Raw genomic sequence first — 57,671 nt, forward strand, 5'->3', positions numbered from 1 at the left:
GCTGTCCGAAAACAGACTTAGTCGAAAAATACTTATTTTTACCCATCGTTATTTGAATTTTGCAACTCTAAATTACGATTATTTTAGAAGCCATTAATTTGGCTTCTTTTTTTAGCGGACAACAATGATTAAAGATAACTTTTTTTATTTAATTATGAGTGATTGTGTACAATCCCATTACGAATAAATAAAATTAATTTTAATGAAAATTTTGTTTTTTTTTGCATTAGATCTTAAATAAAAAAAATCAATAATATAGCAATGTTCTGATTGTTTATGGTTTATAATTTATATCAAATGAATTATAATTTATCATAAATAAAATAAATTATCAGTAATATTGAAAAATAAATAGTACAGTTTTAATCTGATAATTCAGCATTGAATAACCTTGAAAAAAAATAATATTTTTTTTTACAAAATTTGAAATTATATCAAGCTAAAATAGTATATTAACCGCATTAAAAAATAAATTATCAAAAAATGAAAAACCAAAAGAATTATTTCTAATATAAACAACTATACTTCAACAACATAACCCCCTAACTATGACTAACAAGTATCCCAAAATTGAAAGTGAGCATGAATTTAACTTGCAGAAAAATCATTCTGAAACAGATTATGATGTAAACAAAAAAATGAATATTATCGCAATTAGCGCACTTATTCTTTTATTTAGTTTACTATTTGTAGTTTTGAGCTATGTGTTTTCTATACCAAAGCTCGTATAAAGGCTATTAAAGTATTTAGTATACCTCCTTACTGAAAATTATTGATTTTAACTTGGCTTCATTACTAATTTAAAATCAATAATTTAGGTAATCAGATGGATTGAGTTTTTTAATTTTTAAAAACTCCCAATAAAATGGAAACCAACCATAGAATTTGAAATCTGAGGTATCAATTGTTTCTGCATTCTAATTCTTTTAGAATGATAGTTAAAAACACTTCGATCATTCCTTACCCTTTGCTTGCGGCTACTGAGTACAATAGACCGACCAATTATTGTACCTAATAATCCTCCCACTAGTAAGTCAGAAACCCAATGATCATGACTTTGTATATCTGAAAGAAATACCGCAGTTACAAATGTATAAGGTATCCAATAGTTATTGTATTCCATTTGGAATACTTTGGCAACAGCGAAATAAGAGGTAGCGTGAAACGAAGGAAATGAAGTACCGGTACCTCCGTGTCCAAAATGAATATTATCGTAGTTTCCAAAATTCCATGGATTTTTTGTCCAGGGCTCTACGATAAGCTTATCATCATTTATTTTTCTTTGAGGCCTATTTCTTGATGTCATCGTTTTTAGAATTATTTGAGTTACAACATACGAATATGCTAAAGATTTAACAGCATTGGCAGCAACAACTTGTCCTTTTTCGCTATTAAAGATTAAGGAACCTGTATATAGTCCGATGATTGGATAAACAATATAGGAGTCGGTTCCAATTACATGAGGGATCGTGCTTTTAATTTCAGGTAAGCTATAATCAATATTAGGTTCTATTTTATCGTGCAGAAAACCCGTTGTTTGTTTGTCAACAGCTATTAAACCAATTATTCCTGCGGTATAAAGCGCTGTTCTTTTCCAGTCACTTGAAATAGTATGCCCCATTGCTGAAAAATCACCTGGAACACTGAAAAAGCTGTCTGCAAGTACAGAACCTGCTACTTTGAATCGATTTTCTTTTTTTACCTTAAGGCTGTCATTCTGGGAAAAGCAGGCAATCGAAAGTATGCTAAAAAAGATTATAATGTAAAATTTCATAGTAAAATAATTTTAAATTAAAACTTATTCAATGTATACTAATGGATAATTACCCGTGAAAAAATATCAGATAAAACACTAAAAATCAATATTTTAAATTAAATAATCAGGATCTATCTCAAATATAACAAAAAATATGTAAGAATTTTAATAGATTACAAATTCTTTTCACTACAAACTATTAAATATCAAATTTTTGCAAAAAAAAGAAAAGTTCCTGATTTAGGATTATTTGAAATAACTTGAGTGAAGCTTCATACCATATCATTCCTGCAAATGATTTTTTTACTCTTAAATAAATTTCATTTCTCATAAAACCAAATGCGTGAGGGATAGAGGCGGTATCCTTTTATGAAGCGGCGCGGAATAAAAGATATAGCCGAAAGCCCGACCCGGAGGGACACGCCCAAGAAAAGTTTCAGGTTTCAGGTTTAAAGTTTCAGGTTACTATACTTTGTGGTTACTTTGCGGAGATTGCTGCGCCAGTTCGCTATCGCTCGTGTCCTCCTTTGTCGGAATGACAATACTGGGCAAAAAAAATCCCATTCACCTTTCGGGAACGGGACTTTAGAATTGATATTCTCTTTTTTTTTATTTTTAAACTGTTGCTTCTACTGGCAACGGAATTTGATTTTTAAGCAAATCTTCGAATGTTTCGTGTTGACGAATCAGGATTCCCTGTCCGTTCATCCATAAAACCTCAGCTGGTTTGTATCTTGAATTGTAGTTGGATGACATTGAGAAACAGTATGCTCCTGCGTTTCTGAACGCTAAAATATCACCTTCGGTAATTTCCGGAATTCTGCGGTTGTTGGCAAATGTATCGGTCTCGCAAATGTATCCTACCACAGAATAAAAACGCTCTTTTCCTTTTGGATTTGAGATGTTTTCGATATGATGTTGTGAGCCATAAAACATTGGACGGATCAAATGGTTGAAACCACTGTCGATTCCTGCGAAAACTGTTGAAGTTGTTTGTTTTACCACGTTTACTTTTGCCAAGAAGAAACCGGCTTCGCTCACAAGGAATTTCCCTGGTTCGAAAATCAAAGTTAAATCTTTGCCATATTCTGAACAGAAAGCATTGAATCTTTTTGATAATTTTTTACCTAATTCTTCAATATCTGTTTCAATATCGTCTTTTTTGTAAGGTACTTTGAATCCACTTCCGAAATCTAAAAACTCCAGGTTTTTGAAATGTTTAGCCGTATCAAACAAAATTTCAGCAGCATACAGGAACACTTCGATATCTAAAATATCTGACCCTGTGTGCATGTGAATACCCACAATATTCATTTTTGTATTTTCTACAATTCGCAATAAATGTGGTAACTGATGAACAGAGATTCCGAATTTACTATCGATATGACCTACAGATATATTTGCATTTCCTCCTGCCATTACGTGCGGATTGATACGAATACATACCGGAATTTGTGGATATTTTGTACCGAATTGCTCCAAAATTGATAAGTTATCAATATTGATTTGTACCCCCATGGCGGCAACTTCTTCAATCTCTTCGAGGGAAACTCCATTAGGAGTAAAGAAAATTTTATCAGGATTATAGCCAGCATGAAGTCCTAATAAAACTTCCTGAATTGATACAGTATCTAAGCCAGACCCCATGTTCTTTAATAACTGAAGAATCGCAACGTTAGACAATGCCTTCATGGCATAATTAACTCTTAAGTTTTCTACCTTAGAGAAAGCTTTGGTTAATCTCCTGTACTGTGATTGGATTTTTTCGGCATCGTAAACATACAATGGACTTCCAAATTGGTCTGCTAACTGCAGTAAATCTTTTGCTTGCATTATTAATCTATTTTAAGCAAATGTATTACACTTTTCATACTCTACAAATAAATTGCAGAAAAATAACAAATTATAACAAATTGTTTGTTTTTTAAATGTTACATGTTTTTTATTTAAATACTAAACATTTTTAGATTTTTTTTTAGAAATTGGATCTTAAAAAACAAAACGGCTGTCAATATGAACAGCCGTTTATGATTTTATGTATATAATTATTATACTCCGGGTAAATCTCCTCCCTCTTTAGTAGGCAAATCTGATTTGCCCATTAAATAAATATCTACCTGACGAGCAGCTTCCCTGCCTTCAGAAATTGCCCAAACAATTAAAGATTGTCCTCTTCTCATGTCCCCGGCTGTAAATATATTCGGAACATTCGTTTGATAATTATTCGCTTTGTAATTGCTTCTAAAATCAATTTCCAGTCCTAGCTGGCTGCTTAATGTTTTTTCAGGACCTGTAAATCCAAGTGCCAATAAAGCTAAGTCGCAAGGCCATATTTTTTCAGAGCCTTCAACTTCAAGTAATTCAGGACGCTGTCCGGGAACCATTTTCCACTCTACTTTTACGGTTTTCAAAGCTATTAATTTACCTTTTTCGTCTTTGATAAATTCTTTCGTATTGATTAACCAGTCTCTTTCACAGCCTTCTTTGTGCGAAGTTGATGTTTTTAACTGCAATGGCCAGTAAGGCCATGGAGTTGATGCACTTCTGCCAACTGGTGGCTTAGGCATGATTTCAAAATTTGTTACCGATTTTGCACCGTGACGGTTTGATGTACCAACACAGTCAGATCCTGTATCCCCACCTCCAATTACAATGACATCTTTACCAGTTGCCAACACCTGATTCTCAATTTTCTCTCCAAAAACCACTTTGGTCTGTTGGGTTAAGAAATCCATAGCCTGAACTACACCATCTGCATCAGCTCCAGGAGTAGGTAAGCCTCTTCTTTCTGTAGCACCTCCACAAAGCACAATAGAATCAAATGCTTTTAAATCTTCAATTGAATAGTTTACTCCAACATTTGTATTTACTTTGAAGGTAATTCCCTCAGCTTCTAAAATAGCCAGACGCCTGTCGATAATTCCTTTTTCTAATTTAAAATTTGGAATTCCATAACGTAATAAACCTCCAATTGCATTATCTCTTTCAAAAACAGTCACCGTATGACCTGCCCTGTTTAATTGCTGTGCTGCTGCTAAACCTGCAGGACCTGATCCTACAACTGCAACTGTTTTACCAGTTCTTACTTTTGGTGGCTGTGGTTTAATCCAGCCTTCTTTAAAAGCACGCTCAACGATGTTTTTTTCTATATTTTCAATAGCGATTGGCTCTTCAATAAGTCCCAGTACACATGCTTTTTCGCATGGTGCCGGACATAAACGCCCTGTAAATTCAGGGAAATTATTGGTTGAATGCAAAATCCATGAGGCTTTTTGCCATTCTTCCTGGTAGACCATATGATTGAAATCCGGGATTAAATTCCCAAGAGGACAACCACTGTGACAAAAAGGAATACCACAATCCATGCAACGAGAACCCTGAGTAGTAATTTCAGCTTCACTCAAAGGAATCGTAAATTCATTATAATTCGTTACACGTTCTTTAACTTCTATATATGATTCGTCTTGTCTTTCGAATTCTTTAAAACCTGTTACTTTTCCCATTGTATTATGCTGTTAATTCTTCTACCATTTGTTCTTCTGTTTCCAGACGTTTTAACGCTTTTTTGTACTCCGTAGGCATTACTTTTACAAAATTGTTCAAGCTAGTTGCCCAATCGTTTAATAGTTGTGTTCCTCTACTGCTGTTTGTGTACGCAACGTGTCTTTCAATTAAATTTCTTAAGTCGTCAGCATCAGCACCCTCAACTACCTCAAATTCAATTGTTTCAGTATTACACAATCCGTTTTTAAACTTGTTTTCAGGATCATAGACATAAGCGATACCTCCACTCATACCTGCAGCAAAGTTACGTCCTGTACTACCCAGTACGACAACTTTTCCTCCGGTCATGTACTCACAACCGTGATCTCCAACACCTTCCACTACAGCAATCGCTCCAGAATTACGTACTGCAAATCGCTCTCCGGCTATACCGTTAATATAAGCTTCACCTTCGATTGCACCAAATAAACAAACGTTTCCAACAATGATATTATTCTCAGCTACAAAAGTTGCTTTTGCAGGCTTTTTGATGATTAATTTAGCTCCGGATAAGCCTTTTCCTAAATAATCATTCGTATTTCCTTCTACAGTAAATGTTAATCCATGAGCACTAAAAGCTCCCAAACTCTGACCTGCAGAACCAGTAAAATTAATATTTAAGGTGTCCTCAGGTAATCCAAGGTGACCGTATATTTTAGAAATTTCATTACTTACAATAGCACCAACAGAACGGTTTATGTTGTTGATTGGATATGCTAAAGTCATTTTTTCTTTTCTGTATAAAGCTCTGTGAGAATCTTTCAGAATTTGAAAATCCAATACACCTTCTAAACTATGATCCTGCTTTTCTGTATTACGGACCGGCATTGTTTTGTATGCATCAGGTCTGTGTAAAATTGAAGATAAATCCAGTCCTTTAGCTTTATAATGTTCAATAGCTTTGTTTGAATTGATTTTATCAGTCTGACCTACCATTTCAGCTAATGTTCTGAAACCTAGTTGCGCCATGATACCTCTTAATTCTTCTGCTACATAATAGAAGAAATTAATAACGTGCTCAGGAGTTCCTTTGAAATTTTTACGCAATTCTTTATCCTGAGTTGCAATTCCGACAGGACAAGTATTCAGGTGACATTTACGCATCATGATACAACCTGAAGCTACAAGAGGAGCAGTTGCAAAACCAAATTCCTCAGCTCCTAATAAAGCAGCGATAGCTACGTCACGACCTGTTTTTAACTGACCGTCACATTCTACGACAATTCTGCTTCTTAAGTTGTTTAAAACTAATGTTTGCTGTGCTTCTGCCAATCCAAGTTCCCAAGGAAGTCCAGCATGTTTCAATGATGTTAAAGGAGAAGCTCCTGTTCCTCCGTCATAACCCGCAATTAAAACCACATCTGCTTTTGCTTTTGCAACACCGGCAGCGATTGTTCCAACACCTACTTCTGAAACCAGTTTCACATTGATACGGGCTTCTCTGTTGGCATTTTTCAGGTCAAAAATTAACTGTGCCAAATCCTCAATAGAGTAAATATCGTGGTGAGGCGGTGGCGAAATCAATCCTACGAAAGGAGTTGAATTACGTGCTTCTGCAATCCATGGCAATACCTTTTCCCCTGGTAACTGACCACCTTCTCCGGGCTTAGCTCCCTGAGCCATTTTAATCTGGATTTCTTTTGCGCTTGACAAATAGTGAGAAGTAACTCCAAAACGTCCTGAAGCAACTTGTTTGATAGCCGAGTTACGACTGTCTCCGTTAATGTCCGGCTGAAAACGTTTTCTGTCCTCACCTCCTTCACCTGAATTGGATTTTCCTCCAATACGGTTCATCGCAATAGCTAAATTTTCGTGTGCTTCTCTTGAAATCGATCCGTAAGACATTGCTCCCGTTTTGAAACGTTTTACAATTTCTGTCCAGGGTTCAACTTCTTCTAATGGAATTGGATTTAAATTATCAAATTCAAATAATCCACGAATAGTCATCAAATTTTTAGCCTGATCGTTAATTGCATTTGAATACACATCATAGCTATCCTGATCGCTCAATCGAACAGCCTGTTGCAATTTGGCAATCGTAGTAGGATTAAACAAGTGTCGTTCTCCATTACGTCTCCATCTGTATTCCCCTCCAATATTCAAACCTAATCTGTTTGAAATTAGTTTATCAGGGTAAGCGTATTTATATCTTTCTGTAATTTCTTTTTCAATCTCATATAAACCAATACCTTCAATTCTTGAAGTGGTGTATGGGAAATATTTTTCAACGAATTTAGAATTAAATCCAACGATTTCAAAAATTTGAGAACCTCTGTATGAATGTAACGTTGAGATTCCGATTTTGTTCATAATTTTCAAAATTCCTGAACCAATCGCTTTATTGAAATTATCAACCGCTTTTTGTTCTGAAATTCCTGTGATAAATCCTTCCTGAACCTGAACACGAATGATTTCATTTACCATATAAGGATTGATCGCACTAGCTCCGTATCCGAATAATGTAGCAAAATGATGCGGTTCACGAGGCTCTGCAGACTCCATGATAATATCAAAATAAGAACGCTTACGTAAACGGTTCATCTGATGATTTACATACGAACAAGCCAATAATGCAGGAATTGGCGCAAATTCTTTATTAACTCCTCTATCAGAAAGGATGATAATATTAGTACCTCTTTCTACCGCTTTTGTAATTTGAACAATAATGGCGTCCAAAGCATTTTCTAAACCATTCATACCCTCTGATTTAGGATATAAAATCTTGAATGTTTCAGCTTTGAAATTATCAATAGAAATCGTCCTGATTTTTTCTAAATCCCCATTAGAAATAACCGGATTCTGAATTCTTAATTTACGGCATTGCTTGCTTGTAATATCAAAAATATTACGATCCTGACCTAAATTCAAAGCAATATCTGTAACAATTTCTTCACGGATACCATCCAAGGGAGGATTGGTTACCTGAGCGAATAATTGTTTGAAATAATTTGGAATTAATTGCGGTCTGTCAGACAATACAGCAAGAGGTGTATCAATACCCATTGATCCCAAGGCTTCTTTACCTGTTTGAGCCATTGGCGTAATCATATCCTGAATATCCTCTAATGTATAATTAAAAAGACGTTCTCTTGTTGGTAAATCGATCGTTTCAACCGGACAAACATCAGATGTTTCAGGAACATCCCTTAAATGTAATCTATATTGGTTCAGCCATTCCTGATAAGGTCTTTCAGAAACAATTTTGCTTTTAATTTCCTCATCATTAATAATACGTCCTTCATTCATATCAACCAGGAACATTTTCCCTGGCTCTAATCTACCGTGACTTTCTACATCCTCAGCATCAATATCTACAACTCCAATTTCAGAAGCCATAATCAATTTACCACTTTTAGTAACAGTATATCTTGAAGGTCTTAATCCGTTACGGTCTAATAAAGCCCCAACATAATCACCATCTGAAAATGGCACAGAAGCAGGACCATCCCATGGCTCCATAATACAAGCATTGTATTCGTAGAATGCTTTTCTTTCAGGAGACATCGTTTTATGTTTTTCCCAAGCTTCAGGAATCATCATCATCATTACCTCTGGCAATGATCTACCTGTGTGTGTTAGTAATTCTACAACCATATCCATAGAAGCAGAATCTGATTTTCCAGGTAAAATGATTGGGAATAACTTATCTATTTGTGGTCCGAAAACCTCACTTTTCATAATTTCTTCACGAACACGCATTCTACTCACGTTACCACGCAACGTATTGATCTCTCCATTCTGACACATATATCTGAAAGGCTGAGCCAATTCCCATGTTGGCATCGTATTGGTAGAGAAACGCTGGTGTACCAATGCCAGACGGGTTACCAAATCCGTTTGTTGTAAATCAGTATAATACGGACCAATATCTTCAGGCATGATAATACCTTTATATATTATGGTTGTAGTAGATAAACTTGGAACGTAAAAATATGAGCTTTGCGATATTTTTGACTGTCTGATACTATGCTCAGTAATCTTACGCGCCGCATACAATTTTGCTTTAAAAACAGCATCGTCGATAGCTTCGTTTTTTCCAATAAAGATTTGCTCAATAGCTGGTTCTGATGCTGCGGCAATTTCGCCAAGCTGAGAAGAATCAACCGGTACCTCTCTCCATCCTAAAACAGAAAGCCCCTGTGCTTTAACTTCTTTTTCAAAAACATCTTTACAAAAATCATATTGATTCTTAATTTTTGGTAAAAATACCATTCCAACAGCATACTCACGTGCAGCGGGCAATTCAAAATCACATATCCTCTTGAAATAATCATGAGGAATATCTATTAAAAGTCCAGCTCCATCTCCTGTTTTACCATCAGCACTCACTCCTCCTCTGTGTTCCAGCTTAACTAGAATCTCAAGAGCGTCATGAATAATTTGGTTTGTCTTTTCTCCTTTAAGATTGCAGATAAAACCAGCTCCGCAATTTTCATGCTCGAATTCTGGCAAATAAAGGCCTTGTTCTTTTAGTTTCATTCTTGATATTTTTTTTTTACAAAAATAAAGATTTCGTTAAATATAATATACCCAAATCACACTTTACCTTACACTTTTATAGGAATATTAGAAAAAGGGTTCTTAAATGATAATATTATTATATAAAGCATTGTGAATTGCCAAAATGACAATTCAATTTTAAATTATTTTAAGAAAAATCAACAATCTACAGCAAATATCCCTTGCTTTTCTGTTAATTCTAAAACGATATAGTGATTTAAAATTAATAATTAAGACATGTTTAGTTAACTTTTTTTTGACTTTAAAACACATTTATTTAACAAACTGAAATTGGTTTATTATTAATTAAAAAAGATTTTACTTTTAAGTTCAATTTTGCTACTTTTGTCGCACTTTTATTCTGAAATAAATTCAGAACCAGACAAATTCTATATTATGAACATACACGAATATCAAGGAAAAGAAATTTTAGCAAGCTACGGAGTACGTATTCAACGCGGAATTGTAGCTAATAATGCAGTTGAAGCTGTAGCTGCTGCAAAACAATTAACTGCCGAAACCGGAACAGGATGGCACGTAATTAAAGCACAAATTCACGCAGGTGGTCGCGGAAAAGGCGGTGGAGTTAAATTGGCTAAAAATTTACAACAAGTTGAAGAAATTGCAGGACAAATTATCGGAATGCAATTAATTACTCCTCAAACTTCTGCTGAGGGTAAAAAAGTAAACAAAGTGTTAGTTGCAGAAGATGTTTACTATCCTGGTGAAAGTGAAACGTCTGAATTTTATGTTTCTGTTTTATTGAATAGAGCTACAGGTCGTAATATGATTATGTATTCTACTGAAGGTGGAATGGATATCGAAGAAGTTGCTGAGCACACACCACACTTAATCTTTACTGAAGAAGTTGATCCTTCTGTTGGATTACAAGGATTTCAGGCAAGAAGAATTGCTTTTAACTTAGGGCTTTCCGGAAATGCTTTTAAAGAAATGGTGAAATTCATCGATGCACTTTACAATGCTTACATTGGTTCCGATGCTTCTATGTTTGAAATCAACCCGGTTTTAAAAACATCCGACAATAAAATTATGGCTGTTGACGCTAAAGTAAATATCGATGATAATGCTTTATACAGACAACCAAAATACGCTGAAATGCGTGATATCCGTGAGGAGAACCCAATCGAAGTAGAAGCCAAAGAAGTAGGTTTGAACTATGTTGACCTTGACGGTACTGTAGGATGTATGGTAAACGGAGCTGGTCTTGCAATGGCAACTATGGATTTAATTAAATATGCTGGTTTCGAACCTGCTAACTTCCTTGACGTTGGTGGTACTGCTGATGCTAAACGTGTTGAAACTGCTTTCCGTATTATCCTAAAAGATCCAAACGTAAAAGCAATTTTAATTAACATCTTTGGAGGAATCGTTCGTTGTGACCGTGTTGCTCAGGGAGTTGTTGATGCTTACAAAAACATGGGTGACGCTATCAATGTGCCGATCATTGTTCGTTTGCAAGGAACAAATGCTGAAATTGCAAAAGAATTAATTGACAACTCTGGTATGCCAATTTTATCTGCTGTTCAATTTCAGGAAGCTGCAGATCAGGTTAAAGCTGCTCTTTCTTAATCAAATAAGACATTAGTTATATATTAAAATCCATTCGCAAAACGAATGGATTTTTTTTTTGATTTAACCACAAAGTGCGCAAAGATTTTTAATTTATAAGACTCAATTCAATATAAACACAAATTTCGCAAAGCTTATGATCAAGCTTTGCGAAATTTGCGTTTAAACAACGTGTGCCGTTAATTATTTTTTATTCTTTCCGTTTTTGTAAACTACTTTTTCTACAACTTGTATTTTTGGCGTAGCTTTCGAATTGTTTTTCTTGAAAGTTTTTTTAGCAGCTCCGGGTTTTAAAGTTTTCTGATCACCTCTTGCTCTTTCTGAATCTTTTGGGCTCGCTTTAAATTCAGGTCTTTCTTTTGACGTTTCTTTCTTCGGAATTTCAGCTTTATGTTTCGCTAAAACATCATTCGGGTTTTTAGGATTTTCCTTTGTTCCTCTTAAATGAATTACCAATCCATTCAGAAAGTTTCTCAAAACCTGATCGCCACATTCCATATAATTAGGATGGTCTTCTGCCCTGAAAAAAGCCCCTAATTCTGATTTTGAAATTCTAAAATCTACTAATTCTAAAATTTCAACTATTTGATCATCACGGAGCATTAAAGCCACGCGAAGTTTTTTTAAGATATCGTTATTTGTCATTTTTTGTTTTGTTTCAGGTTTGAGGTTTCAAGTTTTTTTTTTCTTCCTCAGCATCGTTTATTTTGCAAAGGTACACTATTTTAAAAGGAAATCTTAGAACAAAATCACTCCCGTTCCGGCTCTGTCAGGATAATATGTTTTACCATTTTTTATTGTTACACCACTCGCAATATCTTTTGCCAGTAATAACGCTCCATCCATATCAACATAATCTAATTCGGGCAACAAATGGGCAATTGCAGAAATACCAACTGTAGATTCCGTCATGCAGCCTACCATGGTTTTTAATCCTAACTTTTTAGCTTCTGTGATCATTCTTCGTGCGGGTGTTATTCCACCGCATTTCATTAATTTTATATTAACTCCGTGAAAGTGATTACTGCATTTAACAATATCTCCTTCTTTAATACAACTTTCATCAGCCATAATGGGCAAAACAGAATTTTTAAACAACTCCCGCTGGCCTTCCCAATCATTTGCCTTTAAAGGCTGTTCTATGAATTCGACCCCCAAATCCTTCAAAATAACAGCATTTGACAATGTTTCCTCAACAGTCCAGGCACAATTGGCATCGACTCTAAAAATAGCATCACTGTGTTTTCGTAATTCAGTCACAATTGCCATATCTTCTGGTGTTCCAAGCTTTATTTTATAAATTGGCCATGGAAATCCAATCATTTTGGCAATCATATTTTCAATACGATCAATTCCAATAGTGTAATTAGTCAATGGATTATTAGAAATATTGTAGTTCCATAAACTATATAATTTTTCTCCTTTTTTACGTGCGTATAAATCATTATAAGCGTTATCCAATGCGCAAAGAGCAAAAGGATTATACTTAAAATAAGCGCTTATTTTATTCCAAAATTCTTCCGGGATTTCATCAGAAGCTGTTTCAATTACATCCCTGCATTGTTCAATATCACTTTGTATGTTTTCGATTCCAATGTTATAATATGCGTTTGAAGTTGCTTCTCCATATCCGGAAAACCCATCGTCATGCAATTCTACTATTAACGAAGGCTGAAAATCAATTGACTTTCTAGAAATTCTAAAAGTGTCCTTTAGTTTTAAATGGTATGTTCTTAAGATTAATTGCATAAAAAGATACTTTTCAGATTATTTTTTTTCAAATACCAGAAGATTTTAAAACTTCAGCCATTGCTTTTGCTTTTAATAAACATTCTTCGTATTCTTTTTCAGGAACAGACTGAGCGGTAATGGCACTTCCAACAGAGAATGAAACGTATTTATTTTCCTGATTGTACAAAATACTTCTGATCACTACATTAAAATCAAAATCGCCTTCTGGTGTAAAATACCCCACTGTCCCACTGTACAATCCCCGTTTGGTTTCTTCCTGATTTTCTATAATTTTCATGACCGAAATTTTTGGAGCCCCCGTCATACTTCCCATTGGAAAAGTTGTTCTTAAAACATCAATTGGTGAGTATTGAGCATCTAATTTTGAAGTTACTGTAGAAATCATTTGGTGTACCTGCAAGAAGGAATAAATTTTGCAGAGTTCTGCGACTTCAACCGATCCTTTTTGTGCTGTCTGCGATAAATCATTACGGACTAAATCAGTAATCATAATGTTTTCAGCTCGTTCTTTTGCATCGTTCTCCAGGTTATGTTTCGATTTTTCATCTTCAATGGTATCAAAAAATCGTTTGGAGGTTCCTTTTATCGGCTGAGAAATGATTTTATCTCCCACTTTTTTCAGGTAGCGCTCCGGTGAAGCACAAAGCAAAAAATGTTTGTTATTTTTAAAGAAAACTGAAAAGGGTGCTTTTGAAATCTGATTCAGTTTTTGAAACTTTTCCAAAGGATTTATTACGGCATTTTCGGCATAAAATTCCATGCAAAAATTGGCTTCATACATGTCACCTGCGTGAATGTGTTCCAGCATTTTTGTTACTTTTTCCAGATATAATTCTTTTGAAATTCGTTGTTTTACTTTGACTTTATCCAATGTGTCAAACGAATCGTTTTTACTATGAATAATTTCTTCAAAATCCTGCTCTACCTCATCATCGCAAAAAAACAAGTATTTGATTTCAAGCTGGTTTTCCTTTAAGATTAATATTTTTTTAGGCTGAAAGAAAAATAAATCCGGAAAATATAATCCATCAAAATTTGATGATTTTAAAGGCTCAATATCATTTTTTAAATCGTAAGACAAATACCCGAAAAGCCAGTCTTTTGTAGTTTGCTGGTATTGTTTTAAATCTTCAAAAGCATTATGAAGATCTGTTTTTAAAGATGTAAAAGCATCTACAGCTACTAAACAATCAAAACTGGAATATTCTTGCGGATAGGAATTGCTGTCCAAAAAAACAACTTCGCGAAATTGTTGTGACCAGCCTAAAAGCTGTTGTTTAAATTGCTCTGGATTTGAAATATACTTGTGAATGGAAACTCTCAAAAATGAATAGATTTTAGACTTCAAAATTACGACAAAAAAAATCCTTCAATAAAGTAATCTTAAAAAAATATTGGCACGCTTTTTAATACACGAGATTAACACCAATTATTAAACTCATTTTGCTATTTGATCAAAAAATTACTCTCACTGTTTTTAACGAAAATAATATTTACATCGTGTAAATAACATAATTATTAATCAACCTTTAAACCTTTTATGAAAACAATTCCAAAATTAAGTTTGACCATATTAGTAATCATCGCATTACTATTTTCCTGTAAAAAAGCAGATGCAACATCTTCTGCAGATGTAACAATAGAATCCTCGGCCACAGAAGATCGTGCAGACGCAGAATCTTCAAAATCTGAATATTCAGAAAGCGATGATCAACAACAAATTCAGGCCGGACAAATTACTGCCGGAGAATGGAATGATTTAAGCAATTGGAAATTTTGGGAATCCTTAAATAGAAATTCTGAATTTTCTGAAATGAGTGATTACTGGAAATATAATTTAAAAGACAGGGTTTCTGTGAATGTAAAATCGAATTTTGAGAATGTAGCTGATGTACCTGTTTTGCTGCTTAATTCTCAAAACAATATCATTTGGTCTTCCAGAACAAACAATAAAGGAAATGCAGAATTATGGCCCTCTTTAAGAAATGAGAAAGAGCCAGACAATCAAAATTTCAAAATCAAAATTGGCAGTCAGATTTTTAAAAACATTCTAACCTACAGCGATAAAAAAGTTAATCGTTTAGTTTTAAAAAATTATACCGAAGAAAATAAAGAAAAAAAGGTCGATATTGCTTTTATGGTTGACGCAACGGGTTCTATGGGAGATGAATTAGAATACCTGAAAGAAGAATTAACCGATGTAATATCAAAAGTACGTCATAAAAACCAAGACGTTACAATAAATATGGGGGCTGTTTTTTACAGAGATAAAGGAGAAGATTACATAACAAAAGTATCTGATTTTTCTACAGACATTGATGATACTGTCAATTTTATAAAAGAACAATCTGCTGAAGCAGGCGGAGACTTTCCTGAAGCTGTCGAAACTGCTTTAGATAAATCTATAAATGACTTAGAATGGTCTGAAAATGCTACTTCCAGAATTTTATTTCTTGTTCTTGATGCTCCTCCTCATTACGATGACCAGATTATCTCAGAAATTCACGATTTGATTGCAACAGCCAGTAAAAAGGGAATCAGAGTTATTCCGATAACGGCTAGTGGCATTGATAAAGAAACAGAATTTTTAATGCGTTATATGGCAATTGCCACTAATGGAACATATGTTTTTATAACCAATGACAGCGGAATTGGAAATGATCATCTGGTTGCATCTGTAGGAGATTATCAAGTAGAATATTTAAATAAATTAATGGAACGCTTAATCAATGAAAGTTTAAAATAAATATCCAAATAAAATAAGCAAAACCCAATCAAAGTGTTAATAAAATAGCGATTTCATAATTAAAAAATGATTATCTTTGATAGAGCTTTCAATTAATTCCAAAATAAAAATGCTTTTATTGAAAAATTATCAAGAAGATATTTTTTTTTTTAAAACTCTTTTAGGGAATTTAATTAGACGATTTCAAGCACATAATTTATATATTTTAACCTATTAAATTTAATATTATGAAAATTGCTACTATTGTTGTCCGGGTTTTGATTGGTCTTTTGTTACTCTCTGCTTCTATTATTTTCTTCTTTAAGCTTGCTCCGGAACCAGAAACGACCGGTAATTTTAAGGCTTTTAATATGGGACTGGTTGCCTCAACTTATTTATTGCCTTTAGCAAAAACAATAGAATTACTTTGTGGAATTGCATTTTTAACTGGACGTTACGTAACATTGGCTAATATTTTAATCTTACCAATTACTGTAAACATTTTGTTTATCAATTATTTCCTTGCCCCGGAAGGTTTGCCACTTGCCGCATTATTATTTTTGGCTAACTTATTCTTGATTTACAGATATTGGGATAACTACAGAAGCCTTTTTAAAGCATAATTTAATTTTCAGTCTAAAATATAAAAACCCGACACTTAAAAAATGTCGGGTTTGGTATATTTACGTAAATTAATTATACGTGCAATGCTCTGTTTTCAGTAGCTGCCAATGCCGCTTCTTTTACCGCTTCTGCAAAAGTTGGATGTGCATGGCTCATTCTTGAAATATCTTCAGCAGACGCTTTAAATTCCATTGCGGTTACCGCTTCAGCAATTAAATCTGCTGTGCGCGCCCCAATCATGTGAACACCTAAAACTTCGTCTGTTTTTTCGTCAGCAAGGATTTTTACGAATCCGTCTAAATCAGCACTTGCTCTTGCGCGTCCTAACGCTTTGAATGGGAAACTTCCAGATTTGTATTTAACTCCGGCCGCTTTTAATTGCTCTTCAGTTTGTCCAACTGCAGCAACTTCCGGCCAAGTGTAAACTACACCAGGAATTAAGTTGTAATCGATATGTGGCTTTTGACCCGCTAAGATTTCAGCAACCATAGTACCTTCTTCTTCCGCTTTGTGTGCTAGCATTGCTCCACGGACTACGTCACCAATTGCATAGATATTTGGAACGTTAGTTTGTAAATGATCGTTTACTTCTACCTGTCCTCTGTCTGAGATTTTAACTCCAGCTTTGTCAGCGTTTAATCCGTCTGTGTATGGACGACGACCAACAGAAACTAACGAATAATCTCCTTCAAGCGTGATGGTTTCTCCTTTTGCATTTTCAGCCTGAACTATAACAGCATCGCCATTTCTTTCGACCGATTTTACTTTGTGGGAAACATAGAATTTCATTCCCTGTTTTTTCAACACTTTCGTTAATTCTTTAGACAATGAACCGTCCATTCCGGGAATAATTCTGTCCATGAATTCTACCACAGAAACCTGAGCGCCAAGACGCAAGTACACTTGTCCAAGTTCGATTCCGATAACTCCTCCTCCGATAATTACTAAATGTTTTGGAACTTCTTTTAAGGCTAAAGCTTCCGTAGAAGTGATGATTCTTTCTTTATCAATTTTGATGAAAGGTAAAGAAGATGGTTTTGAACCTGTTGCGATTACCGTATATTTTGCTTCGATAGTTTCAGATGTTCCGTCAGCTTTTGCAACTGCAATATGTGTTGCGTCCACAAACGATCCTAAACCATTAAAAACAGTGATTTTATTTTTATCCATTAGGTAGTTGATTCCGCCTACGGTTTGATCTACAACGGCTTGCTTACGGGCAATCATTTTCTCTAAATTGATTTTTACATCTCCGGAAACTTCGATTCCATGATCTGCAAAATGAGCAATTTCTGCATAATGATGAGAAGATGACAACAATGCTTTTGAAGGGATACAACCTACGTTAAGGCACGTTCCGCCCAATGAATTATATTTTTCTACAATTGCAGTTTTGAAACCTAATTGGGCACAACGAATTGCTGATACGTATCCGCCGGGACCTGAACCTATAATGACTACGTCAAATGAACTCATAGTTTTTTTATTTTTTATTTTAGTGTTACAAAATTAAGGAATAAAGTTTTGTTTAAAGTTTAAACTTTAAGGTTTTTTGTTATGATTTCCTTAATTAATAAAAAGAAAGTGATTCTTTTTTGGTTTTTGAATAAGGATTAACCAATGTCAACTCGCGATAAATTGGAGGTTTTTTATTTCGAATGTTTTGGGATTTGCACTTAAGCCTTTTAAGTAAGATTTCAGATAAATTAGAAATTGCTTCCCTAAACCTTTACTTCTGTTTTCGTAAAATTCAATAGACTCATCGATTTCCTTTTGTACTAATGGTAAAATAGTAATATTAAAAGCCATACTTAGCATTCAGACGTTTTTCGACTTCTTCCCAAGAACTTGACTGATTTTCTCCAGAAATGTATTTTTTCTCTTCCTTCAGCAACCAAATCATAATGTGAATCAGAAACTATTGCTTTTTTTCATCGTGATTTATGGCATCAAAACACTTTCTAAAATTTCTAATTTGGAATCCTCTTCGATGAATTTCCAAAATCGATTATTAGTTTACGTCTTAATTCTTTCGTTTCCATTGTAGTGGCATTTTAAATAAAATTTAATGCTTTTAGTAATTAAAAAATGTGTTGATTACTTAATTTTTACTTCACAGTTGTAAAGTACTTTCGTAAGTTATGTCATTTCGACGAAGGAGAAATCTTCGCGAGAAACTCTACAACGATTGAGAAATTCTATGCGGAGCTATTTGTGGAGATTTCTCCTTCGTCGAAATGACAAAAAATACGCTAACCATCGTGATATTATAAACTTAGAATCTCAGCGCCTCAAAATCTTAGAATCTTAGAAAATCACCGTCGAATTCTTCACCTCACTAATCATAAAAGTACTTTGTGTACTCCCAATATGTTGTAAAGTTGTGAGTTTGGTTACCAGGAATTCCCGATATGCTTCCATGTCTTTGACCAGGACTTTTAAAATGTAATCGTAATCTCCGCTTACGTGATGGCATTCTAAAACTTCATTCAGTTTAATGACTTCGCTTTCGAATTTAGTCAGGAATTCTTTCGTGTGCTGAATGAGTTTTAAATGACAGAACACTACAAAGCCTTTTTCAATTTTTGATTTATCTACTAAGGCTACGTAGTTTTTGATGATGCCTTCGCGCTCTAACTTTTTAATCCTTTCGTAAACTGCAGTTACTGAAAGATTGAGTTTTAAGGATAATTCTTTGGTTGTTTTTTTACTGTCTGTTTGCAGTAAAACCAGGAGTTTTTTATCTATTGCGTCTAAAGTCATTTTTATACTTGGTTTTATAAAATGAATAAAAATCTATTTTAGATTCATTAATTCATCAAAATTAAATAATTAATCTACAAATGATAGTATTTATAGTTTTAAAATCTAATTACAGATACAATAATTGACTATTTTTCTAATAAATATTTATTTTGAATAGAATTTCTTTTGAAAACGAGAGTTCTAGCCCTGATAGAAGCAACATCCTTTTGTGGCGGGGTTCGCCACAAAAGATATAGCGGATAGCAGGAAATAGCTCCTAACAATAACAATGTCAATTGCAAAAATCAATTGCAATCGCTAAGTCAAAAAACAAATAATACTAACCAGAGGATAAGATTAGCTTAGGCTTCGTTCCTCGCAATGACAAAAAATGAAAGACTTTAACCCGGCAGATAACATTCAGGATTTGCAATACTTTGGGGAATTTGGAGGTGTGAATCCCTCGATTTCTGACTCTTCGACTTATACTTTTTTATCGGCTAAAACCATGTTTGATACTTTTGAAGGTAATATGGAAGGCTGCTATTTGTATTCACGCCATTCGTCACCGAGTAACTTGTATTTAGATCAGGCTTTGGCAGCGATGGAAGGAACGGAAACGGCTAATGTTTCGGCATCAGGAATGGGTGCGATTACGCCAACGCTATTACAGCTTTGCAGCGCAGGAGACCACATTGTTTCCAGCAGAACGATTTATGGCGGAACATATACTTTTTTGAAGAATTTTACGCCTCGTTTTGGTATTAAAACAAGTTTTGTTGACATTACGAAACTGGATGTTGTAGAAGCTGCAATTACCTCAAAAACAAAAGTTATTTACTGCGAAACAGTGAGTAATCCTTTATTGGAAGTGGCTGATATTGCAGGTTTAGCACAGATTGCTAAAAAGCACAATCTGAAATTGGTGGTTGACAATACGTTTTCGCCTTTATCAGTTTCTCCGGCAAAATTAGGTGCTGATATCGTAATTCACAGTTTAACGAAATACATTAACGGAAACAGTGATACGGTTGGTGGTGTGACTTGTGCATCGAAAGAATTTATCAATTCGCTGAAAAATGTAAATTCAGGAGCAAGTATGCTTTTGGGACCAACGATGGACAGTCTGCGTTCTGCGAGTGTGATGAAAAATCTTCGCACGCTTCATATACGAATCAAACAGCACAGTTATAACGCTGCTTATCTGGCTGAAAAATTCGAAAACGATGGTTTAAAAACGGTTTATCCGGGATTAAAAAGTCACCCGAGTCATGAGTTGTACAAAACGATGATTAATCAGGAATATGGTTTTGGTGGAATGATGACAATTGACGTAGGAACTTTGGGGAAAGCCAATGAATTAATGGAACTGATGCAAGCGAGAAACTTAGGTTATTTGGCGGTAAGTTTAGGGTTTTATAAAACGTTATTTAGTGCTCCTGGTACCTCAACTTCCAGTGAAATTCCGTTAGAGGAACAAGCTGAAATGGGGTTGACTGATGGTTTGATTCGTTTTTCTATTGGATTGGATAATGATATTCAGCGTACTTATGAGATGATGAAGGCTTGTATGATTGAGCTTGGGATTTTGTGATTATTTAGCAGCGATTTACGGAGTTTTTCTCTCGCAGATTAGGCCCATTATAATAACGTAAATAAAAACTACTTAGTCTGCAAAATCATTGGGAACTAAAATAAACAGGCCGTTCTGAAATATCAATTCAGAACGGCTTTCCATTTATAATTCATAACTCTTAACTTACAACTTTCCTACAAAGTTCAGTTTACTATTTTTTCGGCTATAGCCAAAGTAAATCAAGAGCCCGATTATCAACCAGATGGTGAAATAAATCCAGTTCCACACGCTTAATTCGGCCATCATATACAAACAGCAGATTAATCCTAAAAGCGGAATTAAAGACAGGTTTTTTCTGAAAGCCCAAACCGCTAATCCTACCAAAACGAACAGAAAAATCCACATCGGTATTTTGTGTTTGAACAAACTGAAACCTGATTCGTATTTTAGAGTATCATTGATTGGAAGGCCTTTTAGAACTTCAGCATATTTAGCCTCGTCGTCCTGATATTGTCCCAATAAATGTTCTAAATCTGAGGTTTGCGAGGCTTTATTAGTAACATCTATTGCTTTCAAATAATCAAAAACTTTAACCGATTCCTCTTTATTCAATGCAGTTACAATCGAAGTTGCATCGTAAATCTGTGCCTCATTATTGATAAAATCCATTGTAGCCTTACTATTGAAAGCGAGAGCATAATACAATCCCGCAATCATTAATACAGGCAGAATATATTTAGAATTAATATAAGGTGTTCTGAATTTTCCTCTTGGAATCTCAGGTTTGTTCTGCAATACCAAAACACCGGCACAAACCAGTACAAAAGCAAACAAAGTACCGATACTGCACAAATCGGTTACCATCGTTAAGTTTAAGAATAAAGCCGGAACTGCAACCACAAAACCAGTAACAATAGTGGCAAATGATGGTGTTTTAAATTTTGGATGAACGGTAGAAAATTTCTTTGGCAATAAACCATCACGGCTCATACTCATCCAGATGCGGGGCTGTCCCATCTGGAAAACCAGTAAAACACTTGCCATGGCCACAACTGCGCTCACCGCAATAATGCCAGACATCCATTTTAAGTTTAATTTATCGAAAACAAAAGCCAGCGGATCTCCAACATTCAATTCGTTATAGCGTACCATTCCGGTTAAGACCAACGCTATGGCAATGTATAAAAGTGTACAGATAATAATTGCCCACATCATGCCACGTGGTAAGTCACGCTGTGGGTTTTTGCATTCCTCTGCTGTTGTTGAAATTGCGTCAAAACCTATATAAGCAAAGAAAACGGCTGAAACTCCTTTTAGAACCCCGCTTACTCCATTTGGTGCAAATGGATCCCAATTGGCAGTATCAACATAAAAAACTCCTACAGCAATTACCAAAAGAACAATACAAAGTTTTACAACGACCATAACATTGCTTGCATTACGTGATTCTTTCATTCCGCGGTAAACCAAAGCCGTAATTAAAACAATAATAAATAAAGCCGGCAGATCTGCAACAAAATGAAAAGAACCAATTTGAGGTGCCGTTTTCCATGCTCTGTAAGCGGTTTGTAATCCTGAATCTAAATTTTCAAAAGATTTTCCGCCCTGCATTAAAGCCATGGCGTCTTTATAACCGTTTGAAGCGGTTAAGTAGTCCATCTGAATCCATTGAGGTAAATGAATTCCGCCACTTTGGAGCAAGCCCGTAAAATAATCACTCCACGATATGGCGACCGTAATATTTCCTACGGCGTATTCCATAATTAAGGCCCAGCCAATTATCCAGGCGATAATTTCACCAAAAGCAACGTATGAATAGGTATAAGCACTACCGGAAACCGGAACCATCGAAGCAAATTCGGCGTAGGCAAATGCAGCAAAACTACAAGCAAGAGCTGTAAACAAAAAAAGAAAGATAACGGCCGGTCCTCCATCAGCACTTGCCTTTCCGATCGTACTGAAAATCCCAGCTCCAACAATGGCTGCGATTCCAAATGCTGTTAAATCTCTGGTAGTTAAATGCTTTCCTAATGCATTATGACCCTCTGCTTCGTTCTTTGCAACCTGCTTCAGAATATCCTGTACTGTTTTCTTGCGGAATAAACCTGATAACGCCATATGTGGTTCTGGTTTTTAAATTAATATATTTCAGACTTTACGCTTTTATTTTGCAAATAATGCAAAAATTATCCTGAAATCAAATATATAAAACGATTTTGTTTATCTGTAATTTTTTTCGCCACTAAATACACAAATTTTCTTAATTATTTTTCTCAATAAATGCATTGCTTTTTAGGACGAGACAATAATAATTCTTTAATTTTATGCTAATTACATACAAATGAGTAGTTTACAAGAAGTATAATATTTCTCACAAATAGCCTTACTAAGTATTTAATATAAAAAGATCAAAGTTTATGGAAAAAATCACAAGACGTTCATTTGTAAATAAATTTGGAATTGGTATTGGTGCTTCAGTTATTGTAACAACCCTTCCTTCTTTTTTATATGAACCTGAACTAAATAGCCTTCCGTACATCGGAAAAAAAATAAATCTTGCAATATGCGGTTTAGGAATTTATGCCAATATAGTGGCAGAGTCTATGCAGGGGTCTGAATATTGTCATCTTGCAGGAATAGTTACCGGGACTCCTTCAAAAGCAGTCAAATGGAAAGACAGATACAATATTCCCGAAAAGAATATTTATAATTATGAAAATTTTGATGAGATTATAAACAACAAGGATATTGACATGGTTTACGTAATCCTTCCTAATAGTCTACATAAAGAATTTGTTATTCGTTCTGCAAAAGCAGGAAAACATGTTATCACTGAAAAACCAATGGCAATTAATGTCAAAGAATGCGAAGAAATGATAAAAGCCTGTAATGATAATAAAGTACAATTGGCTATTGGGTATCGTTTGCATTACGAACCGACGCATTTAGAAATTAAACGATTAGGACAAGAGAAAGTTTTCGGACAAGTACGCTACATTGAATCTTCCCTAGGCTATAAAACGTATGATACTATTGCCAAAACTCCCGTAGACATAAATAGTCCAGCGAATTGGAGACTAAATAAAAAATTATCCGGCGGCGGTCCTTTAATGGATTTAGGAATTTACTGTATTCAGGCCAGCCGTTATATTTTAGGAGAAGAACCAATTTCTGTTACTGCTCAATTTGGAACCATAAACGATAAAAACAGATTTTCAGAAACGGAAGAAAGTATTTCCTGGCAAATGAAATTTCCTAGCGGCGCAATGGCAAATGGCAATACTTCCTGTGGTTACAATATTGACAGGACTTACGCATCTGCAGATTATGGGTCTTTTGAGTTAAGTCCCGGTTTAAGTTATGGCCCGTATGAAGGAAAAACATCGAAAGGACCGTTAAAATTTCCTCCAATCAAACAACAGCAGAAACAATTAGATGAGATTTCTAAATTATTGCTGGAAAACAAACAACTGCCCAACCATATTACCGGGGAAGAAGGATTGAAAGATATCAAGATTATTAATGCAATTTATAAAGCTGCTGAAACAGGAAAGAAAGTTTCATTAAGTTAATTAGAAAACATTTTATAACCTCTGCATTGTAACATTTTACAGAAATAGTTTACTTATAAATTAACACTTAATTTAAAGGTAAATTTATGGAGAAAATTTCAAGACGATCATTTGTGAATAAATTTGGAGTTGGAGTTGGTGCTTCGGTAGTGATGACAACCCTTCCCTCCTTTTTAGCGGAGTCGCTGGAGGATAAAACTCCATACACCGGAAAAAAATTAAATATCGCGCTTTGCGGTTTAGGAAACTACGCTTCATTGCTAGCTGAAGGTCTTCAGGTTTCGGAATATTGCCAGCTTTCCGGAATCATTACAGGAACTCCTTCTAAAGCTGAGAAATGGAAAAAACAATATAATATCCCAGAAAAGAACATTTATAACTACGAGAATTTCGATACAATCGTAAAAAATAAAGATATTGATTTAGTGTATGTTGTAACACCAAACGCGTTACATAAAGAATTTACTGTTCGTGCTGCAAAGTCAGGAAAACACGTTATTGTCGAAAAACCGATGGCAATTACTATTGAAGATTGCGAAGAAATGATAAAAGTCTGCAACGATAATAATGTACAATTGGCAATGGGTTATCGCCTTCATTACGAGCCTAATCATTTAGAAATAAAACGACTGGGACAAGAAAAAGTTTTAGGACAAGTTCGTTATATCGAAGCTGGTCTTGGTTATAGCACTTATGATATTCATGATAGTAATAAACCCGTTAATTTAAATGCCCGTAACGAATGGCGGCTTACTAAAAAACTTGCGGGAGGTGGTCCGTTGATTAACTTAGGAGTTTATTGTATTCAGGTTTCCCGTTATGTTTTAGGAGAAGAACCCATTGCAGTTACCGCACAATTCGGAACCATAAACAACAGAAACAGATTTACACAGGTTGAAGAAAACATTACATGGCAAATGGAATTTCCTAGCGGTGCTGTTGCTAATTGCAGCAGTTCTTATGGTTTTGGTATCGATCGATTTTATGCTGCAGCGGATGACGGTTTCTTTGAAATGAGTCCTGCTGTCAGTTATGGCCCATTTGTAGGCAAAACATCTGATGGAAAAGTATTTAATTTTCCGGTTATAAATCAGCAGCAAACTCAAATGGATGCCATTTGTAAAGTCATTTTAGAAAACAAAAAACTCCCAAATCATATCACCGGCGAAGAAGGAATTAAAGATGTAAAAATCATTAACGCCATCTACAAAGCAGCTGAATCAGGTAAAAAAGTAAGCTTGAAATAATTTTTCTGATACGACCCGAGATAGTAAATAGGCAAAGAAATTCACGAATTATGTTTTCTAAATCTGTGGGTATATTTTTTTTCTCACAGATTTAGCAGATATAACAGATTTTCTAACTAATTTAAATTTTTATACAGATTTTTTGAATCAAATCTGCTCAATCTTCCAAATCTGCGAGAGCATTTTTTTTTGTATTTTAATCCTCTAATCTGTGGCTAAACTTTTTACATTTTACAACAAACAGCTCACTTCAAACAGCTTTTCAAAATACTAACCGGATGCTGTGCTTCCCTACTTGTTCCATCAAAAATCTGATGACGACAGCTCGTTCCTGCGGCAGCGATTTTTACATTTTCAGCGGTGTTTCGCACTTTTGGGAACAAAGTATCTTCTCCCATTTGCATACTTACCTGATAATGTTCTTTTTCGTAACCAAAAGATCCTGCCATTCCGCAACAGCCTGAATTATAAATGGTAACTGTATTATTAGTTGGCAAATTCAGCATCGTGAAAGTCGCCTCAACCGAACTCAATGATTTCTGATGACAATGTCCGTGAATCTTGATTTCTTTCTTTTCATCCGAAAAAGATTCCGGTCTTATTTTACCGTCGATAATTTCTTTTTTAAAGAATTCCTCGATTGTAAATGTATCATGCGAAAGTTTCTCAGCTGCTTCTTTATCATCTGCCAATCGAAGATATTCATCCCTGAAAGTCAAAATGGCCGAAGGTTCAATACCAACCAAAGGGGCATTACCTAAAACCAAATCTTTAAAAATATTGACGTTATCATTGGCAATTTTCTTGGCTTCTTCCAAAAACCCTTTCGATAAATAAGCTCTTCCGCTTTCTTCATGATCGATAACTAATACCTGATAACCTAATTTGGTTAATAATTCGAAAGCATCGATTCCGATATTTACGTCATAATAATTCGTGAATTCATCTACAAACAAATACAATCTCCCGTTTGGAAAATCCGTAACTGCAGGTTTATGATTTTCATGCCATTTTCTGAAAGTCTTTTTCGCCAAAAGCGGAACTTGCCTTTCCGGCGCAATTCCCATACTTTTTTTAACGAGCGATTGATTTGAAATAAAGTTGGTAATTACCGGGAATTTGCTTCCCATTTTGTTCAGTTTGGCGTTGTGGGCAAAAATCTTATTTCGGGTTGAGAATCCGTTTGCTTTTTGATATTGGTATAAAAATTCGGCTTTTAAAGTAGCTACGTCCACATTACTCGGACATTCGCTGGCACAGGCTTTACAACTTACACACAACTCAAAAACCTCGTATAATTCTTTCTGGTCAAATTTATTTTCTTTTTCAGAATAAGTGAGATATTCACGTAGCGCATTGGCTCTTGCCCGTGTGGTTTCTTTTTCATTTCGGGTCGCACGATAACTTGGGCACATTGCTCCTCCTGCCGAAGGTAATTTTCGGCAATCTCCCGATCCGTTGCATTTTTCGGCTGCACGCAAAATCCCCAAACTGTCTGAGAAATCCTGAAACGTTTTAATATCCGGTTCTGTCCTTCCTGAAACCACACGATGGTTTTCATCCATTTTCAGGGCATTGACAATCTTCCCGATATTCAAAACCGAATTTGGGTCAAACGCCAGTTTGATTCTTTTCAGCAATTCGTAATTCTTATCGCCAATCATAAACGGAATAAACTCGCCACGCACAATTCCGTCTCCGTGTTCCCCACTTAATGATCCTCTGTATTTTTTGACCAAAATTGCCACATCGGTCGCTATGGTTCTAAATAATTTCAGGTCAGATGTTTTCTTCAGATTCAAAACCGGACGCAAATGCAGTTCACCTGCGCCGGCATGTGCGTAATAAATTGCTCCTTGTCCGTGACGCAGCATCATTGCTGAGAATTCTGCAATATAAGCTGGCAAATCACTCAGTTCAACAGCAGTATCCTCAATAGAATCGGCTGCCTTGTCGTCGCCAACAATACTTCCCAAGAGTCCAAGTCCTGCTTTTCTAAGTTCATTTACTTTTTCAATATCCGCACCGTAAATTTTTACAAGCGCATAACCAAAGTTATTTTTCTCTAAATCAGCAATTAAAGCATTCGCCTGATTTTCGGCATCTTGCGGATCGTGCGAAGCCACTTCAAACATCATAATTGCTTTGGGTTCATCCTGCAGAAAGAATCGGTTTTTAATGTGTTCACGATTCGTTTTCGTACAATCCAAAATCGTGTCGTCTATCATTTCGCAAGTGTACAAATGATGTTTCATCGCCACCACAACAGATTCCAGCGATTCGTGAATGCTATGATAATGCGCCACAACCATAATATTATGAGCTGGAGGCAAATCATCTACTTTTAAAGTAATTTCGGTTGTAAAAGCCAAAGTTCCTTCGCTTCCGCAAAGTAATTTCCCGAGGTTGATTGTAGGTTCCGTTCCGCCAAACAAATCCGATTTTAGTAAAATATCAACCGCATAACCCGTATTTCTCCTGTGGATTTCCGGTTTTGGAAACTCTTTTATAATTTCGTCCTGCGTTGCTTTTACCGAAAGTTCGTCGTAAAGGCTTTTATAAATTTTATTTTCTAAAGAATCTCCTTTTGTTTTTTCAATAAATTCTGCCGAAGTCAGTTCTTTAAAAACCACTTGTGAACCATCGCTCAAAATTGCTTTGATCTCCACAATTTTATCGCGCGTTACGCCATAGCGAATCGAAGTTGTTCCCGAAGAATTATTCCCCACCATTCCCCCAATCATACAGCGGTTAGAAGTTGATGTATTGGGGCCGAAAAACACACCGTTCGGTTTCAGAAATAAATTCAGTTCATCGCGAATTACACCGGGCTGAACCGTAACTGTTTTTGCAATCGGGTCGAAATTCAGGATTTTGGTAAAATGCTTCGAAACATCAACCACTATTCCGTCACCAACTGTTTGTCCGGCCAAAGAAGTTCCCGCCGTTCTAGGCGTTATCGAAATATCATGCTGAGCGGCAAACCGAATCAGTTTACTAATATCTTCTATAGTTTGAGGCACCGCAACCGCTTTTGGTTTAATCCGGTACACCGATGCATCGGTCGAATAAAGTGTTTTATGAAGATCGTCGTATAAAAGTGTTCCTTGTAATGATGCTGACAGTTGTTCTAACTCTTTAATTATTGACATTCTATTTGAATTTAACCTAAAACTGATGTGTTTTTTCGGTTACAAAAATACTCTTATTTCCTTTGTTTTTATTCTAAATTAAGAAAATTAGATCCTGATTTTTGAACGTTTATGCCATAATACTGCGAACTTCTACTGCATTTTGGCTGTAAACTCTTTTTATGTAAGTGTGTGTTTTTGATTTATTAGTAATTGTCCACACAAAATGGTCTAATCAATTCTCAAAATAATTATTTTTATTTAGAATAAGTAAAAATAATTTGGATAAAAAGCTTTTAGCCATTACTTTTGCCCCATAAAAAAATTAACCCTCACCAAAAATGAATGTAAATACCATCAAAAAACTGTTATTTAGTTTACTGTTTTTAAGTTCACTAAACATGTTAAGTCAGGAGCTTGGAAAAGTAAGCGGAAAAGTATCTTTAAGTGGAAATCTTCCTGCTCAGAATATTTCAATAAAGCTTAAAGGAACAAAGTACACAGCTGTTACCAATGCAAACGGACAGTATGAAATTAAGAATGTCAAACCTGGCAGCTATCTAGTTGCTATTAATTCTGTCGGGATTAAATCGGTAGAAGAAAAAATCGAGGTAATAGCAAAACAGACTACTACTAAAAACTTTGCACTTTCTGAAAGTCAGGAAGATCTTGATGAAGTTATTATTACAAAAAACAAATACAAACAAGACAAGCCGTCTTTATCTTTACGCCTTCAGACTCCGGTATTAGAGATCCCTCAGAATATTCAGATTGTTAGTTCTCAAACATTAAAAGATCAGCAAATTACCAGTATGAGCGACGGCGTTATTCGTAACGTGAGTGGAGCGGTGCGTTTAGAGCACTGGGGCGATATGTATACGAATATCTCCATGCGCGGATCACAAATTCAGGCATTTAGAAATGGCTTCAACGTAGTATCTTCTTTCTGGGGACCACTAACTGAAGATATGAGTTTTGTCGATCACATTGAATTCGTAAAGGGTCCTGCAGGTTTTATGCTTTCAAGCGGTGACCCAAGCGGTCTGTACAATGTGGTAACAAAAAAACCAACCGGAATTACTAAAGGTGAGGCTAGCGTTTTAGCAGGAAGTTTCGATTTTTATCGTGCCAGTATTGACTTAGACGGAAAATTTGATAAAGCCGGAAAATTCCTTTACCGTTTTAATGGTGCCTTTCAAAAAAAGGGATCTCACAGACCTTTTGAACATAATGATCGCTACGTAATAGCCCCTGTTTTTTCTTATCAATTAAGCGATAAAACAAAAGTAACAGTAGAATATAACGGACAGTTTGCTAATACGAGCGAAGTAGGTTCGTATTATGTTTTTAGTTCAGTAAATGAAGGCTATGCCACTACACCTGTTGATTTTACTATGACTCAGCCTGGTTTACCTGACACAAAAATTAATGATCACAGTGGTTATTTAATGTTTGAACACAATTTTGACAGTTATTGGAAATTAACAGCCCAGACTTCCTATTTTAAATATTTAATGGATGGTTACAGCTCCTGGCCAGGAGCGATTGGTCCCGTAAGTATTGATACTGATGCAAATGGTTCTTTAGATACTGAAGTTTTGTCTCAGGGAGAAATTATCAGAAGTGTTAGTATTTGGGATGCAGAAAGCGATATGTTTTTAAGTCAGATTTTCCTGAATGGAAAATTCAATACAGGCCCTGTAAGTCATAAACTTTTAGGAGGCATGGATTTAGGGAGAAAAGATTATATGGCCGATTGGGGACAAACTCACGCATTAGATACTTTAGAAGATCCTTTTAATGTTTTAAATCCTGATTATGGAACACCGGCAAACGGGCTGCCAAATTTTGATGAAAGTACACCATTAAGCCAAAGGGCAGTTGGATTATATGGTCAGCAATTTGCAGCCGGATATGTTCAGGATGAATTAGGTTTCTTTGAAAATAAATTAAGACTTACTTTAGCAGCACGTTACACCTGGATTAAACAAACCAGCAGTTATAGTGATCCGGCTGCAGATAACCACATTACGCCTCGTATAGGATTAAGCTGGTCAGTAACACCTTCTTTGGCTGTTTATGGAGTATATGATCAGGCTTTTACACCACAATCCGGAATTATCAGAAACGATGGAAAAGTAAAACCACTTACAGGCAGCAATACTGAACTTGGTATTAAAAAAGACTGGTTTAACGGAACATGGAACACTACATTGTCTGCTTACAGCATATTAAAAGAAAACGAACTTACTTCTGATCCTCTTAATTCAGGGCAAGAACAATATAGTGTAGTTTTAGGTAAAAAAAGAGCCAGGGGAATTGAATTTGATTTAAGAGGAAAAATTCTTGACGGTCTTAATCTTATTGCAAATTATGCTTTTACAGAATCTATTGTTGACGAAGTCGATCCACTCGTTTCACTGGCAACAGGTATCAAAAAAGGAGACATTGTCCCGGGTTATTCGAAACATGTTGCTAATGCGTGGTTAAATTACACTATATCAAATGGTACTCTTAAAGGATTAGGGGTTTCACTTGGAGGATCTTATCAGGCAGGACGCCATACTGATACCTGGAGCAAAGGACTTGAAAAACTCCCTAACTATTTCAGATTAGACGGAGGATTATCCTATGAAACCGGAAAACTAAAATTCACAGCCAACGTATTCAACATCCTTGATGAATACCTTTACAGCGGTTCTTATTATGAATGGTTACAAGCTTACTACTGGCAGACAGAACAGCCAATCAACGGAAGAATTGGAGTAACTTACAAGTTCTAAAAATAATGTCTTTTTAATACAAAACCCGCCTCAAAGTGCTATTTTGAGGCGGTTTTTTTTATTTAAATTCTACTACTAAACCCACATTTAAATTAGTGGTCGTTAGCATTTAATATCCCAAAATTACATTGGTATTCTGGGATCAAAGTCGTTATCATTATCCGGAGCTGCGGCTTCAAGCTCAGACTTTTTAGAACTGCCCGAGTTTAAAATATCATAATTTGTTTTAGAATAATTATCTGATATTTTATCCAATGATTTTGAAATTCTTCGCACAGCTAATATTAAAATTACCGCACCAATGAAAATAGCTGAAACACCAACATTTTCTGAAAAGAACTTTTGTCCAAATAATTCAAATTCGGTTTTTCCTGAACTTTTTAATGAAATAAGCCATATTCCAAGTCCTGCAATCAGCAATGCAAAAAAACAAACTATTATTCCAAAAATCAGAGTCGATTTATGAAACGAATTGTGAGCTTTAGAATTTACCTCCATATCTATAACATATTTATAATCAAATATATACAAATATTTAATACGATTTTAGCATTTATTAGTTTTTTGATATTTTAATCTATCAATTTAGCTTGGCTTTATACAATAAAAGCTATGGTTCTTTTCTCACAACTCAAAAAAAGATTATCATTTACAGAATTATTAATCTATAAAAAGCCATTTCCTTTTTAGAATTTTCAGGAGCTGTTCCTGCTGTACGCTGTATCTTTTATGCCGAACCCCGGCACAAAAGGATGCCTCTTCCATCAGGGCTAGGGCATTCAGTTTTATAAGAAAGTTGTTGAAAAATTAATTCACAAGAAAGATAGTTATCGAATATTTTTTGCAACGACAGTGCCGATTCCGGAGCTGAATCTGGTGGTCGATTGCATTGGGTACCTGCTTAAATTATGAAGCCAACTCGTAGCTTTTGCAAGGCGGCTGCTATTTCAAATCCGCTGTATCTTTTATGCCGAACCCCGGCACAAAAGGATGCCGCTGCCATCGGCTAGGGCTCTGGGTTTCATGAGAAAATTTTGTTAGGAATTGATTCATTTCAGATAACTCTGGTGCTTGATTGCATCGAGTACCTACTTCCTTTTAAATACTAAACAGAGCGTTTGCAACGCGGATAACATTACCATAAAGGTTCTACCATTACATTACAAAAAACATTATTTTCCTCTTCATAATTTCTATAACTGCTATTAACAAAATCTCTTTCATGAAAAACAATTTCGGCTTCGACAGGATTGTAATGAATATAGTTTATTCGCTGCTCAATCTTTTCTAAAGTATCTAATATAACAGGATGAAAGCCATCCTTCCATAACTTATAGTTTTTCGCTCTATCTGATTTTTGAGCTTCGTAACTAAATTTACGTAATAACCATTCTCGCCTGCTTTCCGGAAATTCTTTGATCGCTTCTATGAGTTTCTTTGAGGTAAATTTTTTGAAATCCCTAATAACATTTTGTAATTCGCCATCAGCTGCTGAAACAATTAAATGAATGTGACTGGACATATAAACGTAAGCATGCACGCTTAATCCTTTTTCTTTGATACAGTAATTTAAGGAATCATCTAAAATATTGCAATACACAGGTCTCACAAATAAATCTACCCAATCTACAACTGTTATGGTAATAAAAGTGGGGATAGTACTATCGATAACTTTATATTTTTCAGACATTGATTTTTAAAATAGATGCAACGGTTTTATAAGCTATTTTGATTTAATTATCCGCGTTGTAAACGCTACGTTTTGATTTCATAATTTAAGTAGGTACTCGATGCAATCGAGCACCAGAGTTGTTGATAAAACGAGCGGTAGTTGACAATATTACTCTTGCAACAATTTTTCGATTACTCTTAATCCTTCTGAGTTATATCCCTCTAATGAAATGTATTCATAATAACCTATCTTTTCTACAATTTTAACCGTAAGTTCTTTTGAAAGCATTGATATCTTAATTAAAAAATCTAAATTTTCCCAAACATATAAGCTTGTTTCGCATTTTCTATTTAAATCTAGTATTTTGATTATTAGATAAGCTCTATTGATTAGCGTATCATTTTTAATCAAATTGTAAACATCATCATTTTCATCTGGTCGACGACTGCCTTCGCCAGTTATAATACTTCTTGATAATAACTCAACTTGATCTAGCGACCAGTTTTCTATATCATTAATCAAGGAATTCCAACCATTACTATCAAAAACTCTTTCTAAAATATTTATAACATCATCACAACCATATCCTAAAATCCAATAATCACTATCAATTGTTTCATACGTGAGGATATAATTATACAATTCAAGAGCAACTCTATTCTCTGTTTTCGTTAAACATCTATTTCCAAATTTTGCCTTTAAGTCTTGAATCATTGATTGTTTTTATATTTCTTTGCACAAATCTCTCTGTTGATGCGAGCATTTCACTAGTGTACATTTAGATTTTTACTGAACGCTTATCTAAACAAAGAATTGAAGTTTATATAGATATTACCAGTTTCGCTAGCTTTTCTTCTTTTTTTAAATAATAAATCAGGAAGGGTTATTCTATTATCTAATACTGCAAGTAAATCAATTCCGTCCATTATAATTATCGATTTAAAATCCGAAGAGATAGCTTCAGAAGTAACACCATCAATCGAGATTAACAAGCCCGCAGCATTTTTAAATTTTGTTTCAACTTTAAAACAAAAAGTTGCTAAATCACTTCTATTTACTTCCGATGCCCACTTTGCCTCAAGTAAATAATCTGTACTTTGAAATGTAAACGCTCCGTCAATTTGTTCACCATGTATTTTAAATGAACCCTTTGGTTCCAAATCGAAAAGTAAAAACAAACTATAAAGAAATTTTTCAAATTTAAATCCTCTTTGTTGAAAATTTCTATTGATTGCTATTTTATTAAACTCCTCTTTTAATTGAAAAAGTTCTTGCTCAAGAGACAAAGCTTTTTTTGTTGCTTGTTCAGCTTTAGCTTTTCTATTTTTTGCTTCTTCTTGCTCTTGTGTTATTTGAATAAAACCTTTTGTAAAGCTTCTTAAGTTATTTACAGCCTCTTTCGCTTTCTTAGTTTTAGAACCGTCTTCATCCCAATACTGAAGATTACTAAAATCATTAAAATCTGTAACAGCTAAAATTAAATTCATAAGATCATTTTCGAAAAGATCTAACCTATTTGTCATTCTATTAAGTAATTCCTTTACAATTTCCCTTTTAGTTACGCTCCAGTTAATAGTACCAATTATCGCAGTATTATCAATAGTCAGTTTTATAAATTGTTGCAAATCTTCTTTTCTCCAATAAATAACTGATAAGGCTTCTTTTAAGGATAAAATTGCTTGCGGAGAAATTTTCTTTTTTTGTTCCATTTTTAATGATTTCAATAGCTAATGTAAGCTTTTTTTTAATGCTCTTGGCACAATTTCAGTTTGAACATATAGTCGAAACATTTTACAGTTATTTTAAAGTAATCAATCTATTATAAAAAGCATTAGTAAATAAAAACATCAATTAACCATTCCAAACCACCAAGTACAAACACCCGTTTTTCCACACCAAAAAAATCCCCAACTTTCTCTAAATTTATCCCCAAATAAATCCCATTTTAGCATTACCAAATAAAACACTTCCTTAAAACATAATTTTAATGAATAAAAATATAAGAGCTCTTTTTGAAATCGCTCAAAAAGAGACCCGAAAAATAATAGGTTTAATGTCCGGAACTTCGCTTGACGGACTTGATATTGCGCTTTGTGCTATTTCTGGTGCGGGCGAAAATACCGCTGTAAAAATTCTGGAATTCGAAACCATCAATTATACCGAAGACATTAAAACCGAAATCCGTAAAGTGTTTGCCCGGAAAACAATCGATTTCCAGCATTTGGCTTTACTGAACGAATGGATTGGTCTTTTACACGCCGGAATGGTCTACGATTGTCTTCAAAAATGGAATATTCCCGCACACGAAGTCGACTTAATCGCCTCGCACGGACAAACGGTTTTGCATGCTCCTAAGTTTTTGCATCAGCAGGAAAAATTTCCCAATGCGACTTTGCAAATTGGCGATGGCGATCATATTGCCGTAAAAACCGGAATTATTACACTCTCTGATTTCAGGCAAAAACATGTGGCTGCGGGTGGCGAAGGAGCGCCTTTGGCGGTTTATGGTGATTATTTGTTATTCAGCCAAAAAGGCGAAAACCGAATCATGCTCAACATGGGCGGCATCGCGAATTTCACGTATTTGCCTGCTTCGCTAAACGCCGAGGAAGTTTTCGTTACCGATACCGGAACGGCTAATACCTTAATCGACATTTTTACCAAACACTTTTTCCCTGAAAAAAGTTACGACAAAGATGCTGAAATCGCGCAACAGGGAATCGTAAATCAGGAACTTTTAAGCGAACTTAAAAACGATGCTTTCTTCCGTAAAAGTTTCCCGAAAACCATCGGTCAGGAATTGTTCAATAAAGGTTTTGTTGATTCGGCACTTTCAAAAACCAATCTCGAAAACATTTCGGCACCAGATTTACTGGCTACTTTAACACGTCTGAGCGCAGAGACCATTGTCGAAGCGATTCAGTTTGTGGTAAAAAATACCGGAACGCCAATTAGCGAATTCAAAGTATATCTGTCGGGAGGCGGTACAAACAATCCGTTATTGGTGAAATGGCTAAAAGAATTATTGCCTTGCGAATTTCAAAAAAGCGATGATCTGGGGGTTTTAAGTGATGCTAAAGAAGCAGTCTTATTTGCACTTTTGGCAAACGAAACAGTAGCCGGAGGCGATTATAATTTTGGAAACAAGAAAGGAATTCCTTCTGTAACAATGGGTAAAATTTCTTTTCCGGATTAATTTTAAACTTTGGGATACTATTTTTGGAATGTTCTCAAAAAAGCAAAATGTTTCTCTTTAGCCCCGATTACTTCACTTAACTTTTATTTTAATCGGAGTTCTGTGAACTTCGTTTATAACGGAAAGCGGGACGATACTTGCTGAAAATACCTAATCTTTCTGCTTCAAAAATTAATAATCAAGTTCAGACACAAAACTAATCTTATAAAAAGCCAAAACAATGACATGAAAACCAAATAAATAGTGTTGAAATTATAATTTATGAATTATTTATTATAGTCGACTAAAAAAACTATTTTTGGTTTCTGTTAAAAAAGATTGAAATGCATAAAAATCAGCACCTAATATTCTCTATTCTATATTTATGTTTCTTTGGATGGAACGTCAATTCGCAGGAAAAAACCAAACATCCTAAAAACGAATTTAGAGGGGTCTGGATTGCAACGGTTGTTAATATTGACTGGCCAAAAACAGCCATTGATGGCGTAGATAAAGAAAAAGCTGATTATATTGAAATTTTAGAAACATACCAAAAACTAAATTACAATGCCGTAATCGTTCAGATTAGAAGTGTGGGCGATGCATTTTACCCAACAGAACTCGCTCCTTGGTCCCGATTTTTAACCGGTAAAGAAGGTCTGGCACCTAATCCATATTACGACACATTGGCCTGGATGATTGAGCAGGCGCACGACAGAGGTTTTGAATTTCATGCCTGGATGAATCCGTACCGGGCTACTTTTGATTTAAACAAACAACAACTAAGCCCAACGCACGACATCTTCAGACACCCTGAATGGATGATCGAATATGGCGGAAAATTATATTATGACCCTGCTTTGCCTGAAGTTCAGACCCATTTAACAAATGTAGTTAAGGAAGTCGTAGACAAATACGACATCGATGCCATTCACTTTGATGATTATTTTTATCCATACGCTGTTCCCGGAAAAGTTTTTAACGATACTGCTTCGTATAAAAAATACGGAAATGGTTTATCACTTGGCGATTGGCGCCGTGCGAATGTAAGCAACTTTGTTCACACGATTTCGACAACCATCAAAGCCAGCAAACCATGGGTGCAATTCGGAATCAGTCCTTTTGGAGTTTGGCGAAATAAATCGGTTGATCCGCGTGGCTCAGAAACTCAGTCTACTTCAAATTACGATGATTTATATGCAGATCCTGTTTTATGGATGGATCAAAAATGGATCGACTACATTCTGCCACAATTGTATTGGAGCATGAACAATCGTGTTGCCAATTACTCAAAATTAGTAAAATGGTGGGCAGAAAACTCAAATAACACAGCGGTTTACATTGGTCACGCCCCCTATAAAATCAGATCAGACAATGACAAAAGCTGGAATTTCATGTCAGAAATACCTAATCAGGTGGATTTTGCCAGAAGTTTTAAAAATGTTTCAGGAAGTGCTTATTTCAGTGCTAAATGGTTCATGGACAAGAACTTTGATATTGTGCGCCATTTAGAAGAAAATCAATATAAATATCCGGCTCTTCCGGCTGCAGTTCCCAATTTAAAACGTGTAATCATTGATACACCTGTTGTCAATGAATACAAAAAAGACAGCCTGCGTTATACCATAAACATCCAATCCCCTTTGAACACAAAAGTAAGATACATAGTGGTTTATGGGGCTGAACATATTTCGAAAATCAATATTAATGATGCAAGCCAAATTGTTCAAAAGGTAACAATATGTCAAAACAACGGGACAATTTCATTTTCTATTCCAGCCGAAAAAATGAATCCGTATAAAGCTTGTGCTGTCACATTTATTGATTATTTTGCAAACGAAAGTACGCCAACGATTATTGACTTAAAAAAGACATTTAAAATCTATTACCCAGCACAACCTAATGAAAACAGATAACACTCCCTGGTTTTGGATCCCGCTTCTAAATTTTGCTTCCGGACTGCCTTATGCCATTATAATTTCGGTTTCGGTAATTATGTACAAAAATCTTGGGATTTCAAACGAAGATATTGGTGTTTATACCAGTTTATTATACCTGCCATGGGTAATTAAACCTTTGTGGAGTCCTTTTATTGAATTGACAGGAACCAAAAGGAAATGGTTTTTATCGATGCAGTTATTAATTTCAATCGCGTTTTTACTGGTCGGATTTATGATTCCTGTAAACGGATTTTTCATGATGACTTTGGCGATATTCTGGGTTGCGGCTTTTGCTTCGGCTTCTAATGATATTGCCAGTGACGGTTTTTATTTATTAGTTTTACCAAAGGAACAACAGTCTTTTTTTCTAGGAATCAGAAGTACTTTTTACCGGCTTTCGATGTTAGCCGGAAACGGTTTAATTGTTCTTTTTGCAGGATACCTGGAGCATAAATACGGTGACAATACAAAGGCCTGGTCCTACACTATGATCGCTGTAGGCTTTTTAATGGCACTTATTACCATTTATAACTTCTTTTCAACACCAAAAACAGAAATTAACGCTGTAGAAAATAAAGAAACCCATCATGATCAAAATTTCGGATCTGTATTTGCAAGTTTCTTCAGAAAAAAACAAATCGGATTAGTTTTGGCTTTCATCTTAGTTTTCAGATTAGGAGAATCGCAATTGCTTAAAATGTTAAGTCCGTTTCTACTTGACGGAAAAGAATTAGGCGGATTGGGACTCGATACCGAAGCGGTTGGAATAATTTACGGAACATTTGGAGTTGGGGCTTTAACTTTAGGTGGGATTTTAGGTGGAATTGCCATTTCAAAACAAGGTCTTACCAAATGGATGCTTCCGATGTTTTTAGCAATGCATCTTCCAATCATTGGATTTATTTTATTAGCGTTCTTTCATCCCACATCTATTTATTATATTTATGGTGTTGTAATTTTAGAACAATTTGGTTACGGTTTTGGTTTCACCGCCTTCATGATGTACTTAATTCATGTTGCTGAAGGAGAATCAAAAACAGCGCATTATGCACTGGCAACCGGATTTATGGCAATGGGAATGATGCTTCCGGGAATGTTAAGCGGATACATACAACAATTTTTAGGCTATCAAAACTTCTTTATTTGGGTTTTTATTGCCACAATTCCAGGTCTTATTTTATCACGTTTTTTAATTTTCCCGAAAGATTTTGGGAAAAAATCAGAAGAAGTTTAACCCCAAATCAAACTTTTACCTATGGAAATCAACGAAAATTTGCAGATCGAACGCAATCTCAAAGGAGCTGAGTTCGAAAAAACGGGAAATCCTGAAAAAGCAATTGCGCTGTATGAAGAGAATGTCGCAGAAGGTTTTAAAGGAAATCATCCTTATGACCGATTGGCCAACATTTACAAAAACCAGCTTGATCTGGACAATGAAATCCGGGTTTTAGAAAAAGCGATTATGGTTTACGAAGAAATCACAATCGAAGACCGGTTAGAAGGATTACCTAAACTTTTTAGATTCAAAAACCGTCTGGAAAAAGCAATTGAAACCAAAAAACAATTGGCCAAACAAAAGAAAGCTAAGTAGAAATCAAGCTAATTTTAAACACGTAGATTTATTTTGTGCAAAAAAGAGAAACTAGGTTCTCAACACAGACTAGATTTGTTTAAAATAGTGAAAATCTTATTTTTAAAAACGACAAACTATGCTTCTCTGTGTTTGAAAAATCAACTCAAAGAAAAATAATCATGATCAACATAAAACGAACTCATTCAGACGATATTGATTTTATAAATCTGGTTGCTTTATTGGATCAGGAGTTAGCAATTAGGGATGGCGACGATCACGCCTTTTACAATCAGTTTAATAAAACTGATAAAATAAAACATGCTCTTGTATATTTAGAAAATGGCGTTCCTGTTGGCTGCGGTGCTTTTCGCGAAAAAGAAACCGGAACAACAGAAATAAAAAGAATGTACGTACATCCGGATCACAGAAAAAAAGGTATTGCTTCTGCCATTTTAAAAGAACTCGAAATCTGGGCCAAAGAAGTTGGTTTTACGTATACCATTCTCGAAACCGGGAAAAAACAGCCTGAAGCCATCAACTTATATCAAAAATTAAATTACACTATAATTCCAAATTACCCGCCTTACGAAAAAATGGACAATAGTGTCTGCATGAAAAAGACTTTATAATAATGAAAATGACAGCCGAAGCATTACGCCAAAGTATAGGACAATTTTTCTTTCCAGCCGTATTTATCAACGATACCGAAGAGAATATCCGGGAAACTGAACGTCTCATAAAAGAACATCATATTGGCGGACTGACGTTTTTTCATAGTCGTGCAAGTGCGGCAACCAATTACGAAAGCAAGAACAAAGTTGTTTTTAATGATGACAGCTACGAAAAAATCAAAGCACTGATTGTTCGTTACCAAAAAGCAGCTTCTACACCACTTTTAATCAGTATTGATGCCGAGTGGGGTTTGGCCATGCGTATCGAAAAAACACCACAATATCCGTATGCAATTACGTTAGGTGCTTTACCGGAAAGTAAATCTGATTTGGTTTATGAAGTCGGAAAACAAATTGCTTTGGACTTAAAATCAGCTGGAATTCATTACAACTTATCGCCTTTGGCAGATATCAATAACAATCCGGAGAATCCCGTGATTGGGTATCGTTCTTTTGGTGAAAACAAAGAAAAAGTCGCTGATTTTGCCCTAGAATATTTAAAAGGAATGTCTGAAGTTGGGATTCTAGGCTGCCTGAAACACTTTCCCGGACACGGAAACACCAATGTCGATTCGCATTTAGGATTGCCGGTTTTAAAGGAGACTCTGGAAGAATTACTGGAAAACGAATTATACCCCTTCATCAAAGGAATCGAAAACAATGTCGATTCGATTATGATCGGTCATTTGGCGGTTCCGAGTTTAAACGGCGGAAAAGATACTTCGGCAACTTTATCAAAAGCGGTTATTCAGGACTTATTGCGTAATAAATTGGGTTACGATGGTTTAGTTATTTCTGATGCCTTAAACATGCACAGCGTTTCTAAATTATATGAAACAAAAGGCGAGCTGGAATGGGAAGCTTTTAATGCCGGAAATGATATTTTATGTTTCGCCGAAAATGTTCCCGAAGGAATCGAAGCGATCTATAAAAATGCTTCTCCGGATCGTATTTTTGAAAGCTTTGAAAGAATCCGGAGAGCCAAAAAAAAAGTAGGATTATTTTCAGATAACAATTTTACCTCGGGCGAATTGAATTTTGAGAATGCATCAAAATTAAATCTGGAAATAGCGCAAGACTCAATCACCAAGATCATTGATAACGGAATTTCAGTTTTAGCCACTAAAGCACAAAAAAACAACACATTAGCCAAATTAAGTTTATATAGGAATACAGAAAACACATTCTTTAAAACGTTAAACGCAAAATTACAATCTCCCGAATTTGCTTTTGAAAATCTGGAAAGTTCCCGTATTTCAGAAATTAAAAAGGAACTTGAAAATTTCGAAACCCTTATTATTTCATTATTCGTACCAAAGGCAAAACCTGCGCATAACTTTGAGATAAATGATGAAGTGCTGAATTTACTTTCTGAATTGCTAGAAACCAAAAAATGCCTCCTTTACGTATTTGGAAATCCCTATGTGTTACCCATAATTCCAAATCTGAAAAAAGCATCAGGCTTAATTCAGGTCTATCAGGATTTTGAGGCATTTCAAAAAACAGCAGCAAATCAATTATTAGAAAATACATCATGCAACGGAAAACTACCCATAAAAATTGATATTCAGTAAGTTAAAAGCGTGTATAGTCAAATCTTATTAACTTATAAATATTAATAATCACTTCTTATTGCAAATACCTTTACTTCTATCCTATTTTTGCAGCAGAAATAAATATTTAAACTTTAAAACGAAAAATATGTCTTTAGTAGGAAAAAAATTCCCAAGTATTGCAGTAGATGCTATCTCAGAAATGGGTGACAACTTAAAAATCAACATCTTTGAAGAAGCAGTAAACAACAACAAAAAAGTACTATTGTTCTGGTATCCAAAAGATTTTACTTTTGTATGTCCAACTGAATTACACGCCTTTCAAGCTGCATTACCAGAATTCGAGAAAAGAAATACAATCGTAATTGGAGCTTCATGTGATACAAACGAAGTACACTTTGCGTGGTTAAACACTCCAAAAAACAACGGTGGAATCGAAGGTGTAACGTATCCAATCTTAGCAGATACAAACCGTAACTTATCCAATATTTTAGGTATCCTTGACATCGAATCTACAAGCTACAGCGAAGATACTGACTCAGTGATTATCGAAGGCTCAAACGTAACTTACAGAGCGACTTACCTAATTGACGAAACCGGAAAAATCTTCCACGAAAGTGTCAACGATATGCCATTAGGACGTAACGTAAACGAATACTTAAGAATGGTTGATGCTTACACACACATCCAGACTAAAGGTGAAGTTTGTCCGGCAAACTGGGAAGCTGGTAAAGAAGCCATGTCTGCTGACAGAGTTAGTACTGCTGAATACTTAAGCGCAAACTAATTTGCAATAACAAACAATTTCAATGGCAATTTCAATATTCAATTCTGACTTTGCCATTGAATTTCAAAATTCCTTCAAAAAACAAACAATAATTTCAATTTGAATTCAATATCAATTGCTTAAAAAATTGATTTTTGACATTCAAATTGACATTGAAATTTTAAAACTATGTTAATCGACTTAAACGAAGATACGTTAGCAGATTTAGTTGCTAAAAACGAAAAAGTAGTAGTACAATATTCAGCTTCATGGTGTGGAAATTGCCGTATTATGAAACCAAAATTCAAAAAATTAGCCACAGAAAATGAAGCTATCACATTTGTTTTGGTTGACGCAGAAAATGCTCCTGAATCCAGAAAATTAGCCAATGTAAGCAATCTGCCTACTTTCGCTACTTTCGTAAACGGACAATTAGTTGGCGAAACACAGACGAACAAACAAGAAGTATTAATCGATCTGGTAAACGCTATTGCGTAAATAAATTGTTAGATTTTTAGACTATTAGATTTTTCGAATCTTATCTAAAAATCCAATCATCCCGTAATCTAAAAATCTAAAAAATGAAGTTACCTGTAATCAAGCATTTAACACAATTTATCGAAGAAAACGATCAGGATTATATCATCGAAACAATTGAAGTTCTGGAAGCTATGACCGAAATCCCTTCTCTGAAAGATGAAGAATTAGACGTAATTGGCGAATTGATTTCAAACATGTATGGCGCACTTGAAGTTCAAAAATTAGTAGCTCAGGGAACCGATAAAAAAGAAGCTTTAAATACGTTTATGAAACGTGTTTTAGGCTCAATCGATAAATAAACAGACCTCTTTCAAAAAGACAAAGAAGCGTTTCTGAATAAAGAGACGCTTTTTTTTATGCAACAAAATCATCGTTTGGGCGAGCCACCATTAGAAAAAGGTGCTACTTCACTTTGTCTGCATTCGCTCCTTTTCCTAATGCTGTCGGGCTGTCTGCGCTACTTCGGTAGCTTGCTTCCATCCCTCTCGCGGAAGAAAGAACATAGAGAAAAAAGGAAAGAATAAAGAATAAAGAGAATAGGCTAAAATTTTTCTCATTCTGAACGAGGGAGAAAGCTTTAGTACAAATAAGTTCTTTCGACACCGCTGAGACAGACATTGAAAATACTAAAATTTACAAATTTTCGTTATCTTAAAACTCACCTAATTGTCATCACAACCCCAAACAAATACTTTTAGATTCAAATTTTAATCCTTACTTTTGAACCTCATTTAATCTAAATAAAAAACATGGCTTCAATAACTTTAGGAGGAAATCCTGTAAATACATCAGGCGAATTACCGGCAGTAGGAACACAACTTGCTGATTTCAAATTAGTACAAAATGATTTATCAGTAGCTTCATTAAGCAGCTTCGCCGGTAAAAAATTAGTTTTAAATATTTTTCCAAGTATCGATACCGGAACTTGTGCCACTTCTGTTAGAAAATTCAATGAAAGTGCCAGCAATTTAGAAAACACAGCTGTACTTTGCATTTCTAAAGATTTGCCATTCGCCCAAAAACGTTTTTGTGGTGCTGAAGGTTTAGAAAATGTGGTAAACTTATCCGACTTTCAGGACGGGTCTTTCGGTAAAGCAAATGGATTAGACATTGTTGACGGACCGTTAAAAGGTTTGCTTTCAAGAGCAATTATCGTAGTTGATGCTGACGGAAAGGTGATACATACAGAACAAGTTGGCGAAATTGCAAACGAACCAAATTACGAAGCAGCTTTAGCAGCATTATAAGATCCCTAAATGGAATTTCAAAAAGACAATACTTTTGTTAAAGGCCGACTTAAAAGCGTGACATACGCTTTTAAGGGAGCTTTAAAATTAATCAGTACCGAACACAGTGTTATGGTACAGTTTTCTCTTGGAATATTAATGACTATTGCCGGTTTTTATTTTGACATTTCTCATGAGGAATGGCTTTTTCAAATCTTTTCAATTGGTCTTGTATTAAGTGTAGAAGGATTAAATACAGCTGTAGAAAAAGTAGCCGATTTTATTCACCCAAATTACCACGAGAAAATCGGATTTATTAAAGATATTGCTGCCGGAGCAGTATTTTTTGCCGCCATGACAGCAATAGCAATAGGCTTGATTATTTATATACCAAAATTTGTATAGGCAAAACAGGATACCCAAGAATGGCAAAAACAACCAAAAAAGAAACTACAGACAAAAAAAACGATCCAAAAGCTGACACTAAAAAGTTCTGGAAATTATCTAAACAGCAAAATTTTGTTTTAGGCTGCCTTTTGGTACTATTTTCTATTGCATTATTAGTTGCATTTATTTCTTTTTATATCAACGGTCAATGGCAGACTGATCAAAGTGCTGTTAGCCAACTGGATGACCGCACTGAAGTGGTGCAAAACTGGCTCGGAAAATTCGGAGCTTATCTTGCTGATTTAATTGTATATAAAGGATTTGGAATTGCTTCATTCATTTTTGTACGTCTTTTTTTCCTTACCGGATTATTTTTGGCCCTGGAAATGTCAACCAAAAAACTAAAAAACACCTGGTTCTGGGATTTATTTGCCATTATAATTGTTTCTATATTATTTGGATTTTTTGCCACATCTGCACCGGAATTAGGCGGTACAATTGGGTTTGAACTCAATTTATTCCTGCAGGATTATATCGGAAAAACAGGAACTTTACTCACACTGCTTTTCGGACTAATTGTTTATCTGATTTTTAAAATCAAAGTATCGCCTGAAAAAATCCAGTCTTATTTTGACTCTACCAAAAATGAATTAAAAACAGAATTAAACACTATTAAAACAGCTCAGGAACCTGAAAGTGCTTATAATTTAGAAGAATTTGCGATTGAGGAAGAAGATCCCGAATTAGACAATATCCATCTAAAAACAGTAGATACACGATTTGAAATCAACAAAGAGGCCTTAAAGCCTACTATTTCAAATGCATCCGAAATTGATTTGAATCCAATTTTAAAGCCGGTAGAGATGAACATCAATCCAGTATTGGAAACTCCTGTTCAGCATAACGAAGAATTTGTGATTGAAAAATCAGAAGAAGAGGATATTATCGAAGAAAATCTGGCATCACGTTTAGTGGCAGACTTCGGATTATTTGACCCTACACTGGATTTATCCAATTATAAATTCCCAACCATCGATTTATTAAAAGAATATTCAACTGGCGGAATTACAATTAATCAGGAAGAATTAGAAGAAAACAAAAACCGAATTGTTGATACACTTCGCAACTACAAAATTGAAATTGCGCAGATAAAAGCAACTGTGGGACCGTCCGTAACCTTATACGAAATTGTACCGGAAGCCGGAATCAGAATCTCAAAAATCAAGAGCTTAGAAGACGATATTGCATTGTCATTATCTGCTTTAGGAATCCGTATTATTGCGCCGATTCCCGGAAAAGGAACTATAGGTATTGAGGTTCCGAACAAGAACCCTACAATGGTTTCGATGAAAAGTGTTATTGGATCGGCTAAATTTCAGGAAGCAGAAATGGAACTTCCAATTGCTTTGGGAAAAACCATTTCGAATGAAACTTTTGTGGTCGATTTAGCCAAAATGCCCCATCTTCTGATGGCAGGAGCTACCGGACAAGGAAAATCGGTTGGGTTAAATGCTGTACTGACTTCCTTATTATACAAAAAACATCCGGCTGAAGTGAAATTTGTACTGGTGGATCCGAAAAAAGTCGAGCTTACACTTTTTAACAAAATTGAAAGACATTATTTAGCCAAGCTTCCCGACACCGAAGATGCGATTATTACTGACAATGCCAAAGTAGTGAATACCTTAAATTCACTTTGCGTTGAAATGGACAACCGTTATTCACTATTGAAGGATGCAATGGTGCGTAATATCAAAGAATACAATGAAAAATTCAAATCCAGAAAACTAAATCCGGAAGCGGGACACCGTTTTTTGCCTTACATCATCTTAGTTGTCGATGAGTTCGCTGATTTGATTATGACTGCCGGCAAAGAAGTGGAAATCCCGATTGCCCGTCTTGCCCAGTTAGCACGTGCGATAGGTATTCACCTGATTATTGCAACACAAAGACCGTCCGTAAATGTAATTACCGGTTTAATCAAAGCCAATTTCCCTGCAAGAATTGCTTTTAGGGTAACTTCAAAAATTGACTCCAGAACTATTCTGGATACTCAGGGAGCCGATCAGTTAATTGGTCGCGGAGATTTATTATATACAAACGGAAATGATGTCGTACGTGTTCAGTGTGCTTTCATTGATACTCCTGAGGTCGAAAAAATTACTGATTTTATTGGTTCACAAAAAGCGTATGCCACGGCTTATTTACTTCCGGAGTTTGTAGGAGAAGATACTGGCATCAATCTTGATATGGATATTTCCGAAAGAGATACTTTATTTAGAGAGGCGGCAGAAATTATTGTCAATGCACAACAGGGTTCTGCTTCATTACTTCAAAGAAAATTAAAATTAGGCTACAACAGGGCAGGTCGTCTGATCGACCAACTGGAAGCAGCAGGCATTGTAGGGCCTTTTGAAGGCAGTAAAGCCCGAACTGTAAATATCTTAGATTTAAGTGCTCTTGACCAATTTTTTAATAATGAACAAAATTAATTCCATCATGAAAACGAAAATTCAGGAAATCACAAACAATTCTATCATGAAAATGACTAAAAAGTGTCTGCAAATGGCAATTTTATTGCTTTTGAGTTTTACTTCTATTCAGGCTCAGGATAAAAAAGCCAAAGATTTATTGAACCAGGTAACCACAAAAATAAAAAGCTACAACAATATTTCAATTGATTTTAAATATTCTTTAAATAACGCTAAAGAAAATATTAATCAGGACAGCAAAGGAAATGTAATCATGAAAGGCAATCAATATGTATTGAATTTCATGGGCGTTACCAAAATATTTGACGGACAAAAGACATACACGATTGTTCCGGAAGACGAAGAGGTTACGATTTCTAAAGTAAATGAGAAAGACGACAACGCTATTACGCCTTCAAAAATGCTTACTTTTTTTAATTCCGGATACAAATATAATATGGATATCGTTCAAAATGTTAAAGGAAGAAAAATCCAATATATCAAATTAGTGCCAAACAGCGGAAAAGATCAGCGAAAAGAAATTCTGTTAGGTATTGATGTACAGACCAAACATATTTACAATTTGATTGAAACAGGAAAAAACGGAACAAAAACAACTTTAACCGTTAATTCTTTTAAAACCAATCAGCCATTGTCAAAAAATCAATTTACCTTTGTAGCGAGTAAATACCCGAAATACTACATCAATAAATTAGATTAATTACAAGGTTGAAAATTTTAGACAAATACTTATTAAAAACATTCCTGATTACATTTACTACGGTATTTGTAATCCTTTTTTTTATATTCATACTTCAGACCGTCTGGCTTTTTATTTCTGAACTCGCCGGAAAAGACCTGGATTTGATATTAGTTGTAAAGTTCCTGCTTTTCTCAATGCCAAGGATTATACCGCTTGTTTTACCTTTATCGGTTTTATTGGCTTCGATCATGACTTTTGGTAATCTGGCTGAAAACTATGAGTTTGCAGCCATGAAATCTTCGGGTATTTCCCTTCAGCGTGCCATGAGAGTACTCATCATTTTTATATTTTTATTAAGCATTGTTGCTTTCTGGTTTTCTAATAATGTCATTCCTTTTGCCGAATATAAATTTGTTAATTTCCGAAAAAACATCGCTCAGGCCAAACCTGCAATGGCCATAGCCGAGGGGCAATTTAATGATGTTGGTTTTTATAATATTAAGGTAAATAAAAAATCCGGAGAAAACGGCAATATCTTAACAGGTGTTACCATCCATGAAAAGCCTTCCAATATGGGAGAAAACAAAACGGTTATAAAAGCCAAAAACGGTAAATTAGTAAGCAGCGAAAAGTCCAGTATTTTAAAGCTGGTACTTAACGACGGTTATTACTATCAGGATGTTACTCCAAAAAAATACGAAGACAGGGCTAAATTACCTTTTGTAAAAGGAGCCTTTAAAAGACAAATCATCAATATAGATTTATCAGAATTAAACAAAACGGATACTGAAAACGACAACATTAACAGTACCAGTAGCATGCTAAATGTAAACGAATTGCGCTACACACTAGATTCACTGAATAAAAACAGGGATAATGAAGTGGTTTCTTTTACTGAAAATATAAACCAACGGACAGGACTGTCCAAATTCACTACAGTTATAAAAGAAAAAAAGAAAAAAAAGGCATTGCCTAACAATCTTTTATCACTTTATACTACCAAACAAAAAAAGGCGATTTTAGATATGGCAAGCAGTAATATGACAAGCACGCTGTATTCTATCGAATCGACTCAAAAGGAATTAAAAGACAAACAGCGGGATATCAATAAGCACCTAACGGCACTTTATGAAAAGTTTGTTATTGCTTTTGCCTGCTTTTTAATGTTTTTTATCGGTGCGCCTTTGGGAGCGATTATCCGAAAAGGAGGACTTGGCTTACCTATTGTATTTGCGGTTTTAATCTTTATTACTTTTCATTTCATCAATACTTTTGGAAAAAGATTATCACAAGAAGGCGGCATGACTCCGTTTCTGGGAGCCTGGATGTCTTCGATTATATTATCTCCACTAGCAATTTTATTGACCTATCGTGCTACAAACGACAATGGCTTAGTCAATTTTGATGCAATAACAACTCCTGTTCAACAACTATTTCAAAAAATTTCCGAGCGATTTTTCCCTGCTCAAAAACAATAATACTATGTCAACAAAAATACAACTCAATACCATTGAAGAAGCTATAGAGGATATTCGTCAGGGTAAAGTTATCATTGTAGTCGATGATGAAGATCGCGAAAATGAAGGTGATTTCCTGGCTGCAGCCGAAAAAACAACTCCGGAAATGATCAACTTTATGGCGACTCACGGCCGTGGGCTAATTTGTGCGCCACTGACAGAAAGCCGTTGCAAAGAACTTGATTTGCGCGCGATGGTGACCAATAATACCGATCATATGGAAACTGCCTTTACAGTTTCTGTTGATTTAAAAGGGAATGGCGTTACCACAGGAATTTCTGCCGCTGACAGGGCAAAGACAGTTTTATCACTGGTAGATCAAAATACGAAACCGCATGAATTAGCCCGCCCGGGACATATTTTTCCTTTAGTTGCCAAACAAGGTGGTGTTTTAAGAAGAACAGGTCATACAGAAGCTGCGATCGATTTTGCCAGATTAGCCGGTTTTAAACCTGCAGGGGTTATTTGTGAAATCCTGAATGAAGACGGAACGATGGCACGTTTGCCACAATTGGTTGAAGTTGCCAAAAAATTCAATCTGAAATTGGTTTCTATTGAAGATTTAGTCGCCTACAGAATGCAACACGACAGTCTGATCGTTAAAAAAGAAGATTTTGATATCGAAACCCGTTTTGGCACTTTCAGATTAAGAGCTTACGAACAAACCACTAATAAACAAATACATATTGCCTTAACCAAAGGAACGTGGAATTTAGGCGAATCCATCTTAACCCGAATCCATTCTTCTCAGGTTAATAATGACTTATTGGGTACTCTAACCAATAATGTCGATCAGCAATTGGATGATATGTTTAAAATCATCAATGAAGACGGTAAAGGTGCCGTTATTTTTATTAATCAGGACATGACTGCTGTAAACTTATTAAACAGAATTTCTGAATTAAAAGCCTTGCAGGCAGAAGGAACTATGAAAGCTCCTAAAGTCGTTATAGATACGAAAGATTATGGTATTGGTGCCCAGATTTTACATGATCTTGATATTTCAAAAATTAAACTGGTTTCTAATACCCAGCAAACCAAACGTGTGGGAATGATTGGTTACGGTCTGGAAATTACAGAATACGTAAACTATTAATATGGGTACTTTAGAAGAAAGAATCATTAAGTCTGAAACACATATTTTCAAGGCCGTTTTTCCGAGTACCACCAATCATTACGACACTTTATTTGGAGGCACGGCGCTTCACCTTATGGATGAAGTAGCTTTTATCTGTGCGACACGATTCAGCCGAAAGAAGGTGGTGACTATTTCTACCGGCCAAATTGATTTTAAAAAAGCAATTCCGGCCGGCACTTTAATCGAATTAGTTGCAAAAGTGGATAGTGTTGGAAGAACAAGCTGCAAAATTCATGTTGATATTTTCATGGAGCAAATGTATTCAGAACTTCGCGAAACGGTAGTTTCAGGAACTTTTTCGTTTGTTGCCGTAGATGAAAACAAAAAACCAACGCCGATTTTAGACGATTTAGAATAATTTTTTAAAATTTACACTTTCGTAAACACTGATAATTAGACACTTGAAAATCTATCAAAAAAAGTTCTAAAAAAGTTTCCAAAACCGAAAAAGCGTCTTATATTTGCACTCGCAATCAGTAAATGATGGCAACATACTGGAGAAATGGCAGAGCGGTCGAATGCGGCAGTCTTGAAAACTGTTGACTGTAACAGGTCCGGGGGTTCGAATCCCTCTTTCTCCGCCAGTAGAAGTTTCAAAAGAAACTTTAAAAGTCAAAAGCCTTTAAATACAAGTATTTAAAGGCTTTTTCGTTTTTTGTCACTTGTCAAAAAACACATATATTATCAAAGTACGGTGACCCTATGAGTGACCCCTATTTTTTTTCGCAAAAAAAAGCAAAAAAAGGGTCACTAAAAAAAGTGAATTGCCCGGGAATTCCCTGAAAACACTACAAACTTTCAGCGATTTTAAATCAATTTGATTATTAATTTAAAATTGTGAGTTATGTTAAAAGTAATTTTTTATCTCAAAGCAGGTAAATTCAACAAAAGTGGAGAATCTCCAATTTATGCCCGCATTTCGTACAAGAAGCAATCCATAACGATGGCGGCGGGTAAATCGATCTTAAAAGAAAGATGGCAATTTACTGACAACCTAAGAAGTGTTCTAAAACTTGAAAAAGAAAAGGTTATTAAGAATGCCCTGGATCTTTTTCTTCTTGGTATGGAGAAGAAGTTCAATGAACTTCTTAAAATTGATCAGGATTTTTCATTGCAATTACTCAAAGATGAATTTAAAGGAGAAACAGCCGTAAAAGAAGATTCTGTAAGCATAATCGAAATTATGAACAGGCATAATGAGTTCTTTAAAAGAAAGGTTGATGCCGGAGAGCGATCAAAGGCTTCCTACCAGAAATATGAACGTGCAAAAGATTTGCTTATCACATTTATGACAAAACAGTATGGAATACAAGATATTTCTTTGTCAGAAGTGAACAGTGCCTATGTTTACAATCTTGAGGCTTTTCTTAAATATGACAGCAGCTTTAAAGGCAAAATAGGCATTCAAAATAACTCGGTAGTCAAATACATGCGCATGTACAAAACAGCATGTAAATACAGCATCAGAATGGGTATAATAGACAAAGACCCTTTTAATGTTTATGATGGTAAACTGCATGTCACAGATGCTATATTTCTTACTCAGGAAGAATTAAATTTAATTGAAAACAAGAAATTTTCAGTTAAACGCCTAGAAAAGGTTAAAGATGTTTTTCTGTTTAGCTGTTATACGGGATATGCACCTGTAGATGCCGCTAACCTTACATCCAATAACATATCTTCGGATGGAAATGATAATCTTTGGATTATGACCAATAGGGCAAAAACAGCAATTAGGGCAAATGTCCCTATTCTTCCTCCCACCTTGGCGATTATTAATAAATACAGAAACATGCAAATTGGACTGATCCCAAAGTTATCTAATCAAAAAATGAATGCTTATCTAAAGGAAATTGCTGATTTGTGCGGTATCGATAAACACCTCACTTGGTATGTAGCGAGACATACGTTTGCAACAACCGTGACTTTAGGTAATGGAATAAGAATAGAGAATGTTTCAGCAATGATGGGACATACTAATATTAAACAAACCCAGCATTATGCTAAGGTACTGGATATGAATATCATGGAAGATATGTCAAAATTAAAACAAAAGTATACTTGAACAATTAGCCAGTTAAACACTGACTAGACTACTATTAAAAAGGCAAAAGAATTCACAATTGAATCCTTTTGCCTTTGTATTGAAATAGAATCTTATCTTACTTGTAGAAGTACAATCAATAATAATCACGGTTCGTTTTCGCTAAGTATTTTTTCTATTTTGCTTGATTCATACAAGTAAATATCACCTAATTTAGTATAAGGAAGTATACCCGTTTGACGGTATTTAATGATTGTATTATTTGAGAGTCCAAATATTTTCTTTAAATCTTCATTTCTATAATATCGTAAACTGTCTTTTGTATTGTTTCCTTTTATTTTTGAATCTATTTTTTCTAGTCTGGCATATAAAGGATCTAGCAATTGTTTGATTGCTAATATATAGGACATTTTAGTTTTGTTATCTTCTTTAGACATAATAGTTAATTTTTAGTATTGCATTTTAAGTGATACAGATTACCAGCAAATTAATTTTTCTCTCCGTTTTTCAAGTATAACAATAATATTCTCAAGAAATCTTATTTGCTTGTCTTTATAGGTAAATCCTTTTGACTCAGAAAACTGTTTACTTATAGTATCTATGTTTGTTTGAAGCCCTGAATCTCCTATATATGTAAAATTATTTTCTATAAAAAGCTGAATTTTGCTTCTATTACACTTCTGATTAAGGTCATCAAAAAATAAAATTTTCTCATCCATAAGAATATAAAAAAGTTGTGCCAAATCGCTCTTATTGAAATTAGAACTGCACTTCTCTTGTGCTAAGGCATTAAGTGACGAATTCCTTTTACTAAGGTTAGGTTTATTTTTTTCTAAAAACCTTTCTATTTCTTGCATCCTCCCATACAATTTTGAAACCGCATCGGGAAGTTCTTCAAAAGCAAACTTCTTCATAACATAAACTTTTTTTGCAATTTTACTTCTATATCAATGTCACTAAGAATTGAAATAAATCGTACTCCTTTGGTTTCTATTGCGTTTTGGAAGATAACTTATATAACCATACTCATTTAGCTCACGAATGCATTTATGATAGGTTACAGGCCCCGTTATCTTGGCTAGCTTCATGATTTCATACCTATAGACCTCAATAGGATTAACAAAACCCTTTTCAGCCCTAAATTGAAGCAATGCCGCATATATACCAATATGAGTGATACTAATACGGTAATCTTTTTCTATTGCCTTAAAGAAATCAGATAAAGGTTTTAATGTTTTCATTATTTCCTAGATTATCAGCTTACACGCATACCATTTCTTGTGGAATGATTCACCTGTTGACTCTCATTTGTCTTTTGCTGCTGTTTTACAGTTTCCATTGTTTTATTCCCCAATGCTGTTGATAGCGTAATTTTTCTTGAGTGCTCGTCATAAATATTTACTGATTTAAACTGAGGATTAGCTTCAATATAAAACCGATGTTCATTTCCATTTTTAATCAAGGTTACAGGCAGCCTATTTCCTTGTTTTAAATCATCCTTTAATTTATCGGCTTGAGTTTTATTGTTTAATTCCTTTAAAGGAAGTTGCTGTACGGCTTTTTCAAGATCATAACCGTATCCGGAATAAAATTCTTTGATTCTATGATTGCCGCTAGCATCTTTGTCGTTAAGATCTAGTTGCATCCAGGATTTTTCCTTTTGAACCGCTCGTCCTGACAACAAATTATAAGCCTGTGTTGTGTCAACAGAATTCCCTTCCTGTAATTTGAAATATTGACTTCTATTTTCTTCAGGTTTTAACTCATTATTTAGACTAGCTGTATAACCTTCAAATTGATACTGTCCGCTTTGGTCTTTAACAAAAGAAAGCTCATGATCCAGTCGTTCTTTTTCGTTGATGTAATAGGAAACCGGAATAGTAAATTGCTGGTGACCTTGTTTGATTTGTTGATCAATTTGATTTGACAAATCTCTAAAACCAATACGCTGCACTTGATCGCACAGCGCTTGGTTATTCTTCTGCTCTTCTTTTACATCCTTACGCACTGCAATTTGATCTATAAGCGGTGCGACAACTAGTTTACGAATGAGTCTTACCAATAAATTAGGATAAAGCTGTTTTAGAATCTTGTCCTTTTCCTGCTTGAGCATCTGCAAAGCAAAACGTTCCTCAATATTTTTGCTGCCCTTATATTTTGTTCCAATTCGCTCGTAATGATGCAGCTTTTCTTTGATCAGTGACCTATTATTGGAAAGACTAAAATTAAACAGTTTACTAAAACGCTCTTCCCTGGAGCGCCACTGGTTCAATTCCATCTCTACTCTGTTTATGGGAAGTTGTTCGTTCATCATTACTGATTACATGGATTGACTTTTCTTTTTCTTCTTAGCTTCCTTTGGCACTTCAGGTCCATCATCATCGGCTGTTTGGTTTTGTTTTTTGCTGCTCTGCTTTTCTGAGGTCTGCTGGCTTTCGGATTGTTTTTCTTCCTGAGCTTTACGATTGTCAATCCTTTTCATATTATTATCATAGATATTAATTGTTTTGAATTGCGGGCTGGCTTCAATATACTGCTTGATCTCATTACCTCCTTTTTGGAAAGTAGCCGATTGCAGGTTTCCCTTTTTCAAAGAATTTATCAAGTCTTCTTTGTATTTTGGGGTTTCCAGTTCTTTAATCGGATGTTTGGAGAGTGCTGCTTCTAAATCATAGCCGTAATTCTGATGGTAATGGTTTAGTTTAAAGTTTCCATTAGATTCGGATTGCTTAAAATCGATTTGAACCCAAGAATTGTAAATTTCTCCTTCCTTATTAGTAAGATCTTTATTTACTGATCTGCCTTCCATAAGATTGTAAGCCTCTTTCATGGTGATGTTGCTGCCTTTATTGATATAAAAGGTTTGCTCCAAATTTTCTTTGGAATTCTCTTTTTGCAATTCCACTTTATAAGAATTAAAGAAATACAGATCACTTTCTTTTGACTTATTGAAATTTAACGTAGCTGTAGCAGTATCATTACCATATTGCGCATTATGCGTCAAAGTGAAATTAGGTTCTTCCTTTTGCATTTTTTCTTTTAATTCAGACTCTAATGTATCTCCAAAACCAGTGTACTTTAACTGGTCGCGTAAGTATTCAAAATTTTTCTCGTTCATGATTTCAATTTTTTAATTATTAAATAGTTTATAGTTTGGGAAGTACAGTCACCTGTACCAGTTTTGTATTCTTGACATGTTCTTCTAAATGTCTGCCGCCATTTTTTTCCATGAGCTGTATGGCTAAATATTTTTTTTCCGGAATTGTAAATTTTGGTAGCGCAAACACAAAGATGTTTTCTGCTTCAGCTTGAATTTTATCAACTTCATTCAGGATATAAATTGGTTTAATTTCGATTTCCTGTGAAGCAGTACGTTTTATTTTTTTAGTGTCGCGAATAAAAAAACGAAGCTGGTCTATCTCATAATTGATTTTAGAATTGTTGGTTATCTTTATCCTGTAATACATTACTTCGTCACGAATAAAAATTCCATTGAGCCTAAAATCAATATCGTATTTACTTTCCTTTTGACCTCGCAGCTTTTTTTTGTCGTATAGCGCTAATTTTGAATATTCCTCAATATCCTGATCATTAATAATTTCATCTGAAAAATAAATTTCCTGTCCATCGGGCTTAGTTTTATTAAGGGTAAGATTCAGCTGCGCAAACTCTTCGTCATAGTTTATTACAAAAGAATAGAGTTTCCCGTCTGCAGTAACTACGGTAAGATTAGTTTGGAAAAATCCTTTTTGGGCCGCCTTGATCTGAAGAATGTTTTCGAGACCTTTCGCTTTTTGTACCAGTATATCGGGACTTCCTTTATCAACGCTTCTTATAGCAAAAGGAAATACAATATTGGTCGTTTTTGAATAGGCTATCATTAAAGAGTCCGATTCCGTTTTGGATAAATGGTTTTTACTTAATTGCTGTGCTAATACACCGATGGTCATAAATAATAAATAACCCATCACCAATAGTTTAAAATTTTTCATCTGTATCATTTTTAGTTTTTAATTGGAATCATTTTGTTTCTGTTTTTCATCACGCAGCAGTACTTTATACCCCGCTTTTACAACTACTTTAACTAGTTTTACTTTTTTACTTAGCAGGCTTTTAGCCGCTTCAATTCCCGCTCCAGCCGCCTGAGCTCCCCAGGAATCGTCTAGTGATGCAACTCCTAAAGTTTGCATGGAGCGATCAGCGGATGCTTTGGCGACATCACGATTAATGGCTCCCGGAATATATATACCAACAAGTCCATCCATGTCGTAAACAGACAAATCCACCGGAAATAAGGAGTTGTTGTATCTAATACTACTAATGTTGATTGTCAGCCTTTCTCCCTTTAACGAAGCTGTTCCAAACAAAAAATTGTCTTTTGGAATTTTAATGCCATTTATAAATATGTCATTCATGAGTCGGAATTTAACTGTCGAGCCATTTACAATTGTTTGTGTTTCATGAATAATGGCTTCTACAGCATTCTGCATTGAATCATCATTTTCGAGTTCGTCTAAAGAGTAAAAACCATTCTGTTTATACTCAGAACTGTTCATTGTTTTGCTTTGTAAAGAAGAAACAGGATCTTCATACGCTTTGGTGGAAATAGTAAAGACTTGTCCACGCTGAGCCTCGGAAGCTTTTTTCAATTTTTCTTGCACTCTGTTGGGATGTTGGATATCCAAAATACTCTCGAGCATTCCACCGAGCTGTTGTAGTTCCGGATCCTGACTTTCCTGCTCTTCATTCAT

Annotated in this window: 46 protein-coding genes and 1 tRNA gene (1 of these 47 running past the window's edge); 25 read left to right on the plus strand and 22 right to left on the minus strand. The window is 35.1% G+C overall.

Features of this window, described 5'->3' with window-relative positions:
• Window positions 1-847: 847 nt before the first annotated feature.
• The 4 genes from DMB65_RS11405 to gltB all read right to left on the minus strand — a co-directional run bounded on the left by DMB65_RS11405 (window position 848) and on the right by gltB (window position 9,778).
• On the minus strand, window positions 848-1,774 hold the full coding sequence (locus DMB65_RS11405; RefSeq protein ID WP_110306780.1) for a phosphatase PAP2 family protein: 927 nt from the start codon (window positions 1,772-1,774) through the stop codon (window positions 848-850).
• Between the two features lie 597 nt (window positions 1,775-2,371).
• Window positions 2,372-3,589, minus strand: coding sequence for a diaminopimelate decarboxylase (gene lysA / locus DMB65_RS11410; RefSeq protein ID WP_110306781.1), 1,218 nt, complete (start codon window positions 3,587-3,589; stop codon window positions 2,372-2,374).
• Window positions 3,590-3,804: 215 nt separating this feature from the next.
• Window positions 3,805-5,259: a glutamate synthase subunit beta gene (locus DMB65_RS11415; protein WP_110306782.1), complete on the minus strand. Its 1,455-nt coding sequence runs from the start codon at window positions 5,257-5,259 to the stop codon at window positions 3,805-3,807.
• Window positions 5,260-5,263: 4 nt separating this feature from the next.
• Window positions 5,264-9,778: a glutamate synthase large subunit gene (gltB, locus tag DMB65_RS11420; RefSeq protein WP_110306783.1), complete on the minus strand. Its 4,515-nt coding sequence runs from the start codon at window positions 9,776-9,778 to the stop codon at window positions 5,264-5,266.
• 417 nt (window positions 9,779-10,195) lie between these two features.
• On the opposite strand from gltB, the gene sucC reads away from it, so the two are divergent.
• On the plus strand, window positions 10,196-11,389 hold the full coding sequence (gene sucC, locus DMB65_RS11425; protein WP_031453708.1) for an ADP-forming succinate--CoA ligase subunit beta: 1,194 nt from the start codon (window positions 10,196-10,198) through the stop codon (window positions 11,387-11,389).
• 183 nt (window positions 11,390-11,572) lie between these two features.
• Here the strand turns inward: sucC and DMB65_RS11430 are convergent, their stop codons facing one another.
• The 3 genes from DMB65_RS11430 to DMB65_RS11440 form a co-directional block, all read right to left on the minus strand.
• On the minus strand, window positions 11,573-12,034 hold the full coding sequence (locus tag DMB65_RS11430; protein ID WP_110306784.1) for a DUF1456 family protein: 462 nt from the start codon (window positions 12,032-12,034) through the stop codon (window positions 11,573-11,575).
• 93 nt (window positions 12,035-12,127) lie between these two features.
• Window positions 12,128-13,138: a dipeptide epimerase gene (locus DMB65_RS11435; protein WP_110306785.1), complete on the minus strand. Its 1,011-nt coding sequence runs from the start codon at window positions 13,136-13,138 to the stop codon at window positions 12,128-12,130.
• Between the two features lie 28 nt (window positions 13,139-13,166).
• Window positions 13,167-14,465: an anthranilate synthase component I family protein gene (locus DMB65_RS11440; protein WP_110306786.1), complete on the minus strand. Its 1,299-nt coding sequence runs from the start codon at window positions 14,463-14,465 to the stop codon at window positions 13,167-13,169.
• A 216-nt stretch (window positions 14,466-14,681) separates the two neighbouring features.
• Between DMB65_RS11440 and DMB65_RS11445 the strand changes: the two genes are divergently transcribed.
• Both DMB65_RS11445 and DMB65_RS11450 read left to right on the plus strand, forming a co-directional pair.
• Window positions 14,682-15,887, plus strand: coding sequence for a vWA domain-containing protein (locus DMB65_RS11445; RefSeq protein ID WP_110306787.1), 1,206 nt, complete (start codon window positions 14,682-14,684; stop codon window positions 15,885-15,887).
• 227 nt (window positions 15,888-16,114) lie between these two features.
• On the plus strand, window positions 16,115-16,489 hold the full coding sequence (locus tag DMB65_RS11450; RefSeq protein WP_110306788.1) for a DoxX family membrane protein: 375 nt from the start codon (window positions 16,115-16,117) through the stop codon (window positions 16,487-16,489).
• 73 nt (window positions 16,490-16,562) lie between these two features.
• Here DMB65_RS11450 and lpdA read toward each other — a convergent pair whose 3' ends face one another.
• Window positions 16,563-17,966: a dihydrolipoyl dehydrogenase gene (gene lpdA / locus DMB65_RS11455; protein ID WP_110306789.1), complete on the minus strand. Its 1,404-nt coding sequence runs from the start codon at window positions 17,964-17,966 to the stop codon at window positions 16,563-16,565.
• Between the two features lie 831 nt (window positions 17,967-18,797).
• Entirely contained in the window at window positions 18,798-19,253 is a 456-nt protein-coding gene (locus tag DMB65_RS11465; protein ID WP_110306791.1) for an Lrp/AsnC family transcriptional regulator, read from the minus strand.
• Window positions 19,254-19,626: 373 nt separating this feature from the next.
• Between DMB65_RS11465 and DMB65_RS11470 the strand changes: the two genes are divergently transcribed.
• Window positions 19,627-20,829 carry an aminotransferase class I/II-fold pyridoxal phosphate-dependent enzyme gene (locus tag DMB65_RS11470; RefSeq protein WP_110306792.1) on the plus strand — a complete coding sequence of 401 codons (1,203 nt, stop codon included), beginning with the start codon at window positions 19,627-19,629 and terminating at the stop codon, window positions 20,827-20,829.
• 165 nt (window positions 20,830-20,994) lie between these two features.
• On the opposite strand, the gene DMB65_RS11475 is transcribed toward DMB65_RS11470, so the two are convergent.
• A complete protein-coding gene (locus tag DMB65_RS11475) occupies window positions 20,995-22,929 on the minus strand; it encodes an amino acid permease (RefSeq protein WP_110306793.1) in 1,935 nt (644 codons plus the stop codon).
• A 299-nt stretch (window positions 22,930-23,228) separates the two neighbouring features.
• On the opposite strand from DMB65_RS11475, the gene DMB65_RS11480 reads away from it, so the two are divergent.
• Both DMB65_RS11480 and DMB65_RS11485 read left to right on the plus strand, forming a co-directional pair.
• The gene (locus tag DMB65_RS11480) at window positions 23,229-24,383 is read left to right on the plus strand and encodes a Gfo/Idh/MocA family protein (RefSeq protein WP_110306794.1); all 1,155 of its coding nucleotides are present in this window, start codon (window positions 23,229-23,231) and stop codon (window positions 24,381-24,383) included.
• A gap of 86 nt (window positions 24,384-24,469) precedes the next feature.
• Window positions 24,470-25,630: a Gfo/Idh/MocA family protein gene (locus tag DMB65_RS11485; RefSeq protein ID WP_110306795.1), complete on the plus strand. Its 1,161-nt coding sequence runs from the start codon at window positions 24,470-24,472 to the stop codon at window positions 25,628-25,630.
• A 245-nt stretch (window positions 25,631-25,875) separates the two neighbouring features.
• Here DMB65_RS11485 and DMB65_RS11490 read toward each other — a convergent pair whose 3' ends face one another.
• Complete coding sequence (locus tag DMB65_RS11490; RefSeq protein ID WP_110306796.1) at window positions 25,876-28,782, minus strand: FAD-binding and (Fe-S)-binding domain-containing protein; 2,907 nt, start codon at window positions 28,780-28,782, stop codon at window positions 25,876-25,878.
• A gap of 320 nt (window positions 28,783-29,102) precedes the next feature.
• On the opposite strand from DMB65_RS11490, the gene DMB65_RS11495 reads away from it, so the two are divergent.
• Entirely contained in the window at window positions 29,103-31,544 is a 2,442-nt protein-coding gene (locus DMB65_RS11495) for a TonB-dependent receptor (protein WP_110306797.1), read from the plus strand.
• A gap of 123 nt (window positions 31,545-31,667) precedes the next feature.
• Here DMB65_RS11495 and DMB65_RS11500 read toward each other — a convergent pair whose 3' ends face one another.
• The 4 genes from DMB65_RS11500 to DMB65_RS11515 all read right to left on the minus strand — a co-directional run bounded on the left by DMB65_RS11500 (window position 31,668) and on the right by DMB65_RS11515 (window position 34,925).
• Window positions 31,668-32,042 carry a hypothetical protein gene (locus DMB65_RS11500; protein ID WP_110306798.1) on the minus strand — a complete coding sequence of 125 codons (375 nt, stop codon included), beginning with the start codon at window positions 32,040-32,042 and terminating at the stop codon, window positions 31,668-31,670.
• A 637-nt stretch (window positions 32,043-32,679) separates the two neighbouring features.
• On the minus strand, window positions 32,680-33,234 hold the full coding sequence (locus DMB65_RS11505) for a transposase (RefSeq protein ID WP_110306799.1): 555 nt from the start codon (window positions 33,232-33,234) through the stop codon (window positions 32,680-32,682).
• 150 nt (window positions 33,235-33,384) lie between these two features.
• Window positions 33,385-33,930 (minus strand): hypothetical protein, encoded by a 546-nt coding sequence (locus DMB65_RS11510; protein ID WP_110306800.1) that lies wholly within the window; start codon window positions 33,928-33,930, stop codon window positions 33,385-33,387.
• Window positions 33,931-34,013: 83 nt separating this feature from the next.
• The gene (locus tag DMB65_RS11515; RefSeq protein ID WP_110306801.1) at window positions 34,014-34,925 is read right to left on the minus strand and encodes a hypothetical protein; all 912 of its coding nucleotides are present in this window, start codon (window positions 34,923-34,925) and stop codon (window positions 34,014-34,016) included.
• 278 nt (window positions 34,926-35,203) lie between these two features.
• Between DMB65_RS11515 and DMB65_RS11520 the strand changes: the two genes are divergently transcribed.
• From DMB65_RS11520 to DMB65_RS11610, 18 genes are all read left to right on the plus strand, one after another.
• The gene (locus DMB65_RS11520; RefSeq protein ID WP_110306802.1) at window positions 35,204-36,412 is read left to right on the plus strand and encodes an anhydro-N-acetylmuramic acid kinase; all 1,209 of its coding nucleotides are present in this window, start codon (window positions 35,204-35,206) and stop codon (window positions 36,410-36,412) included.
• Between the two features lie 323 nt (window positions 36,413-36,735).
• Entirely contained in the window at window positions 36,736-38,307 is a 1,572-nt protein-coding gene (locus DMB65_RS11525; protein ID WP_110306803.1) for a glycoside hydrolase family 10 protein, read from the plus strand.
• Window positions 38,294-39,565: an MFS transporter gene (locus DMB65_RS11530; protein WP_110306804.1), complete on the plus strand. Its 1,272-nt coding sequence runs from the start codon at window positions 38,294-38,296 to the stop codon at window positions 39,563-39,565. The genes DMB65_RS11525 and DMB65_RS11530 overlap by 14 nt, the downstream gene beginning before the upstream one ends.
• Window positions 39,566-39,586: 21 nt before the next feature.
• Window positions 39,587-39,922 carry a hypothetical protein gene (locus DMB65_RS11535; RefSeq protein WP_110306805.1) on the plus strand — a complete coding sequence of 112 codons (336 nt, stop codon included), beginning with the start codon at window positions 39,587-39,589 and terminating at the stop codon, window positions 39,920-39,922.
• A gap of 161 nt (window positions 39,923-40,083) precedes the next feature.
• Complete coding sequence (locus DMB65_RS11540) at window positions 40,084-40,533, plus strand: GNAT family N-acetyltransferase (RefSeq protein ID WP_110306806.1); 450 nt, start codon at window positions 40,084-40,086, stop codon at window positions 40,531-40,533.
• Between the two features lie 2 nt (window positions 40,534-40,535).
• The gene (locus DMB65_RS11545; protein WP_110306807.1) at window positions 40,536-42,149 is read left to right on the plus strand and encodes a glycoside hydrolase family 3 protein; all 1,614 of its coding nucleotides are present in this window, start codon (window positions 40,536-40,538) and stop codon (window positions 42,147-42,149) included.
• Between the two features lie 127 nt (window positions 42,150-42,276).
• Window positions 42,277-42,915, plus strand: a complete 639-nt coding sequence (locus DMB65_RS11550; protein ID WP_110306808.1) for a peroxiredoxin — start codon at window positions 42,277-42,279, stop codon at window positions 42,913-42,915.
• 168 nt (window positions 42,916-43,083) lie between these two features.
• Complete coding sequence (locus DMB65_RS11555) at window positions 43,084-43,392, plus strand: thioredoxin family protein (RefSeq protein WP_031453681.1); 309 nt, start codon at window positions 43,084-43,086, stop codon at window positions 43,390-43,392.
• Window positions 43,393-43,475: 83 nt separating this feature from the next.
• A complete protein-coding gene (locus tag DMB65_RS11560) occupies window positions 43,476-43,733 on the plus strand; it encodes a DUF6952 family protein (protein WP_008462029.1) in 258 nt (85 codons plus the stop codon).
• 450 nt (window positions 43,734-44,183) lie between these two features.
• On the plus strand, window positions 44,184-44,681 hold the full coding sequence (tpx, locus tag DMB65_RS11570; protein ID WP_110306810.1) for a thiol peroxidase: 498 nt from the start codon (window positions 44,184-44,186) through the stop codon (window positions 44,679-44,681).
• Between the two features lie 9 nt (window positions 44,682-44,690).
• Window positions 44,691-45,065, plus strand: coding sequence for a diacylglycerol kinase (locus DMB65_RS11575; RefSeq protein ID WP_110306811.1), 375 nt, complete (start codon window positions 44,691-44,693; stop codon window positions 45,063-45,065).
• A 20-nt stretch (window positions 45,066-45,085) separates the two neighbouring features.
• A complete protein-coding gene (locus tag DMB65_RS11580) occupies window positions 45,086-47,539 on the plus strand; it encodes a DNA translocase FtsK (RefSeq protein ID WP_110306812.1) in 2,454 nt (817 codons plus the stop codon).
• Window positions 47,540-47,546: 7 nt separating this feature from the next.
• On the plus strand, window positions 47,547-48,239 hold the full coding sequence (locus tag DMB65_RS11585) for a LolA family protein (RefSeq protein WP_110306915.1): 693 nt from the start codon (window positions 47,547-47,549) through the stop codon (window positions 48,237-48,239).
• Window positions 48,240-48,247: 8 nt separating this feature from the next.
• The gene (locus DMB65_RS11590) at window positions 48,248-49,699 is read left to right on the plus strand and encodes an LptF/LptG family permease (protein WP_110306813.1); all 1,452 of its coding nucleotides are present in this window, start codon (window positions 48,248-48,250) and stop codon (window positions 49,697-49,699) included.
• A 4-nt stretch (window positions 49,700-49,703) separates the two neighbouring features.
• Window positions 49,704-50,834 (plus strand): 3,4-dihydroxy-2-butanone-4-phosphate synthase, encoded by a 1,131-nt coding sequence (gene ribB / locus DMB65_RS11595; protein ID WP_110306814.1) that lies wholly within the window; start codon window positions 49,704-49,706, stop codon window positions 50,832-50,834.
• A 1-nt stretch (window position 50,835) separates the two neighbouring features.
• Complete coding sequence (locus DMB65_RS11600) at window positions 50,836-51,234, plus strand: acyl-CoA thioesterase (protein WP_110306815.1); 399 nt, start codon at window positions 50,836-50,838, stop codon at window positions 51,232-51,234.
• 138 nt (window positions 51,235-51,372) lie between these two features.
• A tRNA-Ser gene (locus DMB65_RS11605) sits at window positions 51,373-51,460 on the plus strand.
• A 260-nt stretch (window positions 51,461-51,720) separates the two neighbouring features.
• Window positions 51,721-52,941: a site-specific integrase gene (locus DMB65_RS11610; protein WP_110306816.1), complete on the plus strand. Its 1,221-nt coding sequence runs from the start codon at window positions 51,721-51,723 to the stop codon at window positions 52,939-52,941.
• 125 nt (window positions 52,942-53,066) lie between these two features.
• On the opposite strand, the gene DMB65_RS11615 is transcribed toward DMB65_RS11610, so the two are convergent.
• The 7 genes in view from DMB65_RS11615 to traM are tightly spaced (at most 42 nt apart) and all read right to left on the minus strand, a layout consistent with a single transcriptional unit that may run on beyond the window.
• Window positions 53,067-53,357: a helix-turn-helix domain-containing protein gene (locus tag DMB65_RS11615; RefSeq protein WP_110306817.1), complete on the minus strand. Its 291-nt coding sequence runs from the start codon at window positions 53,355-53,357 to the stop codon at window positions 53,067-53,069.
• Window positions 53,358-53,396: 39 nt separating this feature from the next.
• Window positions 53,397-53,834 carry a hypothetical protein gene (locus DMB65_RS11620; RefSeq protein WP_110306818.1) on the minus strand — a complete coding sequence of 146 codons (438 nt, stop codon included), beginning with the start codon at window positions 53,832-53,834 and terminating at the stop codon, window positions 53,397-53,399.
• Window positions 53,835-53,876: 42 nt separating this feature from the next.
• A complete protein-coding gene (locus DMB65_RS11625) occupies window positions 53,877-54,161 on the minus strand; it encodes a hypothetical protein (RefSeq protein ID WP_110306819.1) in 285 nt (94 codons plus the stop codon).
• A 14-nt stretch (window positions 54,162-54,175) separates the two neighbouring features.
• Window positions 54,176-55,198 (minus strand): hypothetical protein, encoded by a 1,023-nt coding sequence (locus tag DMB65_RS11630; protein WP_110306820.1) that lies wholly within the window; start codon window positions 55,196-55,198, stop codon window positions 54,176-54,178.
• 42 nt (window positions 55,199-55,240) lie between these two features.
• Window positions 55,241-56,038, minus strand: coding sequence for a hypothetical protein (locus DMB65_RS11635; RefSeq protein ID WP_110306821.1), 798 nt, complete (start codon window positions 56,036-56,038; stop codon window positions 55,241-55,243).
• A 28-nt stretch (window positions 56,039-56,066) separates the two neighbouring features.
• Window positions 56,067-56,912, minus strand: a complete 846-nt coding sequence (gene traN, locus DMB65_RS11640) for a conjugative transposon protein TraN (RefSeq protein WP_110306822.1) — start codon at window positions 56,910-56,912, stop codon at window positions 56,067-56,069.
• A gap of 18 nt (window positions 56,913-56,930) precedes the next feature.
• Window positions 56,931-57,671, minus strand: partial view of a conjugative transposon protein TraM gene (traM, locus tag DMB65_RS11645; RefSeq protein WP_110306823.1) — the 3' portion only. The gene runs 543 nt beyond the window's last position; 741 of the gene's 1,284 nt are visible here — the last part of the coding sequence; its start codon lies beyond the right edge, outside the window; the stop codon is at window positions 56,931-56,933.

Origin of the sequence: Flavobacterium cheongpyeongense, assembly GCF_003202435.1 — a bacterium.
Lineage (GTDB): Bacteria > Bacteroidota > Bacteroidia > Flavobacteriales > Flavobacteriaceae > Flavobacterium > Flavobacterium cheongpyeongense.

What these genes read in the sequence shown, in the direction of transcription:
- DMB65_RS11490 (WP_110306796.1), bottom strand. Translation starts at nt 28,782, where the DNA reads ATGTCAATAATTAAAGAGTTAGAACAACTGTCAGCATCATTACAAGGA.
- DMB65_RS11600 (WP_110306815.1), top strand. Translation starts at nt 50,836, where the DNA reads ATGGGTACTTTAGAAGAAAGAATCATTAAGTCTGAAACACATATTTTC.
- DMB65_RS11615 (WP_110306817.1), bottom strand. Translation starts at nt 53,357, where the DNA reads ATGTCTAAAGAAGATAACAAAACTAAAATGTCCTATATATTAGCAATC.
- DMB65_RS11575 (WP_110306811.1), top strand. Translation starts at nt 44,691, where the DNA reads ATGGAATTTCAAAAAGACAATACTTTTGTTAAAGGCCGACTTAAAAGC.
- DMB65_RS11485 (WP_110306795.1), top strand. Translation starts at nt 24,470, where the DNA reads ATGGAGAAAATTTCAAGACGATCATTTGTGAATAAATTTGGAGTTGGA.
- DMB65_RS11540 (WP_110306806.1), top strand. Translation starts at nt 40,084, where the DNA reads ATGATCAACATAAAACGAACTCATTCAGACGATATTGATTTTATAAAT.
- DMB65_RS11525 (WP_110306803.1), top strand. Translation starts at nt 36,736, where the DNA reads ATGCATAAAAATCAGCACCTAATATTCTCTATTCTATATTTATGTTTC.
- DMB65_RS11470 (WP_110306792.1), top strand. Translation starts at nt 19,627, where the DNA reads ATGAAAGACTTTAACCCGGCAGATAACATTCAGGATTTGCAATACTTT.
- DMB65_RS11430 (WP_110306784.1), bottom strand. Translation starts at nt 12,034, where the DNA reads ATGACAAATAACGATATCTTAAAAAAACTTCGCGTGGCTTTAATGCTC.
- traN (WP_110306822.1), bottom strand. Translation starts at nt 56,912, where the DNA reads ATGAAAAATTTTAAACTATTGGTGATGGGTTATTTATTATTTATGACC.
- DMB65_RS11610 (WP_110306816.1), top strand. Translation starts at nt 51,721, where the DNA reads ATGTTAAAAGTAATTTTTTATCTCAAAGCAGGTAAATTCAACAAAAGT.
- DMB65_RS11515 (WP_110306801.1), bottom strand. Translation starts at nt 34,925, where the DNA reads ATGGAACAAAAAAAGAAAATTTCTCCGCAAGCAATTTTATCCTTAAAA.
- DMB65_RS11550 (WP_110306808.1), top strand. Translation starts at nt 42,277, where the DNA reads ATGTCTTTAGTAGGAAAAAAATTCCCAAGTATTGCAGTAGATGCTATC.
- lysA (WP_110306781.1), bottom strand. Translation starts at nt 3,589, where the DNA reads ATGCAAGCAAAAGATTTACTGCAGTTAGCAGACCAATTTGGAAGTCCA.
- DMB65_RS11465 (WP_110306791.1), bottom strand. Translation starts at nt 19,253, where the DNA reads ATGACTTTAGACGCAATAGATAAAAAACTCCTGGTTTTACTGCAAACA.
- tpx (WP_110306810.1), top strand. Translation starts at nt 44,184, where the DNA reads ATGGCTTCAATAACTTTAGGAGGAAATCCTGTAAATACATCAGGCGAA.
- DMB65_RS11480 (WP_110306794.1), top strand. Translation starts at nt 23,229, where the DNA reads ATGGAAAAAATCACAAGACGTTCATTTGTAAATAAATTTGGAATTGGT.
- sucC (WP_031453708.1), top strand. Translation starts at nt 10,196, where the DNA reads ATGAACATACACGAATATCAAGGAAAAGAAATTTTAGCAAGCTACGGA.
- DMB65_RS11625 (WP_110306819.1), bottom strand. Translation starts at nt 54,161, where the DNA reads ATGAAAACATTAAAACCTTTATCTGATTTCTTTAAGGCAATAGAAAAA.
- DMB65_RS11445 (WP_110306787.1), top strand. Translation starts at nt 14,682, where the DNA reads ATGAAAACAATTCCAAAATTAAGTTTGACCATATTAGTAATCATCGCA.
- lpdA (WP_110306789.1), bottom strand. Translation starts at nt 17,966, where the DNA reads ATGAGTTCATTTGACGTAGTCATTATAGGTTCAGGTCCCGGCGGATAC.
- DMB65_RS11585 (WP_110306915.1), top strand. Translation starts at nt 47,547, where the DNA reads ATGAAAACGAAAATTCAGGAAATCACAAACAATTCTATCATGAAAATG.
- DMB65_RS11520 (WP_110306802.1), top strand. Translation starts at nt 35,204, where the DNA reads ATGAATAAAAATATAAGAGCTCTTTTTGAAATCGCTCAAAAAGAGACC.
- ribB (WP_110306814.1), top strand. Translation starts at nt 49,704, where the DNA reads ATGTCAACAAAAATACAACTCAATACCATTGAAGAAGCTATAGAGGAT.
- DMB65_RS11500 (WP_110306798.1), bottom strand. Translation starts at nt 32,042, where the DNA reads ATGGAGGTAAATTCTAAAGCTCACAATTCGTTTCATAAATCGACTCTG.
- DMB65_RS11560 (WP_008462029.1), top strand. Translation starts at nt 43,476, where the DNA reads ATGAAGTTACCTGTAATCAAGCATTTAACACAATTTATCGAAGAAAAC.
- DMB65_RS11435 (WP_110306785.1), bottom strand. Translation starts at nt 13,138, where the DNA reads ATGCAATTAATCTTAAGAACATACCATTTAAAACTAAAGGACACTTTT.
- DMB65_RS11415 (WP_110306782.1), bottom strand. Translation starts at nt 5,259, where the DNA reads ATGGGAAAAGTAACAGGTTTTAAAGAATTCGAAAGACAAGACGAATCA.
- DMB65_RS11635 (WP_110306821.1), bottom strand. Translation starts at nt 56,038, where the DNA reads ATGAACGAGAAAAATTTTGAATACTTACGCGACCAGTTAAAGTACACT.
- gltB (WP_110306783.1), bottom strand. Translation starts at nt 9,778, where the DNA reads ATGAAACTAAAAGAACAAGGCCTTTATTTGCCAGAATTCGAGCATGAA.
- DMB65_RS11505 (WP_110306799.1), bottom strand. Translation starts at nt 33,234, where the DNA reads ATGTCTGAAAAATATAAAGTTATCGATAGTACTATCCCCACTTTTATT.
- DMB65_RS11545 (WP_110306807.1), top strand. Translation starts at nt 40,536, where the DNA reads ATGAAAATGACAGCCGAAGCATTACGCCAAAGTATAGGACAATTTTTC.
- DMB65_RS11530 (WP_110306804.1), top strand. Translation starts at nt 38,294, where the DNA reads ATGAAAACAGATAACACTCCCTGGTTTTGGATCCCGCTTCTAAATTTT.
- DMB65_RS11535 (WP_110306805.1), top strand. Translation starts at nt 39,587, where the DNA reads ATGGAAATCAACGAAAATTTGCAGATCGAACGCAATCTCAAAGGAGCT.
- DMB65_RS11580 (WP_110306812.1), top strand. Translation starts at nt 45,086, where the DNA reads ATGGCAAAAACAACCAAAAAAGAAACTACAGACAAAAAAAACGATCCA.
- DMB65_RS11475 (WP_110306793.1), bottom strand. Translation starts at nt 22,929, where the DNA reads ATGGCGTTATCAGGTTTATTCCGCAAGAAAACAGTACAGGATATTCTG.
- DMB65_RS11495 (WP_110306797.1), top strand. Translation starts at nt 29,103, where the DNA reads ATGAATGTAAATACCATCAAAAAACTGTTATTTAGTTTACTGTTTTTA.
- DMB65_RS11450 (WP_110306788.1), top strand. Translation starts at nt 16,115, where the DNA reads ATGAAAATTGCTACTATTGTTGTCCGGGTTTTGATTGGTCTTTTGTTA.
- DMB65_RS11630 (WP_110306820.1), bottom strand. Translation starts at nt 55,198, where the DNA reads ATGGAATTGAACCAGTGGCGCTCCAGGGAAGAGCGTTTTAGTAAACTG.
- DMB65_RS11620 (WP_110306818.1), bottom strand. Translation starts at nt 53,834, where the DNA reads ATGAAGAAGTTTGCTTTTGAAGAACTTCCCGATGCGGTTTCAAAATTG.
- DMB65_RS11555 (WP_031453681.1), top strand. Translation starts at nt 43,084, where the DNA reads ATGTTAATCGACTTAAACGAAGATACGTTAGCAGATTTAGTTGCTAAA.
- DMB65_RS11510 (WP_110306800.1), bottom strand. Translation starts at nt 33,930, where the DNA reads ATGATTCAAGACTTAAAGGCAAAATTTGGAAATAGATGTTTAACGAAA.
- DMB65_RS11405 (WP_110306780.1), bottom strand. Translation starts at nt 1,774, where the DNA reads ATGAAATTTTACATTATAATCTTTTTTAGCATACTTTCGATTGCCTGC.